Source organism: Thalassococcus lentus (genome assembly GCF_028023555.1).
GTDB classification, from domain to species: domain Bacteria; phylum Pseudomonadota; class Alphaproteobacteria; order Rhodobacterales; family Rhodobacteraceae; genus Thalassococcus_A; species Thalassococcus_A lentus.
Window position 1 is genome coordinate 1 of sequence record NZ_JAQIOY010000012.1, and the last position, 51848, is coordinate 51848.

Consider the following 51848-nt stretch of genomic DNA (forward strand, 5'->3'; position numbering starts at 1 on the left):
ACGCCGCCGGTGGCGGGGGGCGCGCCCCCCCCCACCCCCCGGGATATTTACGGCACAAAGAAAGCCGGGGGGCCGTTTCTGAGCTTTAGAGATCGGGGTAGATCGGGAAGCGGGCGCAGAGCGCTTCGACTTCGGCTTTGACCTTGGCTTCGACCTCGGCGTTGCCGTCTTCACCGTTCTCGGCAAGACCATCGACCACTTCGATGATCCAATCCGCGATCTGGCGGAACTCGGCCTCGCCAAAGCCGCGGGTGGTTCCGGCCGGGCTGCCCAGACGAATGCCGCTGGTTACCATTGGCTTTTCCGGATCGAAAGGCACGCCGTTCTTGTTACAGGTGATGTGGGCGCGACCCAGCGCTTTTTCAGTGGCGTTGCCTTTGACGCCCTTTGGGCGCAGGTCAACCAGAACGACATGCGTGTCGGTTCCGTGGGTGACCGTATCAAGACCGCCCTTGATCAACTGGTCAGACAGCGCCTGCGCGTTGGCGATGACCTGCTGCTGGTAGGTCTTGAAGGAGGGATCCAACGCTTCGCCAAAAGCGACGGCCTTGGCGGCAATCACATGCATGAGCGGGCCGCCCTGAATGCCGGGGAAGATGGCCGAGTTGAACTTTTTGGCCAGCGCTTCGTCGTTGGTCAGGATCATGCCGCCGCGAGGGCCGCGCAGGGTTTTGTGTGTCGTCGTGGTTGCCACGTGGGCATGCGGGAAGGGCGATGGATGTTCGCCAGCCGCCACAAGCCCTGCGAAATGCGCCATGTCCACATGCAGGTAGGCGCCGACGCTGTCCGCGATTTCGCGCATCTTGGCGAAATCGATCTGGCGCGGGATTGCAGAGCCGCCGGCAATGATCAGCTTTGGCTGGTGTTCTGTAGCGAGGCGCTGCACCTCGTCGTAGTCGAGCAGGTTGTCCTGCTTGCGCACGCCATACTGGACTGCGTTGAACCATTTGCCCGACTGGTTGGGCTTGGCGCCGTGGGTCAGGTGGCCGCCAGCGTCGAGGCTCATACCGAGGATGGTGTCGCCGGGCTGCAGAAGGGCGGTAAAGACACCCTGGTTGGCCTGGCTGCCGGAATTGGGCTGAACATTTGCAAAGCTGCAGTTGAACAGTTTGCACGCCCGTTCAATCGCGAGGTTCTCGGCTACATCGACAAAATCGCAACCGCCGTAGTAGCGGCGACCGGGATACCCTTCGGCGTATTTGTTGGTCATTACGCTGCCCTGCGCCTGCATGACGGCGCGCGAGACGATGTTCTCGGAGGCGATCAGTTCGATCTCGTTGCGCTGGCGGCCCAGTTCGCCAGTGATCGAGGCAAAGAGTTCAGGATCGCGGTCTGCGATGTCCTGTGTGAAAAAACCGTTGTCACGATGCGGTGCGTTCATGGCCGTGTCTCCTCGTTTGGATTGTCGTTGGCGCGGATTCGGAATTGCGTGTTTCGTAAAGGAAACTGGACCGGTGGCAAAGGTTGTAAAGCGACCTTGCGCAATTATCTTGCGGCACGGCTGGTCACAGCGGTGAAGTTATGCTTGTTTCGGAACACTATAACGCGGGTCGGAAACTATGTTTTCTGGCCGAAAGCCTCGATGAAAAGTGACAACATGGCCCTCCGAATTGCCTTTTGCGCCTCGAACGCGCCCCTTGCGCAGTCTGCGCTGGCGTCGCTGACGCGGCGCTACGGTGATCACGGAGAGCAGCAGGCGGATGTGATTGTTGCGCTTGGCGGCGACGGATTCATGCTGCAGACCCTGCATAGAACGCAGAACAATCCCGCGCCGGTCTATGGGATGAACCGTGGCACGGTCGGCTTCTTGATGAATGAATATTCCGAACATGGTTTGGAAGAGCGTCTGGCCTCAGCCGAGGAGGCTGAGATCAACCCGTTGTCGATGAGTGCCACCTGTGTGGATGGAACAGAGCATCGCGCTTTGGCGATCAACGAAGTTTCCTTGCTCAGGCAGGGGCCACAGGCGTCCAAGCTGAGGATTTCAGTGGATGGCAAAGTGCGCATGGCCGAATTGGTTTGCGATGGCGCGCTGGTGGCAACGCCAGCTGGTTCGACGGCTTACAACTACTCAGCACATGGGCCGATTCTGCCAATCGGGTCGGATGTGCTGGCCTTGACCGCGATGGCGGCGTTTCGGCCACGTCGCTGGCGCGGGGCGTTGTTGCCGAAAACGGCCGAGGTGTCCTTTGACGTGCTCGATCCGGAAAAACGGCCGGTGATGGCCGAGGCGGATGCCCGGGCGGTTCGCGATGTGGCGCATGTCCACATCCGGTCTGAACCGACGATTGCGCATCGCGTTCTGTTTGATCCGGGCCATGGACTGGAAGAGCGTCTGATCCGCGAACAGTTTGTCTAGGCCTGATGGCGCGCCATGGCGGGCTGAGTTCGCGCCTCTGAAATCAACGATTCACCAACTTCGGCAACGACTTGTGCGATGTTCTCAAGCTTGTCTGCCAAAGGTGTCGTTTTACGCCAGACCATGCCGATGCGGCGGGATGGCGGCGTGCCGGAAAAGCGGGCCGTGCTGACAGTGGCCGAGCGTGTTTCCACCGGCAGCGCCATCTCGGGGATCAGCGTGACCCCGATGCCGGCGCCGACCATTTGCACAAGCGTGGATAGGGTGCTGCCATCCAATCCATCGCTGCCAATGGCTGATCGCGTGGCGCAAAAGCTCAGCGCCTGATCGCGAAAGCAGTGACCTTCTTCCAGCAGCAACAACCGCATTTCGGACAAGGCCGCAGGGCCGGGCACTGGATTGTCCGCGTCGCTCTGCGGACGGACCAACAAGAATTCTTCGGAAAACAGGGAGGCCTCCTGTAGTCCTGGCTCAGAAACGGGGAGTGCCAGAATTGCGGTGTCCAGTCGGCCTGAATGCAATTCTTCCAGCAGGCGCGAAGTCAGGGTTTCGCGGATATTCACTTCCAACCCGGGGTGGCTGAGCGTCAGCGCACCAATCAGACGGGGCAGCAGGTAGGGTGCAATTGTCGGTATGACACCGATCCGCAAACGCCCGGCCATTTGGTCACCGGACGCCTGAGCAAGCTCTCCGAGTTCGTCAACCGCGCGCAGGATGTCACGCACCCGGAGCGCGAAATCTGCCCCAAAGCCGGTCAACGCCACACGCCGCGCGCTGCGTTCGAACAAGGGCAGGCCCAATTCGCGCTCCAGTTCTTTGATCTGGACTGACAACGCGGGTTGGCTGATCGCGCTTGCCGCGGCTGCCTGCCCAAAATGCCCATGCCGGGCAAGGGCCTCGAAGTAGCGCAGCTGTTTCAGAGTGATATTCTTCATAACTTTAAATTATCAAAGTGATGAATTTTTTCAACTTAAACAAATTGATTGAAGTTGTTAGAATGATTCCAGCGAGGGGGGTTCTGAACCGCATTCAGACCTGCATTGATGTTTCTTGATGGTTGGGATCGTGGCGCTGGGGAGCGGCCGTGAACAACGTCGAAATGTTTGTGCTATCTGAAGTTTGGGCGGCTTTCGCATTTGTATCCAATGGCTTGGCGCAAGCAATCCGCGCCTGCAAACTCGGAGAATTCAAAGATGATGGATGGAAACGACGCACCGGCCGTAGGCAAATGCCCGGTCATGCATGTTACCTCGGGCGCGCGCTCGAATCGCGACTGGTGGCCACAGCAGTTGAACTTGAAAATCCTGCACCAGAATTCGGCTCTGTCGGATCCAATGGACCAGGATTTTGACTATGTAGAAGCATTCAAAGGCCTGGATTACGACGCGCTCAAGAAAGACCTGCACGCGTTGATGACCGACAGCCAGGATTGGTGGCCTGCGGACTATGGTCACTATGGTCCGTTCTTTATCCGGATGGCATGGCACAGCGCAGGCACCTACCGGACCGGCGATGGCCGTGGTGGTGCAACATCGGGCACGCAGCGTTTCGCGCCGCTGAACAGCTGGCCAGATAACGGCAACCTCGACAAGGCACGTCGCCTGCTGTGGCCGATCAAGCAAAAGTACGGCAAAGCAATTTCCTGGGCCGATCTGATGATCCTCGCGGGCAACGTCGCGATTGAGTCGATGGGCGGCAAAGTCTTTGGCTTTGGCGGCGGTCGTGCGGACGTTTGGGAACCCGAGGAAGACATCTATTGGGGCGAAGAAACCGACTGGCTGGGTGACAAACGCTACAGCGGTGATCGGGATCTGGAAGACCCTCTGGCAGCGGTTCAGATGGGCCTCATCTATGTGAACCCCGAAGGTCCGAACGGCAATCCTGATCCAATGGCATCGGGCCGCGACATCCGCGAAACCTTTGGCCGCATGGCGATGAATGACGAAGAAACCGTCGCGCTTGTCGCTGGTGGTCATACCTTTGGCAAAGCACATGGCAATGGCCCAGCCGAATTGGTTGGAGTTGAGCCAGAAGGCGCACCATTGGAAGCGCAGGGATTTGGCTGGTTGTCTGGCCACAAGTCGGGCAAAGGCGTGGACGCCATTACGTCGGGCATCGAAGGTCCTTGGACCGCGAACCCGACCAAGTGGGACAACGGCTATTTTGACCTCCTGTTCGGTTACGAGTGGGAACTGACCAAATCGCCCGCGGGTGCAAACCAGTGGACTCCAAAAGATCTCAAGGACGAAGATCACGCGCCACAGGTCGATGGCTCTGGCCAGAAGGTCAAGCCGATGATGACCACCGCAGATATGGCGATGCGCACGGATCCCGCATACGAGAAAATCTCTCGCCGCTTCCATGCGAACCCGGACGAGTTTGCGGATGCCTTTGCGCGCGCATGGTTCAAACTATGCCACCGCGACATGGGTCCAAGCGTCTGCCTGCATGGCCCCGAAGTGCCTGGCGAAGAGCTGATCTGGCAAGATCCGGTTCCGGCTGTTGACCATGCGTTGATTGATGCCGCTGACATCAAAGCGCTGAAAGGCAAGATGCTGGACGCTTTGAGCATTCCTGAACTGGTTCAGACGGCTTGGGCTTCTGCTGCGACTTACCGTGGTTCGGATCGCCGTGGCGGTGCGAACGGTGCGCGGATCCGGCTTGCTCCTCAAAAGGATTGGGAAGCCAACAATCCCAAGCAGCTTGCAAAGGTCCTGAACACGCTGGAAGGCATTCAAGCTGATTTCAATGGCTCTGCATCTGGTGGCAAGGCGGTCTCTTTGGCTGACCTGATTGTTCTGGGCGGTTGTGCAGCCGTTGAACAGGCTGCGGCAAATGCCGGTCATGCGGTCGACGTACCGTTCACGCCGGGCCGGACGGACGCCAGCGCAGACCAGACGGACGTCGAGAGCTTTGATGTGCTCGAGCCTGCTGCAGATGGTTTCCGCAACTACCTGAAGTCGGACTATTCGGTTTCTGCTGAAACTCTGCTGGTTGACCGCGCGCAACTGCTGACTCTGACGGCACCAGAGATGACCGTATTGCTGGGTGGCATGCGCATGATCGGTGGCAACCTTGGCGACTCCAAGCATGGTGTGTTCACCGACAAGGAAAACGTTCTGAGCAACGACTTCTTTGTCAATCTGCTGGACATGAGCACCGAATGGAAGCCAACCGACGAAGGCAAATCGACCTTTGAAGGCCGTGATCGCTCTACCGGTGACGTGAAATGGACAGCAACACGTGTTGATCTTGTCTTTGGCTCAAACTCGCAGTTGCGAGCGCTGGCCGAGGTCTACGCAGGGGCCGATGCCGGTGCGAAGATGGTCAATGACTTCGTAGCGGCTTGGACCAAAGTGATGAACGCGGATCGTTTCGATCTGGCGTAACCGCTGAGGTCTCCAAAAATAGAGCGCGCGCGGTTTGTGGCCGCGCGCGCTTTTTTGTTTGCTTCAGGATGTTTTAGGTCCGTTCTTTCAAACCGCTGACGTATTTTTCGCGTGCAGCCCGAACTTCGGCCCGCTCGGACACTTCCGGAACCGCCACTTCCCACCAGGATCCACCCGCTTCAGTCGATGGATACGGGTCTGTGTCGATGACGACCACGAAAGGCCCAGCGGCCTCGCGGCCCCGCGCGACAGCGTCTTCCAGTTCCGAGATCGAGCTGACATGCATGCTTGCCGCACCCATGGAGGCCGCATGCGCCGCAAAATCGATGTTGGACGGATTCACGTGATGCGCCGTATCCAGCAGGTTGTTGAACTCGGCACCACCGGTGCCGCGCTGTAGACGATTGATGCAGCCAAAGCCGCGGTTGTCAGTGATCACAACCGTGAATGGGATGCCCATCATCACAGCCGTGGCCAGTTCCGAGTTGGCCATCATATAGCTGCCATCACCGACCATGCAGATCACATCGCGTTCAGGCTGCGCCATCTTGATGCCGATGGCCCCAGCGATTTCATAGCCCATGCAGCTAAAGCCGTATTCCATATGATAGCCGCCGAGGTTTTGCGCCTTCCACAGTTTGTGCAACTCGCCCGGCATCGTTCCAGCGGCACCCATAACAACGGTTTCTGGGCCGGCTGCGCGCTGGACCGCTCCGACGACCTGCATGTCCGTTGGCAAGGCGTTGCCGTCTTCTGGTGCATCGGTCAGTGGATCCACAGCAGCAAACCAGTCTGTCTTGAGCGATGCATCTGGTGCGGGTGCCTGATGACCCTGCAGGGCCGCGCTGATTTCAGTCAGGCCAACGCGGGCATCGCAATTCAGTGGCATAGCGCCATGTTTCGCGGCGTCATAGGCGGCAGTGTTCAGGCTGATCAGTTGGTAGTTGTCGGTCTTGAAAATGGACCAGCTTCCGGTCGTGAAATCCTGCAGGCGCGTTCCGACGGCCAGAACGACATCTGCCGCGTTGCAAAGCGCGTTTGCACTGGAGGATCCAGTGACACCGATGGGGCCAAAATTCAGGCTGTGATCCCAAGACAGCGCGGATTTGCCAGCCTGCGTTTCGACGACCGGGATCTGGTGTGCTTCGGCAAAGCGCAAAAGCTCGGCGCTGGCATCCGAATAATGGACGCCGCCGCCGGCAACCATGACAGGGTTTTTCGCGCCGCGCAGGGTTTCCACAGCGCGCGCCAGCTCACCTTCGTCCGGGCGCACGCGGCGACGGTGCCAAACGCGCGGTTCGAAAAAGCTGGTCGGCCAATCATAACCCTCGGCCTGAACGTCTTGGCAGAACGATAGCGTGGCAGGGCCGCATTCTGCCGGATCGGTCATCACACGCATGGCGCGGGGCAGGGCCGTCAATAGCTGTTCGGGCCGTGTGATGCGGTCGAAATAGCGCGATACTGGACGAAAGCAGTCGTTCGCAGACACGGTGCCATCCGCAAAGTTCTCTGGCTGCTGCAAAACCGGGTCTGGCCCGCGATGCGCAAAGACATCGCCGGGAACAAACAGAACAGGCAGGCGGTTCACATAGGCCAGAGCGGCTGCCGTTACCATATTCGTGGCGCCCGGGCCGATCGAAGATGTCGCCATCATCGCGCGTTTGCGACCGCTCTGCTTGGCATAGGCAATCGCCGTGTGGGCCATGGTTTGTTCGTTGTGGCCCCGGTAGGTCGGCAGGCTGTCCTGAGCGTGGTACAGCGCCTCGCCCAAGCCCGCGACGTTGCCGTGGCCGAAGATGGCCCAGCAGCCTGCCATGAAAGGCACGCCTTCTTCGGTCATCTGTACACTCAGCCAGCGCACCATTGCCTGCGCTGCCGTCAAGCGGATTGTGTTGGTCATTTCTATGTCTCCCAATGCGCCGTGCGCAATTCCTCGGCGCAACTGTGAAGTCATGGCTGTGCAGCGTCAACAAAGCCTGCGGTGTTTCACATCATGTTTGCAATCGTGACGCGCTTTCAAATGATGTAAAACCCTCATCAACCGGGGCTCAGACAGACTCGGGCAGATAGAGTTGTGGTTCGAGAAACTGTTGACCCGGCAGGCTGTTGCCGCCGTTCTGAACCGCTTCGATCATCAGGTTCACGGTCTCCGTCAGCACGGCATCTAAAGGTGTTGCCACAGCCATGGTCAGATATCTCTGGGCCAGAGCGCTGCGGGATTCCGGCGTCAGCTCGTGTACAACCATGGACACTTCACCGGGTTTGCGCAGTTCCTGAAGCGCGGCGATCGCGCCTTCCATGCCGCCGCCCGCGCAATAGATGCCCCGCAGGTTTGGATGCCGTTCCAACAGGTTCAGCGTGGCTTCGTATGTCAGCTGCCGGGTTTCAAGGTTAACCAGTGCATCGAGGGTCCGAAACTGTGGTGCAAATTCCCGCATGTAGCTGCGGAATCCTGTTTCACGCAATTCATGACCGTGCCAGCGGTGCCCCCCCACGAAGATTGCCAGATCGCCATGTTGGCGTGTCGCTGTCGCCAGCATATGGGCGGCAACTCGTCCGATTTTCAGATTGTTCAGGCCTACATAGCTTTGCCGGACCCCCTGTGCGAAGTCATTGAGCAGGGCAAAGCAGGGGATGCCGCGCGCTTCGAGTCTGGTCACGGCATCCGTAACCTGCAAATGCGCGACAGCAATTGCCGCGACAGCATCGCAGCGCTCTCCCAACTCTTCGATCAGAGCGGCGTAATCCGACGGAGCCTGAGAAGACGCAAAGGCAAATTCCACGCTGGTCTGTACGCCGGTTGCAGCCCGAACCGCGGCCTCTGCGGCCTCGCGCATGTCGCGAAAGAACGCCTGCTTTTCCTTATGCAAGACGAAACCGAACCGAATTTTTGGCAAATCAGCTGCCATGCGTTGCCCGATCAAGGCCGCCGCGTGGTATCCGATTTTATGGGCGGCTTCATAGACGCGCCGCGCCGTTTCTTCGCGAACCTTGGCCCGCCCGTTCAGAACACGGTCGATTGTCGCGACGCTGACGCCTGCTTCTTTTGCCAGATCTGCAATTGTCGGTCTGCCAGCCATTGCGGTCCTCGCGCGTTAAGTTACGGATGCGAGAACTCTCTCATTTGTGAGGTCAAATGCAAGAGCCTGATATTTTTTATCATTGCCCATGAGGGGGCTGCGGGCGCAATTGCCATCGGGATTGCGCCTTGGGGTCGTCCGGACCACAGGGCCGCGGTCCGGACTGAGTGGTGGCATCAGCCAACCGGGCCGCAGACGTCGTAGCCTGTGGCGAGATAGTCCTGAGGAATATCAGGCAGCCGCATAAAGGTGACCCGGCGATTGACGGGTGCATGAGGATTGTAGGTGTCCTTGAGCACGTATTCGCCAAAGCCAATCGGGTAGAGCGGCACATCAACATATGCACCCTGCAGGGCGCTTGTGACCGATCCGGCCCGCCGGTCCGAAAGACCGCAATTATAGCCGAACGATCCTTTCGCATCGGTATGACCGATCACGGCAAAGCTGGCCCCGGCCAACGCCGGATCCTGCAAGGCCCGCACCAGTGAGGCGATTTTGCCTTTCTGGTCATGGCGAATGTCGGCGCTGTTGTAGTCAAACTCGATCGTGATAGCGATTGCCGGAAGCACGACTTTCTTGTCCGCCGGTGGCTTGGGTTGCGCATAGTCCAGCGGCTTGGCGGGAGGCTCTTCGACCTTGGTGACCTTGCCGCCATTCAGATCAAAGCTGAACAGCTCGAATTCGACTGCATTCTCAAAGGTCAGCTCGGTGCTATCCCCGACCTGCAACCCAGAGCAATTCACCGCAGTTGCTTCGAAAAGGCAGGCCGCCAGCGGGTCTTTCGGCCCCTCGTCTTTCTGCATGATGATGTCGTCACCCCCTTCGCTGGGGATGAAGATTTCGCCTTGTTGCGCCCCGGCCAGCATTGGCAGGCCGAGGGCAAGAGCGGCGCTTAGGATTGCAGCGCTGCGCATATCAGTAGTCCTTTACGATGGCTGTAATCTGCGCCTTGGCCACATGTGGATTGTGGGTGCTGATAGCGCGGTAGTCGACGCCCGATCCGGACTTTTTGTCGTCCTTCTTGGTGTCCAGCGCCAGCAGTTCATGGCTCAGAGCGTTGTAGGCCTTGTCGTCCTGGAAGTAGGTGTCCTGACCGACAGCACATGAGAACTCGGAGGTTCCTTTGCGTTCATGTGCGATGGCTTCCTTCGAGCTGTTGCAGATCGCCAGAATGGTCTCTTTGCCAGCTTCAGCCGCTGTCAGTGTTGCATTGCCCGGAGGGAAGACAAACTGACCACCTGCGGGGATCGCCGCATCAGGCAGATCGGGGTGCGGGTAGAGCACGCAGGACCGGTGCTGATCGTCAATGTTGATCAGAGTGAGGCGGCATTCGTGCCGTGGCTCGACGATGATCTTGACGCCTTCGCCCACCTTGTAGACCGGCTGGTTGGTGTAGACGGTCAGATGCGACTGGGTTGGTGCGCTGTGCTGGGCCGGAACATAGTCAGCCTGCTTTTGCTTCTGCACAGCCTGCGCATAGGGATCGGCAGCCTTGTCGACCACGACCTTGACTGGCTTTGGCTTGACGCCGGTCGCCTGCTGAACTGAATAGGACAAGGTAGCGGGTACAGGATGATCGGTGAGGATCGGCTTGTATTCGGTGACCTTTGCCAAGAGCTGAGGATAGGCCACGGCCCATTCGTCCCGCGCGATTGGCGATTGATCCAGACGGGTCATCAGACCGGCAAGTTCATGCCCCACAAAGGGCATACGGCCGCGCAGTTCATCATCCGTCATGCCCAATTCATTGGCGGCCTGACTGAAATCGACAAACTGATCAACATGATAGACGAACAGTCCCCGCACCGGCTCGAGTCCACCGGCCGTGATTTCGGGGTTCAGGCCCGCGCCGCGCATGGCGTTGGCAAATTGATCGGTATCCGCCTGCATGATCGCGTTCACGGTTTCCTGACCGGGATAGATGGCGTCGATGGTCTGGCGTACTTCCGGTGACAGCGAGAAGTTGTTCATCGCCACATCGCGCACCTTGTCCTCGTTAAAGCGAATGCCTTTTGAGTGGCACGAGATGCACGAAATGCCGTTGACCACTTCGCCGGTGCCATCGGTGTAGTCATCATCCCGCACGATCTGGGTTGGGCCCACATCAAGACGGGCACCATCTGCGGTGTTCAGATAGTAGGCATGAAACCCGTTCGGCAGGGTAAAGATGCTTTCGCCGCCGTCGTGTTCAAAGGCCAGTTCTTCGCCGTAGGCCTCTTTTGGGCCCAGCGGGTATTCAAAGAAGCTTTGACGACCTTTGGAGCCGGCAAAGTCATAGGACGTCCAGAAAAACCCGGTGCCCATGGCATGGCGTTCGATCAGGCGGTTGTGCGTGGACACACCCGAATCCTGGAAACCGGCGCGGATCACTTGTTCGTCGCGGATGTTGCGCACCATGTCGAGGTTCAACATCTGCTCAAGTCCCTGAACCGTGTCCGGCAAGCCGAGCATGTCATAGTAAAGCGGCGAGACCGAAGCCGTAGCTGCAAACCAGTCGGCGCGGATCACGGGGATCGTGGCGCCGGACAGATACTGCAGCTGGCTCAGATGCTTGTCGGTGTTCGATGACATGCCATAGGGATAGAGCTTTTCCAGATGTGACCATGTGTCATGATCCCAGTCCAGATCGGGCAGGAACACACGGAACAACACGCCATGTTCGTCCACAGGCTCAAACTTGTAGGGGGTCGGGTTCCACGACAGGGCGTTCATCAGTTTAACAGTCGCCTGACGATAGCCTTCGACATTTTCGGCGCTTACGTCCGGGTCGTTGTGTACTTCGCGCATCGAAAGATAGCGGATGCGGTCCTGACGATTGGTTGGCTGCGCCTGAAGATCCGCGTGGGCGAGGGCAAACAGCTCTTCCATCGGTACGAATTCACGGGCGGGCGGCGCGGTTTCTGCCAGCGAAACGATCCATTGTTCGATGGTATCGATTTCAGCTTTGGTCGGGAAACAGTCCAGATTGTCATAGCTGCAGTCATCAGGCATGGGCGGGGCTGCCGACGGCAGCATCACGGCGTGCAGTTTGGAGCTGTCAGCCTTGCCTTGCAGAACAAACTTGGGGTCTTGCGCCAGACGGCGAATGTCGAGCACGTGACCGAAGCCGGACTTGGCCTTGGTCATGCCTTCCTTCAAAGCGCCATCCTGATGGCACCGCGCACAGTGTTTGTCGAGAACGGCATAGGCTGCCGTCTCCATTTCCGTGGCATCGTCGGGCAGAGGCATCGCGTCATTGGCGTAGGCGGGGGCAGCGAAAAAGGCTGCCATCGCCAGGGCCGATGCCCGTATCATGGTAATGGGTGTCATTTCTAATCTCCTTTTTCGTCTCGTCGCAGCGATCAGTTGCAGCTGATCGACAGGTATTTCTGTGAGGACCAGCCGGTTGCGTTTGCCTGGCCCCAGTTGGGGTTCTTGCAGCCACCGGACCAGCACTGGACCTTGGCCCAACCATTGGAGCGCGCCAGAACCTTGAGCCGGTCACCCAGATAGGTTTCGGAAATCTTCTGGTTGCGTGTGCTCGGACCTGTCCGCATCGACAGGAAGCTGTTGTTGCCACCATGTGAGCGCGGGCTGAGTTTGACGACATTGGCCCAGCACGTGCGCTTGGCGCTGACTTTGGTGCTGGACAGCAGGGGGGTGTAGACCCAGCCCAAGCGGCCGTCTGGGATCCGGATCCGTGACCACTTGCCAGAGTTGCCGATAACGACAACGGTGCTGCCTGTGCGAACAACGGTGATGATGCTGTTGTTCGTGCCGGGGCCGGTGCGCACATTCAGTTCACCATCCGAGCTGTTGACCCACATGGTCTTTTCGACCGTGCCGCCACCGCCGCCGCCGCCCGAACTGCCGCCGTTCCACAACACTTCGGCTACGAAATTCGCACCGCCAGAGCAGTAGCTGTCGCTGGGCACTTCGCCTGTCGAAACTCGTTGTTGGATACGCCAAGCAGCCTCGGAACGCTTGAGCGTTGCGACCGCGACACCGTAGTACCCGTTGTTCGACTGGAACATGCGAATGCCGCTGCGACCCGGGAACCGCTGATTGATAAACGCGGTCGCCGCAGAAATGCTCTGACGTGAGGCGACCATGAAATAGCAGTTGTTCGAGCCAAGGTTGTAGTTCCCAGCGATGACACGAACGCCACTATTGTCTGGTTTCGGAGCAGGCGCGTTTGGCGTGTTCAGATAGGTGATACGATTGATGATCGCCTGTCCAATGCAGCTGACCGATGCGCCGCAGGCATCACGTTCGGACAACAGCCATGCGCGTTGCTGTGCCGCCGTGCTGCGACCGGACTGACCTTTGTAGGCTGCGTCGAGGTCGGCATCCAGATTGGCGAGATAGGCGCTGCCGCAGATCGCCGTTTCGGTTGCCGACATGCCGCTATCCGCGCACCATGGGCGCAGCTTTGGTGTTTCCACCACCTTTGGCGGTTCTACGGGCTTTTCAACAGTGTCGACCGGGGCTTCCTTGCATTGGGTTTGCAGATAGTTCTGCGCGAACGGTGCATAGGCATGGGCCGAACAAGTTTGCAGATAGGCCTCATAGCCAAAGCACTGGTTAAACGCCTTGGCTTCGTTCCAGATCGCGTCACACGGATCAGCCGCGCTGTCGATCGGCGTTTCATCCGTGCGTGTGCCGCCGCCACCGCCGACACCGACAAGCGCCGCTTCCAGCACTTCAGAGCGGTCCAGAATTTCCCGCATCGGGATTGCAAAGTTCACGCTGTCTTTCTTGGAACCCGCATGGTGCAGGCCAATAACCATCTGCAAAGATGCATCAATCACTGGCGAGCCCGAGTTTCCGGGCAGAGTATCGCAGGTATGCAGCAACCGTTTCTTGGATACTGCAGGACTGTTTGCGCCGCATTTTTCGCGGCTGATACGCTGGGCTTCGCCCATGGGGTGCCCGATCACCCAATAGGGGTCGCGGTCCTTTGGTTCTTTGTCAGACAGCTTCAGCTTGCCAAACTCGGCCGAAGGATTGCCCATCACACGCAGCAGCGAATAGTCGAGATCCTTATGCGACTCGACCGGTGTCGGAAGAACCACGTAGGTCTTTGTTCCTTCTTCGACGCCGGTCTGCCGGTATCCGGCGACAAACTGCACCGCTTCGATCCGGCTTGCCCCGGTGCGCTCGTTGTCAAGAATGCCCGGCACGCAGTGATGGTTGGTCAGAAGGTGGTCTTCATCCACAATAAAGGCCGTACAGGGGAATATGCCCTTGTCCGTCAAAATATCGAGGCGCCCTACAGACAATCCGATGCGTGCAAAAATGCTGTCGGTCGAATAGTTTGTGATGCTCTCGTTGTTATAGCTGCCGACTGACAGCTCTAACGTGATGTCGTTGTCACCGGCTGACTGGTTCTTGTTCAGCACGACGTTGCCGAAACTGGCAGAATCGAAGCCGACGAAGTCCTGTTGAGCGCTGGCCGTCATTGGCGCGCTCAGGGCAGCAGCGAGGCAGGTCATAGCAAGGTATTTTCGCACGGGATCCCCCATCAGCAATAAATCGAAACAAACAACTGTGGTGATGTTCGTTCACGCAGGGGCAACCTGTCAACGAACGAAAACCTTACCTTTTGGCCGCCAAGGGGTAGATGTTGGGGCATCTAGACCGCGAATCCGCTGGGCTAGAGCGACTTACAACACGCGGGACAGGAACGACTTTGTCCGATCTTGTTCGGGAGTTTCAAAGATCTGAGATGGGGTTCCGGCCTCTAGGATTCGCCCGTTGTCCAAAAAACAGACCAGATCCGCCAGCTCACGCGCGAAACCCATTTCGTGTGTCGCCAGAACCATGGTCATGCCCTGCATGCGCAACGCGCGCAGCACGTCCAGAACCTCGCCCACCAATTCGGGATCCAGCGCCGAGGTGATCTCATCGAACAGCATTACCTCAGGTTCCATGGCAAGCGCCCGCACGATCGCAACCCGTTGTTGTTGGCCCCCGGACAGTTGATCGGGATAGTGATCCATCCTGTCAGCAAGGCCGAACCGTTCAAACAAGGCGGAGACCGGCGCTTTCAGAGCGTCACGGCTCAGGCCTTTGGCGCGGCGCGGTGCCAGCATGACATTTTCAGCGGCGGTCATATGCGGAAAGAGATTGAAGGATTGGAACACCATTCCAATTCTGCGCCGTACAGGCTGCGGATCGAGGCCCGGTTCGGAAATATCCTGCCCGTCGAGCCAGATCGCACCGTCGTCGATCGGTTCAAGCAAATTCATGCAGCGCAACAGGGTTGATTTCCCCGACCCCGACGCGCCGATCAGACACACCATCTGACCTTTGCCGATTTCCAGATCAATGCCATCCAGAACCACGTTCGAGCCAAAGGATTTCTGGATGTTTTCAAGTCGCAAGACCATCAGCTGCGCGCCTTTCGCTGCCGGTTCATCAGGTAGTCGGCATAGCGTGTGGCCGGGATCGTCAGGCACAGAAAGATGATCGCAGCGCCAACATAGGGCGTGAAATTGGCCATGAGGGATTTGTAGACGCCCGCCTGCCGAAAAATCTCGACCGGGCCGATAAAGGACAGCAGTGCCACATCCTTTTGCAAGGCGATAAACAGATTCATGTTGGCGGGAACGACCCGTCGGATGGCCTGTGGCAGCACGACAAACCGCATGGCGTCCGATGGCGACAGCCCGAGCGACAATGCAGCCGAGCGCTGGCTTTGATGGACGCTTTCAATACCAGAGCGGATGACCTCGGCAACATAGGCCGCATAGACAAGGATCAGCGCGAGACTGCCCCAGATGTAAGGTGAATTCCAAGGTCGCGGCAGGCCGAGGCCGGGGATGCCAAAGCCGATCAGGTAGATCACAAGGATAACCGGCAACCCACGAAACACATCGGTGTACAGGATTGCCAGCAAGCGCAGTGGATAGAGGGCGGGGTTTCGGATGTCGCGCATCAGAGCGACAGCCAAACCAAGCAGCGCAATCAGCGGCGCACACCAAGCAAAGATCGCCACATCCAGCACGAAGGCATTCAGAAGACCGGGAAACGTCTTGGCAAACACCTCGGCATTGAAAAAGCTGCGCTTGACGGCTTCCCAACCCGGGGCAAGCGGGATCAGCACCACCAATGCCACCAATACGGCAACTGTTGAGCCGACGGCCAAGGTGGTCGCACGCCTGCGCTGTCGCGCCTCAAAAGCCTGCCGGCGGGTAAGTGTCTGGGTCATGGCGCCTCAGTTAAGGGTAGGGGCGGGGGCATTGCCCCCTTTTTGGCCGGCGGCCAATTCACCCCCGAAGTATTTTGAACACCAAAGCGGTGGTCAGCGGATCACAGGAACGCCTGTTGTTTCCTGCAGCCACTGGGCTTCGATTTCTGCGAGTTTGCCGCTGTCTTTCAGCGACGAGATCGCGGCATCAACGCATTCCTTGAGGGGATTCCCTTCCTCCATGAGCAAACCGAAATTGTCAGGGTTCGGTGCCGCGTCTGGCAGGAATTGCCCCAGAATCGCGCCGTTGTTGACCACCACGGCAGACAGGTAAAGCGCGGTTGGCAAATCAAACAATGCGGCATCGATTTGCCCGGCCTGCATGGCCGCCGTGACGTCCGTGTTATCCCCGTAGAGCAGCGGATCTTTTTCAGGCTGGATCAGGTCTTGCAGCATGGGAACCGCAGTGGTGTTGGCATCTGCGCCCCAGATCAGGCCCTTGAGGCTGTCGACGGATGCGGTTGCGCCGCCATCAATCACCGACTGAGTCGTCAGTACGGCCATCGGAGATGTGTAGTAGGGCTGTGAGAAATCGACCATCTTGTCGCGTTCTTCGGTGATCGAGAACTGCTGAAGATTGAAGTCGAAATCCTTGGCGCCGGGCTGGATCGACTGGTCGAAGCTGGTACGAACCCATGTGACCTGTTCGTCGGAAAACCCCATTTCAGAGGCAACAGCGTAGGCGACAGCGGCCTCAAACCCTTGTTTGCTTTCGGGGGCGTCGTCCATGACCCATGGATAATAGGCCGGGTTACCGGTCGCGATGGTCAGAGTGCCGTCGGTGATTGTCTTGCCAGCGGCACAGTCGCCTTGCGCCAGTGCGCCGGTTGCCAGTGTCACTGCCAAGGCGGAAGTGGTTAGAAGCTTCATGTTGTTCCCCTGCGATTGTGTGCCATCAGATTTGCCGCAGGGCGCGCCCTTGTCCAGTGGTTTGGCTCTGCAATCTGCGCGCAGTGCAATGCAGAGCCATTGGTCTGGTCGTATTCCGGGCAATCAGGACCAGTCGCCGGAAAAGCCCTTGGGCACCATCAGGATGTCCCGATCAACGCCGGTGATGTTTCGATGTCCACACAGCGCCATCGAACTGTCCAGTTCCTTGTGGATGACCTCCAGTGCCTGCGTGACACCCTTTTGGCCATGTGCGCCCAGTCCATAAACATAGGCCCGCCCGATCCAGGCACCCTTGGCGCCCATGGCGCAGGCTTTCAGCACGTCCTGACCGGATCGAATACCGCTGTCCATATGCACTTCGATCTTGTCACCAACCGCGTCGACAATAGGCTCCAAAGCGCGAATGGACGACAAAGCACCGTCCAGCTGGCGGCCGCCGTGGTTGGAAACGACGATCGCATCGGCGCCAACGTTGCAGGCCTCCAATGCATCACGTGGGTCCATGATGCCCTTGATGATCAAAGGGCCATCCCACATTTTGCGGAACTCGCGAATACGGTCCCAGTTCAGGGACTGGTCAAAGGCCTGCGCAGTCCAGCTGGACAGCGATGACGGATCCTTTACGCCCTTGGCATGGCCAACGATGTTTCCGAAAAACCGCCGTTTGGTAGACAGCATGCCCAGACCCCATTGAACCTTGGTCATCATGTTGGCAACCGAAGAGGGCGTAAGTTTGGGCGGGGCGGACAGGCCATTCTTTAGGTCCTTGTGACGCTGGCCCAGCAGCTGCAAATCGACCGTGATCACAGCGGCCGAGCATTTGGCCTCTTTCGCGCGATCAAACAGCCGCTGCATGAAATCGTCGTCTTTGAGCGTGTAAACCTGCATCCAGAACGGAGCGCTCGTATTGGCCGCCACATCTTCGATGGAGCAGATCGACATGGTCGAAAGACAGTAGGGCACGCCAAATTTCTCGGCGGCCTTGGCGGCCATGATTTCACCGTCGTAGTGTTGCATGCCGGTCAGACCGACCGGGGCCAGCGCGACAGGCATCGTCACATCCTGTCCGATCAGCTGTGTCTGGGTCGAACGGTTTGCCATATCGACGGCCACACGCTGCCGCAGGTAAATATCGTCGAAGTCCGAACTGTTTTCCCGGAAGGTCTGTTCGGTCCAACTGCCGCTTTCGCAGTAGTCGTAAAACATTTTGGGCACGCGCCGTTTGTAGATGCGTTTCAGGTCGGCGATTTCCGTAATGACGGGCATATCTGAGCCTTTTTGCAGTATTGGTATGCTTTTCTTACCGATTTGGGCGCAAAGCGCAATGCGACAGGGTGCACAGCATCAAAGATTTGCCCAGACTATCACGATTGCAAAGGTCAGAAATGGTGCTCCAGCCAGCGCATTACCGGATCGGCAGATTGCGCCGCCTTGGTCAGGGCCGCAAGGGCATCTGATTGGAGCTGTTCATCAAGCCCGTCCTGCCAAACGACAAGGCTCTTGCGGCGTAGCAAGCCCGCGCGTGGATGCTCGGTGCTATGAGGCGGGGGTACTCTTTTGAGCTCGGCTTCGCTGGTTCGCCAAACCCCGGCATCCAGTATGGATGCCAGTTCCGCGCCATCGGGTTCGGCGATCAAATTGCGCCAGCGGATTAACTGTTCCGGGGTGAATTGCATGATCCCCGCACCAAACGAGGCATAGTCCGGCGCAATGCCAAACATCCAGGCCCGCCCATCCGGAAGCGACCACATCATATGCAGGTGGACGTGGTAAGGCGTCTTGTCCTCGGAAAACCGCAGATCCCGGTGAGGGCGGAACAGTTTGGTTTTGAGCCCCGCCCCATAAGAACGCGACAAGGGGACGGCCAGATCAGCCATCAGCCTTTCGGCTGGGCGTTTCAGGGTGTTGTCATAGCGGGTCTTGTTCTGTTTGAACCACGCACGCGAATTGTTTGCGGCCAGATCATCCAGAAAAGCCCGAGCGTCATTGAAAAGGTGTTTGGTCTCGACGGGGTGTGCCATTGGCTGACTCCGGCGGGTGCAAAATGCTTGGGCGCGATTGTAGCACAAATTCGCCCATTATCGTGTTCCTTCTTGCCCGAAGGCGAGGAACCGCCTAGCTCAGTTATATGAACAGGCGTCATCTCATTTCATCGGCCATATTGGGTGCAGTGGTCTGCGTGCCTTTGGCACAGGCTCATCCTCATGTGTTTGTCGACAGCAGCCTGCGGATCTTTGTCGAAGATGGCCGGGCAAAATCGGTCGAAGTCACTTGGGTCTATGACGACTTCTTTTCGTTATTGATTTTTGAAGACATGCAGTTGGACCCCGACGGTGATGGTGTTCTGACCAAGGCCGAGCTGGGCCGACTTCGCGGCTTCGATTTCGAAGTCTGGCCCGAAGGGTTCGAGGGCGATCTATATGCCTATTCGAATGGCACAAAGCTGGACTTGGCGATGCCCGAAGTCACCGGAATCGCCGTGGATCAGGGGCGCATCGTGTCCCGACATGTGCGCCGTTTGCCGGATGTGCCTGCCGCGGGTCTCGAGTTGCAGCAGTACGATCCGACATACTACGTGGCCTATGCGCTGGATTCCAACGTGGTTGTCGAGGGTGGCTGCAGCGCTGCCGTCGAAAAATATGACCCGGACGCGGCGGCCAAAGCGATAGAAGACGAGCTGAATTCAGTGCCTGAAGATGTTTTTGAACAGATGAAGGTCGGTATCCATTTTGCTGATTGGGTGCGGCTGTCATGCGATCCTTCCTCCTGATTTTCGCCCTATGTGTTGTGGCGCTTGCTGTTTGGCTTTGGGGCTTTGGTGGGGCTGATGTTATCGGGTCGGCAGCTGCCGATGGTCAGCGCGATGCGCAAAACGCCATGGCGCGTGGCCTCAGGGCGCTGCGCGCGGGTGAGCCGGGGGCCATGCTGGCTTTGATGTCTGTTTGCTTCGCCTATGGCTTCTTTCATGCAGCAGGCCCTGGCCATGGCAAGATATTGATCGGCGGATACGGTGTCGCACGCCGTGTTCCGATCATGCGTTTGTCCGCTTTGGCAATTCTCTCTTCGCTTGCCCAGGCCGCAGCGGCCGTGCTGTTGGTCTACGGTTCGGTGTGGGTTCTCGGGTGGGGACGTACCGATATGGAAGGGGCCGCCGAACGGTTTTTCGCGCCAGTATCCTATGGGGCGATCGGTTTGATCGGAATGTGGCTGCTCTGGCGCGGGTTGTCCAAGCTGAGGTCTGCGCCGGCTGTTCACCATCATTCACATGACCATTCGCATGATCACGGCCACGATCACCCCCACGACCATGACCATTCTCACGACTCTGGAGGGCATGGGGATGTTTGCAGCACCTGCGGCCATGCTCATGGTCCAACCATCGAACAGGCGGCAGGGGCGACATCGCTGCGCAGTGCGATGGCGGTTATTCTGGCGGTTGCCATCCGTCCCTGCACCGGGGCGCTGTTCCTGCTGATCCTGACGTGGCGCATGGGTATCGAACTGGCTGGTATCGCCGGTGCATTTGCAATGGGATTGGGTACGGCCTCGGTCACCGTGGCCGTGGCGATTGCCGCAGTCACACTGCGGGAAGGAGCGTTGAACCGGCTGGCCGACGGGGTCGGCGGAAACGGCGGTCTCAGGATCTTGGGCTTGGTCGAAGCGGTGGCCGGTGCTGTTATTGCCGCGCTTGCCTTGCAATTGCTGCTGCGCACAGTGGCCTGATTGCCCCGGCTGTCAGAACGCACATGCTTGCACCGCTGATCGCAAAGCCCTAAGCACATTCAATGTCCCAGACCCAGTTGAGTTTTTCCGGCCATACACGTGCCGTTTTGACGCTTGGCCTGCCGTTGGTCGGTGGGCATTTGGCGCAATTTGCCATTGGTTTGACAGACACGATCATGATCGGTTGGTACGGCGTTCCGGAACTGGCCGCACTGACCCTCGCGCATTCTTATTTCTTTACGTTGCTCTTGCTTGGTTCCGGTTTCGCCTGGGCCATCATGCCGATGGTCGCAACCTATGCCGCCAAACAGGATGATCCTCAGATCCGGCGCGCTACGCGCATGGCGCTGTGGCTATCGGGCCTGTTTTTTGCGGTATTCATGCCGTTGCAGTGGTTTTCCGAGCCTATATTCCGCGCGCTTGGCCAAACCGATCAGATTTCTCAGATGGCGCAAAGCTATCTGCGTGTGGCCGGTTGGGGGATGCTGCCTGCTTTGGGTGTGATGGTTCTCAAAAGCTACCTGGCCGGATTGGAGCATACGCGAATCGTGCTCTGGATCACGCTGGCGGCTGCCGTCGCCAATGTGATTGCAAACTACGCTTTGATTTTCGGAAACTGGGGCGCGCCTGAACTGGGTATTGCCGGTGCCGGGCTGGCATCGGTTTCATCAAACATTGTCGCCTTGGTTCTGGTTGTTGCCTACGCATTGCGCAGGCTGCCGGAACATCAGCTCTTTGTGCGCTTCTGGCGCCCGGATTGGGACATGTTCGCGCAGGTTTTCCGGCTTGGCTGGCCTATTGGGCTGACATCTTTGGCCGAGGTTGCCTTGTTTGCGGGATCTGCCGTTCTGATGGGATGGTTGGGCACAATCGCTTTGGCGGCACATGGCATTGCAATTCAGATCGCAACCGCGACATTCATGATTCAGTTGGGCTTATCGAACGCGGCTACCGTTCGAGCCGGCAACGCGCTGGGCAGAGGGGATGCCCGTCATTTGACGATGGGCGCCCGGGCGGTCCTCATGCTGGGCGCCATGGGTGTCGCTTTTTCCGTTTCGCTGTTTTTGCTCTTGCCCGAAACCTTGCTGGGCGCGTTTCTGGATCCCAGCGACCCAGATCGCGCCGCGATCATCGAAATTGGTCGCGGATTGCTGATGATGGCAGCCCTGTTCCAGCTGGCGGATGCGGCGCAGGTTATTTTCCTTGGCCTTCTCAGAGGGCTGCAGGATACGCGGGTTCCCATGATAATGGCTGCGGTGTCCTATTGGGGCGTTGGCATGCCAGCGGCGTGGTTATTGGCATTTCCCCTTGGTCTGGCAGGTGTGGGTGTTTGGCTGGGGTTGACGCTCGGACTGGCCGTTGCGGCCCTGCTACTCGGGATGCGATTTGTGACGGACGGACCGCGCCGCGTGGTTGCCGGCTGAGCCAAACCCACCGAAGGATCAGGTAAACAGCACCTCGGTTTCGACGGCGCCCACTGCAGTCGCCAAAGAGTTAAACCGCGCTTCGGTCACCTCGCCGTAGAGCGGTGCCGCATGTTCGGCCAGATGCAAGCGCAGCGTTTTGGTCTTGGACTGCCATTCCAACCGGGCCTGCCGTTGGTCTTCGTCAACCATCCAAAGCATCGCCCCGAAACGCAGGGCCTTGCCCAAGACTTCTGCATGCTGCTGGGCCTCTGCACTGATCAGATCGTACAGGCCCTCAAAGCGTGTGCCTTCGCGCTTGTTGCGGTAACGGTGCAGCAGGGCCAGTCCCAAAAAGATCCGTTCCGAGTGTTTTAGGCCCCCCAGATTGGCGCGGGTTGCATAGTCAAAACAGACTTCTGCCCGATAGTCCGGGTGCGCACGCCAGCTGACATCGTGTAACAAACAGGCGGCTTTGACCAAGCGCAAGCGATCAGCCACATCATCGCGGAACAGTGGCAGAATAAACTTGTAAAGCGCGCGCCCAAAGCCCGGCAGGCGCGCATCCTTGCGTTCCGCAAACCGGCAGGCCTCGATCAGGGGATCACGCTGCCGCAGGTCATCCGGCATTTGTTCATAGAGCATACCTTCACGGATGCCGTATGATGAAATGGCAATGTCTTTTGGCCGGAATGTATCGATCAGCGGGCCCAACACTTCGCAGGCATAGGGCACCAGCGCCATACGTGAGCTGGAAATGCCGCAAACCGAGCGCAGTTGTTCGAGATCCTGATCCTGCACAAAGGCAATGGTGTCGCGCACTGCCTGAGCATCCATTCGATATTCATGTAAAACATGCAGCGGGTATCCGCGCCGCTCCATGTCGATGCGCGCCAAGGCCCTCCAACTGCCGCCTACTAGAAACAGGCGATCACGCTGTGAGCCCATGTGCTCCTTGAGGCTGGCCATCTCGGCGGCGACATAATCGGCGCGTGCGTGCGCGCCACCGTCCAGATCCTTGAACTTGAGAGGCCCAAGCGCCGAAGTGATCCGTTTACCGACTTCACCGCCCTGAATTTCAGCAAGCTCCATGGACGAGCCGCCAATGTCGCAGACCAGTCCAAAGGATCCCGGCCATCCCAGTAGAACGCCCTGTGCCGAAAGCCGGGCCTCTTCCTCGCCATCAATCACATAGATCGTCAGGCCGGTTTCGGCCTCCAGCTCTTTGCGAAAACTCTCGCCATCTTCGGCCTCGCGCATGGCTGCTGTTGCCACGATGCTCAGCAAGGGCAGTTCCATGCTTTCGGCCAGCAGTTTGAACCGCGCCAGAGCGGACCGTGCGCGTTCTTTGCCTTCGGGGTTCAGGCGGCCCGTCTCACGCATGCCTTCGCCAAGGCCGCACATGATTTTTTCGTTATAGAAATACGCCGGGCTGCGCGCCGCGCCGTTGAAGACAACCAGGCGAACAGAGTTGGAGCCAATGTCGACGACGCCGACGCGGGACAGGGCCCGCGTTTTCGGATCGTCGAACAGCGGCTTGCCAAATGGAGTCCATTCGCCGGTTTCAGAGGGGTCGTGTCCGTCCATGGCAGCCTCATAGGTGTTAAGGGAACCATGACAACCAGCAGCGATATCGTCAAGAAACGGTGCGCCATTGTCTGCATCATTTGACGAAAAGATTGGTCTTAGCCGTCTTCCGTATGCGTCAGCTTTGGTACATCTGCGGCGCCCGCGGATCCCCGGCCCGACAGCGACGGGTTTTCCATGAAAAACCTATGGCAGTTGAAGGAAAATTCGCCCTCGGGCAACACATGTCGCACGAAATCACCAGAGGGGGTCATCAACCAGCTTTGCGCGGTGTCAGCCAGATTGGCGGCCATGATCTGACTGACGATCTGCGCTTTTACCGTGGGGTTGTTGATTTCCACGGCTGTTTCCACCCGCCGGTTCAGGTTGCGACCCATCCAGTCTGCTGAGGAAATGAATACACGTGCCTTTTTGTGCGGCAGCCCATGACCATTGCCAAAGCAAATGATACGCGAATGTTCGAGATACCGACCGACAATGGACTTAACCCGGATATTCTCGGACAGGCCCTTGATCCCGGCGCGCAGACCGCAAATGCCACGAACGACGCAATCGATTTTCACGCCTGCCTGACTGGCAGCATAGAGTGCGTCGATCATGTCCGGCTCAATCAGTGAGTTCATCTTGAGCCAGATTTGCGCGGGTTTTCCTGCCCGTGCATGGGCTGCTTCGGCCTCGATCAGCGCCAGCATTCCGGTCTTGAGAGAGTGCGGCGAAATAAACAGGTTTTCGAGCCCCTCGGGCTGCGCATAGCCGGACAGGTAATTGAAGACTTTCGAAGCATCGCGGCCAAGCGCTGGATCACAGGTAAAGAAACTCAGATCCGTGTAAACCTTGGCTGTGATCGGGTGGTAGTTTCCGGTCCCGTAGTGGGTGTAGGTCACCAGTTTTTCACCTTCGCGGCGTACGACCGTGCTGATCTTGGCATGGGTTTTCCAATCCAGAAAACCATAGACCACATGAGCCCCCGACCGTTCCAGACGGCGCGACTGCCGGATGTTCGCAGCTTCGTCGAAACGAGCCTTGAGCTCAACAAGGGCCGTTACCGATTTCCCCTCTTCCGCCGCCTCGCAAAGCGCTTCGACGATCGGCGAATTCCGCGATGTCCGGTAAAGTGTCTGCTTGATTGCGACGACGTCGGGATCGCGCGCAGCCTGATTGAGAAAGCGCACCACCATGTCGAAGGTTTCATAGGGGTGATGCAGCAGCATGTCCTTTTGCGCGATGGCGTCGAACATGTCGCCCTCGTGATCCTGAACCCGTTCCGGAACGCGCGGTGTGAACTGTGGCCATAGCAAATCGGGGCGGTCTTCCAAAACCAGTTCGCTGAGGTTCGCCATGCCGATCATGCCATCCAGTTCGATGACTTCCTCGTCGCGAACATGAAGCTCGCGCATGACAATCTTGCGCAGCCCCTTTGGCGCACCTTTGGAAATCGTCAGCCGCACCACTTCGCCGCGGCGGCGGCGTTTCAAGGCAACTTCGAATTCGCGCACAAGATCTTCGGCTTCTTCTTCGACTTCCAGATCGCTGTCGCGCAAAACACGAAATCCGAAATGGTTTTTTGCAATGTAGCCCGGAAACAGGCTGTCCACGTGCAGCAGCAACACGTCTTCAAGTCTGATGAACCGATGTTCGCCTTCGGGGGCTGGCAGCGCCATAAAGCGGTCAATCTGGGCCGGGATTGGCAGCAGGGCCTGCAAAGTGTTCTTGTCCCGAACCCTCTCGAGTTGAAGCGCAAGGCAATAACCCATGTTTGCGATGAACGGGAACGGGTGTGCAGGGTCGATCGCCAGTGGCGACAAAACTGGAAAAACCTTGTCGAGAAACGCCTGCGCCAGATGCGATTTGTCCGCTTTGTCCAGAGTGTCCTTATCGACAAGACTGATGCGCTCAGCCTGCATTAGCGCTTCCAACTCACGCAGAACATTTTGCTGTTTGGCCATCAATCGGCGCGCGTTGTCATCAATCAGCACAAGTTGTTCGGCGGGGCTAAGCCCATCGGCTGCCGGGGTGGTATTGCCGGCCTGCGCCAGTTCGCGCAGGCCTGCCACACGCACCGTGTAGAATTCATCGAGATTGGTGGCCGAAATGGACAGGAACCGCAGCCGTTCCAGCAAGGGCACCTTTGGGTTCTCGGCCTCTTCCAGAACGCGCCAGTTAAAGCCCAGCCAGCTTAGTTCACGATTGAAAAAGCGGCCGGGGCCGGTGGGATCGAAATCCTGCAATTCGGATGGGGCCGCCAGCGGGGCGGCAAGAAAATCAGCCTGTTTCATGCGAAGCAAACTGCCCCGCGCAAATGTTGATCGTGTGTGTGCATAACTCAGTCATGCCTTGTCGGGCCGTCTTGTTCAAGCTCTGCCAGCACGGATCGCGCCAGTGGACGGGTGACACCGCCCCCCCGCCCAAGCGCCGCACGGTCGAGCCGGTGAACCAATTCGAGGGCAGCGGCATAGCTGCGTGGCATGTGCCCGGCCAGAAAGGGAATGACATCTGGCGAGGGAACAATCTGACGATCTGCGAACAGTTTGGCCAGCAGGGCTGTCAGCAGCATGTCGTCTGGCTGCGGCAGGTCCGCGCCCTGCGCGCCGAGCATACGGCTTTTGAGATCGGGCAGCACCAAGTCCCATTGCAGCGCCGGGTTCTGAGCCGTCAGCAACAATGCATGACCCTCTGCCAGAACGAGGTTGTGCAAATGAAAGAGCGCTTCTTCGGCAGCAGAGTTGCCTGCAATCTGTTCCACGTCTTCAACACAGACCGGTGATGTTGAGACGGCTGGGATATCCGCGTTGGGCAGATCGGTGGCCCGTATGATGGTTGCGCCTGACAAGGCCGCCCAGACATGGGCCAGATGCGTCTTGCCCGACCCGGACGGACCGGTGAGGATGAATTTGCGGGCTGGCCAGTTTTGCCAGCCTTCGACGAGCGCAACCGCCATGGCATTGGCGGGCGTGACGAAAAAGTCTTCGCGCCCCAGCGCGGTCCGGACCGGCAGGGGCAGGGGCAATTGACGGGGGTCGCTCATGGCTGGTCTTGCTCTTGCGCTCCGCGCCCGTCGAGGCCTTTGTAGAGGCGGCTATCGGTGTATTGCTTGGCCACAAAGCGCGTGATGACGCCAAGCGCGGCAGCCAGCGGAACAGCAACCAGCATTCCGACAAATCCAAACAGGGACCCAAAAACCGACAGGGCCAGCAACAGCCAAACGGGGTGCAGGCCGATGCTTGAGCCAACCCAGCGCGGGGTCAAAACGTTGCCTTCGATGAACTGCCCGGATTGGAAAATGGCCCAGACCAGAACAATCCAGTGCCATTCGCCCCAGAACTGGAACAGCGCCAGACCAATCGCCAGAGCGCCCCCCACCAAAGCGCCAACGTAGGGAATGAAGGTCAACAATCCTGCAACCACGCCGACGACCAGCCCAAAGTTCAATCCCACGAGCCAAAGCGTTGCGGCATAGTAGATTCCCAGAACCATACAGACCGACCCCATGCCCCGGACAAAGCCGGCCAGTACGGTGTCGATGTCTTTGGCAAGTTTGCGAATGACAGGCGCATGATCGCGGGGCAGCAATTCGTCAATCCGCTCGATCATGTTGTCCCAGTCAAGCAGCATGTAGACAGCCACGACCGGAACAATCACGAACAGAAGAACAATGTTGATGACCGAAGCTGCAGAACTCAGCGCGGTGTTCAGCAATTCTCCGCCGCGATCGCGGATCGTTTCACCCAGTCGGGCAATGGTTTCGTTCAGAACCGATCCTTCATCCATCACGCTGGGAAAGCGTGAGGCAAGAAAGGCCTGCAGGTCACTGAACAGTTTGGGTGCGAATTCGACCAAGGCCAGCGCCTGACTGACAAGCGTTGGTATGACGGCCAAGGCCAGAACAACAAAGGCCAAAAGTGCCAAGACCGTTATGATCGTTGTGGCGATCGCACGGGAAAACCCCATGCGCTCAAGCCTGTCCGCAACCGGGTCAAGGAAATAGGCAATCGCGCCGCCCAGCACGAAAGGCAGCAGAACGTCGCCAAGGAACCAAAGCACAACGGCAAAAACCGCCGTCGCTCCGCCCCAGTATTTTAGCTGATCTTTGACCGGTAAGGCCATGGCTGCTCCTGTATGCCTTTCTCTACATCGCGCTTTCGGCAATCTGTTTCAAGTCCGTGTTGCGTGATGCCGGGCTTTCGGTGCCCTTGGATTTATCCTGCTAACCGCGTTTCAGGCTAAGCCGCGCAACGGTGCCGGATTTTCCACGTTCAAAGGTCAGGGTTCCACCATGCTCAAGCGCAATTGCAGAGGTGATCGTCAGTCCCATGCCGAACCCTTGTGTCGCCGCCGCGTTTTCGCCCCGTTCGAATGGGGCCGAAAGCGTCTGAAGATCAATCGCCGAGGTGTCGCCGCCTTCGTCCTCGACAAACACATGGGCCATATCCGCGTCCGTCTCTAGGCGCAGAACTGCGCGCCGGCCGTATTTCAGTGCATTGTCGATCAGATTGGACAGCGCCCTGTGCAGGGCGATCGGACGACCCTTGATGACAACTTTTTCATCTTCTCGTAGCGCGCTTTGACCACGACGCGACATAAAGATCGATTGTCCGCCTTCAACCACGAGCGGTTGGCTGTCTCCAAAGGACACAGGCCGGCCTACGTCTGCATAGTCAGCAACCACAGCCTCAACCAATGACCGCAAAGACATCTGGCGGGGCGCTTCGGTGCTCAGTTCAGCACGGGTATAGGTCAGGACGCTCTCGATGATGCCAGTCATTTGGTCAATGTCGGCCTCGAACTTGCCCCGCAATTCCGGGTCTTCGATGAGCGCGGCCCGCAGCCGCAGCCGTGTGGCTGGTGTTCCCAGATCATGGCTCACCCCTGACAGCACCAAAGCGCGTTCTGCCAGATGATGACGCTCGTTTTCACGGTACGCGTTGAAGGCCGAAATGATTTCCTTCAGTTCGGTTGTGCCCGTTGGCTCAAAGGCTTCGGCCGTTCCGAGTCTGCGTTGGCTACCCAGTTTTCCGGCAAACTGGCTGAAATGCTGGGCGATGTTCAGAATGGCTCCGGCCAGAATGGCAAGGCTCGCGCAGGCGAACAACACGGCCAGCAATCGATAGTCTTTGGGGTTGGCGGGGCAGTGCCAAAGGGAGGGGGCTTCAAACCGGGTCCAGTCTTTGCCGGGTGCGAGGGCCAGAACAATCGCCGGGCTGCAATAGTTGGCGAGCAAGGCAATCACCTCGCCGACCGTGTCCCGCGCCGCACGGCTGTCACGCAGGGCCAGCTCCGAGATTGGGTAGCGCAGGTCAGGCGAGACAATGGCAAACTTGATCTGCGCGCCGCTCAGCGCATTGGGATCAAGGCTGACGGAAAAATTGGTCACGAGGGCAGGGCGGGGCATATTGCTGAGACGCTCGAACTGACCGGCCATTGCCTTGGGAAGATCGGCTTGGGGCAAGGCAGTTGCCGTGACCTCGGCTGGTAAATCTGCATTGTGGGCCAAGGCATCGAACAGCGTTTTGCCGGCATGACGGGCTGCTGTGATGTGGTTGTTCCATGCATGATTGGAAACCGTCCAAAGCCCGATGGCCGCAGCGCCGCTCAGAAAGGCGAGCACCACCAATGACACTCCGATGAAACGCAGGCTTTGAAGGGTGGTAATCATGTCTGGGTCGTTGCCACATCGACAGCAAAGACATACCCCATACCGCGCTGCGTCTTGATCATTTCAGGCTGTTTAGGATTGGGTTCGATCTTGGACCGGAGCCGTCCTACAAGCATATCGATCGCGCGGCCGCTGGCATCGGCTTCACCGTCACCGGTCACATCAAGGGCGGTCGCGATTTCGTCGCGTGTCAGCGGAATGTGTGGATTGGCCAGAAAAGCCTGCAAGAGCGTCACTTCGCGCCGGGAGAGCGGAACCTGATATCCTTCGGGCGATGTGACTTCGTCTGTACGTCCATTGTAGTTCCAGCCTCTGAACTCGAAACTGGTCAGCCTGCGGCGATGCGCCAGAGAGGCCGCGCGCTGGGTCCGGGCAAGAACCGCCTTGATGCGTGCGAGAAGCAGACCGGTGTTGAATGGTTTGGCGATATAGTCGTCAGCCCCGACCGCATAACCAGCCATGCGTTGCTGATCGGTGGACAGGGCCGAGACCATTATGATGGGAACGGCATTGTCCTTGCGCAGGCGCGCGCAGATCTCGATGCCGTTTTCGTCGCCCAGCATCACATCCAGCAGGATCAGGTCTATGCGTCCCGCTTCCATGTGGCGCCGCACATCGGATTCCGACGCGGCAGGCAGAGCGATTGAACCATTCTGCTGTAGGAACTGCGTCAGGATTTGACGCATCTCGGGATCATCGTCGACGACGAGTATGCGTGGAATAGACATCTGCCCCGACCTCCCTGCGGTTCTTGTGCCTAGCTTTCTTTTGTAACAGCCTGCAACAAAATCAATTGCAGTGTAACAGCCTGTAACAAGCAGGGCGATTTTGTGGATGCGCAGGCGGAATACCGGCCATTAGCAAATTGCAATCCGCTCGTCTCAAGCAGCATCAAAGCGTCACTGAAATACTGTCAAAATGACATCCGGGAGGAAAACGCGATGAAGAATTTTGCATTCACGGTCTCAGCGATCGCAATGTTGGCCGGTGGCGCAGCGCATGCTGGCCCCGAAGCCGAAGTACTGCACTGGTGGACATCTGGCGGCGAAGCCAAGTCGGTTGCCGTTCTGCAGCAGGAGTTCGCCGAAAAGGGCGGTGAATGGACCGACATGCCAGTTGCCGGCGGCGGCGGCGATGCAGCGATGCAAGCCCTGCGCGCACGGGTTCTGTCGGGCAACGCACCAACAGCTGTTCAGCTGAAGGGTCCGGCCATTCAGGAGTGGTATGAAGAAGGCGTTCTGGCCGATATCTCCGCTGTCGCCGAAGCACAGGGTTGGGCCGATGTTCTGCCCGCATCCATCGCTGGCCATATGCAGTGTGAAGGCACATGGTGCGCCGCGCCGGTCAACGTACACCGCGTAGACTGGATCTGGGCGAACGCAGACGTTCTGGAAGCCAACGGCATCGCGATGCCAACCAGCTGGGATGAGTTCAACGCGGCGGCTGAAAAGCTTCAGGCGGCGGGCATCATTCCATTGGCGCATGGTGGTCAGGCATGGCAGGACGCAACCGTTTTCGAAGCAGTCGCGCTGGGCATTCTTGGCGCTGATGGTTTCCGCAAGGCATTCGTGGAACTGGACGAGGCAACACTGACCTCGGACGAAATGATCGCTGTGTTTGATCAGATGCGCACCCTGCGCGGTTTCGTCGATCCGAACTTCCCGGGTCGGGATTGGAACCTTGCAACTGCGATGGTCATGAATGGCGAAGCGGCGTTCCAGATCATGGGTGACTGGGCCAAGGGTGAATTCCTTGCTGCAGGCAAAGCACCGGGCGAAGATTTCCTTTGCGCTTCTGTGCCGGGTGAAGGCTTCCTCTACAACGTGGATAGCTTTGCGATGTTCGAAGTTGGCGGCGACGACAAGCAGGAAGGTCAGGCGCTTCTGGCCGAGCTGATCGTCGGCAAGAACTTCCAGAAGGTCTTTAACCTGAACAAAGGTTCGATCCCTGCGCGTACAGACGTTGCTCTGGATGACTTCGACAGCTGTGCCAAACTCAGCTCTGATGACATGGCCGCGTCCAGTGAAGGTGGCTCGTTGCTGCCATCCTACGCCCACGGCATGGCCCTCAGAGGCGCTCAGTCTGGCGCGATCACCGACGTTGTGACATCGCACTTCAACTCGGACATGACCTCTGAAGATGCGGTTGCACAGCTCGCCGCAGCCGTCGCCAACAGCATGTAATCCAGTCCCCGACTGCATGCAAAATTGCCCCGCCGCTGCTATGCTGTGGCGGGGTTATCCGACAACTCACAGGGGACAGGACACGTGAAATTCCTCGAAGATCACCTGCCAAAGCTGATGCTCGCGCCGTCATTCATCGCGATGCTGATCTTTGTCTACGGCTTTATCGGTTGGACAGCTTGGGTTTCTCTGACCCGGTCAAGACTCTTGCCGCGTTACGAGATAGAAGGCTTTATTCAATACGAGCGGCTGTTTTCGTCGCTGCGCTGGGACACAGCATTTACCAACCTGTTCCTCTTTGGCGGGTTGTTTATCGTGATCTCGATGATCCTGGGGCTGGCGCTGGCGATTTTTCTTGATCAGAACATCCGGGCCGAAGGCGCAATCCGCACAATTTACCTTTATCCTATGGCGCTTTCCATGATCGTGACTGGCACAGCCTGGAAATGGATCCTCAATCCCGGTCTGGGTCTTGAGGCCATGGTGCAGGGCTGGGGCTTTGAGGGGTTCAAATTCGACTGGCTCGTCAATCCGGACATGGCGATTTATACCGTTGTTCTGGCTGCCATCTGGCAAAGCTCGGGTTTCGTGATGGCGCTGTTTCTGGCCGGGCTTAGGTCCGTAGACGGTGAAATCATCAAAGCCGCCCAGATCGATGGCATTCCCAACTGGCGCATCTATTCCGCGATCATCATTCCGTCGATGGCACCGATTTTTCTAAGCGCGTTCATTGTGCTGGCACACCTCGCGATCAAGAGCTTTGACCTCGTCATTGCATTGACGGGTGGTGGCCCCGGTTTCTCGACGGACCTGCCCGCAACCTACATGTTTGCCATGGCGTTTTCGCGCGGTGACATCGGTCAGGCTGCGAGTTCCGCAATGGTCATGATGGGTGTGGTTTTCACCATCGTGGTTCCCTACCTCTACTCTGAGCTGAGGGTCAAAAATGACTGATGCCGTCTATTCAGAAGCGCGTTCGCAAGGTCAGATAACCCGCCTTGTCCTGCGCTGGCTGCTATACCTCCTGCTCTTCGTCTTTGCCTTGTTCTATCTCGCACCTCTGTTCGTGATGGTCACAACGTCGCTCAAGAGCCTTGAAGAAATCCGAACTGGTGATCTGATCTCATTGCCGAGACAAGTGACCTTTGATGCATGGCGAACCGCCTGGGCCAGCGCCTGCACAGGTATCCAGTGCGAAGGGGTGCGCCCATACTTCTGGAACTCGGTTCTGATCGCCGTTCCTGCCGTGCTCATCTCGACCCTGCTGGGCGCCATCAACGGCTATGTGGTTGCGCAATGGCGGTTTCCCGGGGCCAACATCTTTTTCGCCCTGATGCTGTTTGGCTGCTTTATTCCGTTTCAGGTCGTTCTGTTGCCGATGGCGCGGATGCTTGGATTGATGGGCATTGCGGGCACGATCCCGGGGCTGATCTTTGTTCACGTGATCTATGGTCTGGGCTTCACCACACTGTTTTTCCGCAACTACTATGTGACAATTCCGGCTGAGCTGACCAAGGCTGCCAAAGTAGATGGCGCCGGATTTTTCCGCATCTTCTGGTCGATCTTTTTGCCACTGTCGCTACCGATCATCGTTGTCACGGTCATCTGGCAATTCACGCAGATCTGGAATGATTTCCTGTTCGGCGTGTCATTCAGTCAGGCCGGAACACAGCCAATCACTGTGGCTCTGAACAACATCGTCAACTCCACCACCGGCGTTAAGGAATACAATGTGGATATGGCCGCTGCGATCATTGCAGGTCTGCCCACGCTCCTCGTCTACGTTGTCGCTGGCAAATACTTTATCCGCGGGCTCACCGCTGGTTCCGTGAAAGGCTAACCCCATGGCACCTATTCTTGAAATCCAAGGCCTCTACAAAAACTACGGTTCGACCGAAATCCTCAAGGACATCAACGTATCCATTGATGCGGGCGACTTCCTTGTGCTGGTGGGCCCTTCCGGTTGCGGCAAGTCAACGTTGTTGAACTGCATCGCCGGCCTTGAGCCGATATCTGGCGGAACACTGTCGATCGGCGGGCAGGACATGACCCACGTCAGCCCCAAAGACCGTGACATCGCCATGGTGTTCCAATCCTATGCGCTCTATCCGACCATGAGCGTGGCCAAGAACATCACCTTTGGGATGAAGGTGCGCGGCGTTGATCAGAAAACGCAGGATGCGAAGCTGAAAAAGGTCGCGGAGCAATTGCAAATCGATCAACTCTTGCATCGTCGTCCCGGACAGCTGTCCGGAGGTCAAAGGCAACGAGTGGCTATGGGGCGTGCGTTGGTTCGCGATCCCAAACTGTTCCTGTTCGATGAGCCGCTGTCGAACCTTGATGCCAAGCTGAGGGTCGAGATGCGCACCGAGATCAAGGCGCTGCACCAGAACCTTGGCGCCACGATGGTTTATGTGACCCATGATCAGATCGAAGCGATGACACTCGCAACCAAGATCGTCGTCATGAAGGGTGGCGTGGTCCAGCAGATCGGAACACCTGCAGAAATCTACAATCGCCCAGCCAATATGTTTGTTGCCGACTTCATGGGCAGTCCGGCCATGAACCTGATCCCAGCTAAGGCTGTCAAAAACGGGTCTGGAAACACGATCGAGATTGAAGACAAGACCGGCAAGCCGATTGTTCTGAAAGACACCAGTGGCCGCGATCTGCCAAACAACGTGGTGATCGGTGTCCGGCCCGAGGACATCTCGGAACCCGGCGCGCGCAATGGCAAAGCCCAGCAAGAGGCAGACTTTCTGGTCGATATTGTCGAGCCAGCAGGGGCGGACACGTATGTGGTCACAAGTCTGGGTGGGCGTCAGGTTACAGCACGCCTGCATGCAGAAACCACGGCGCAGCCGGGTCAGCATCAAACGCTGGCGTTCGACATGGCCAAGGTTTCCTACTTTGATCCGGACACTGGACTGCGGCTCAACTGATGCAACTGGTTGCTGATATCGGCGGAACCAATGCCCGGCTGGCCAGTCTGGAAGCCGGGCGGCTGCACACGGCCCGCAGCTATAAGAACGCTGCGTTTCAGGGCTTTGATGAACTGGTCACGCAATATCTGAGTGATACGGCGCAGACCTCGCCCAAACGACTGGTTGCAGCCATCGCAGGACCGGTTCAGGGCAACGAAGGGCGGTTGACCAATTTGCCATGGCATGTGTCTGGTCCGGATATGTCCCGGCGCTTTGCCGGGGCAGATGTCACGATCGTGAATGACCTGACCGCGCTTGGCTATGCTGCGCTTGATCTGGGTGCTGTGCAGCTTGAACGGCTCGCGCCGGGTTTGCAGGGCAAGGCGTTGAGGGGCGGGCGCAATGCTTTGGTCGTCGGCATCGGAACCGGTTTCAACGTCAGCCCGGTTGTCGAGTCAGAAGGCCAACGGGTTTGTCCGGCGGTCGAAGTGGGTCATGCCAGTCTTCCTGTTGCGATTGCGCGAAAATTGAACGGGATTAAGCCTGCCCTGGCTGATGAGTTTCAATCGATCGAGTCCCTGTTTTCGGGCGCTGGTCGGCGAAAGTTCCTGTCGCTTGTCTGTGAACAAAATGTCGAGCGCGCAACACCCTACCTTGCCGCATTTGGCGCAGCTGAGAATGCCCGCTTTGATCAGGCGCTCGATGACTATGCGGCGCTTGTCGCAGCCCTTTTGGTCGATCTGCGTCTGACCTATGGGCCTGAGAATGGCATATTCCTTGCAGGCGGCGTCGCTCGTAGCACACTGGATCATGGACGTTGCCGTTTCCTGCAGGGCGTCTTTGCCGATCAGGCGCAATTCCTGTCCGGATCGCCAGCGATCTATCTGATCAAGGACGACTCCGCAGCGCTGCTTGGATGCGCAAAACTTTGTGCGCGACACTGATCAAAGCGTAGGAATCGACCGTCCAAAAAAAAGGCCGCCCGAAACCGGGCGGCCTTTGAACTGTCTGTCAGGTGGCGTGATTAGTGGCACGCAGGGCGATCGCCCGGCAGCAGCACTTTGTCGATCACGTGGATCACGCCGTTGTCTGCCTGAATGTCTGCTACCACCACATTGGCAACTTCGCCTGTGCCATCGGCAATGGTGACACCGGAATGCGATGTGATGCACAGACGCTCCGAGCTCAGGACCGGCTTGTAGTAGTTTGAGCCGGACGCAAAATCGGTGGAGCCCAGTTTGCGGTCATCGACGTGGTACAGCAGAACGTTGGTCAGCTGGTCCTTGTTTTCCGGCTTGAGCAGCGTTTCGACTGTGCCCTCGGGCAGCGCTGCAAAGGCATCATTCAGCGGCGCATAGACTGTGAACGGGCCGGGACCGGACAGGGTTTCGGCCAAGCCTGCGGCCGTCACGGCGGCGACAAGCGTGCTGAAGCGTTCATCGCCAGCGGCAATGTCCACGATCGTATTGGCCGAGGCCGCAGCGCCAAAAGTAACGGCAGTTGCAAGGGCAGCAGTGAATGTCTTGATCGTCATAGCGTCTCTCCTGTTGGGTTAGATAAGTTGGATACGGAGCGAAGGACGCTTTGGGTTTGTGTGATCACGCAAGCGTCATAACGCGTGATCTGATCCTGTTCTCTTGCATCGGGGCCACGCATGGATCACAACAGCAAAAACGCCAATTACGTCAGGACGCATCCCATGCGCATGAGCCGCTACTTCCTACCTGTTCTCAAGGAAAACCCTTCTGAGGCGCAGATCGTCAGTCACCGTTACATGCTGCGCGCCGGGATGATCAAACAGTCCAGTTCCGGCATCTATTCTTGGCTGCCGCTGGGCTTCAAGATTCTCAAGAACATTGAAAACATCGTTCATGAAGAACAGGTTCGTGCCGGACATATCCCGATGCTTATGCCCACCCTGCAGTCAGCGGATCTGTGGCGTGAAAGCGGGCGCTATGATGACTACGGCGAAGAAATGCTGCGCATCACCGACCGGCATGGACGTGACATGCTCTATGGTCCCACAAACGAAGAGCTGATCACCGATATTTTCCGGTCACATGTGAGCAGCTACAAAGACCTGCCTTTGACGCTCTATCACATCCAGTGGAAATTTCGCGACGAGATCCGGCCACGCTTTGGGGTGATGCGCGGGCGCGAATTCTACATGAAGGACGGCTACAACTTTGACCTGACCAAGGAAGATGCGCTGCATGCCTACAACCGGCATCTGGTCAGCTACCTGCGCACCTATGAACGCATGGGCCTGCAAGCGATCCCGATGCGGGCTGATGGCGGTCCGATTGGCGGGGACTACACCCATGAATTCCTCGTACTTGCTGAAACGGGCGAGTCTGAGGTTTTCTACGATAGTGAGATCACAGACCTGCGCTTTGGCGATCGTCAGATTGACTATGACAGTGTGGAGCAGTGCCAGGCAGTTCTGGAAGAGTTCACCAGCCGCTATGCGCGCACTGATGAAACCCATGACGAGGCAATCTTTGCTGAAGTGCCCGAAGCGCGCCGCCGTACGGCACGTGGTATCGAGGTGGGGCAGATCTTCTATTTCGGCACCAAATATTCCGATGCCATGGGCGCAACGGTTCAGGGCCCGGATGGCAAGCCGACGCCTGTGCACATGGGCAGCCATGGCATTGGGGTGTCAAGATTGCTGGGCGCGATCATCGAAGCATCTCATGATGACAAGGGCATCATTTGGCCCGAAGGTGTCACACCCTTCCACTGCGGGATCGTCAATCTGAAATCCGGCGACGCCGAAGCGGACGCGGCCTGTGAAGCCATCTATGGTGCATTGGCGGCCTTGGGACTGGAAGCGCTATACGATGACACCAGCGAACGGGCAGGGGGCAAGTTTGCCACCATGGACCTGATCGGTTTGCCATGGCGGATTACGGTTGGACCGCGCGGGTTGAAAAATGGCGTGGTTGAGCTGACCTCGCGCCGCACCGGCGAGAGCGAAGAGTTGCCGCCCGAGCAGGCCGTGGAGCGGATTGCACAAATCTATGGCCGCGCCGCGCCGCAGGCGTGATCCGAACCGGCCTTGGCCAGATGGCCTTGCCACTTTGGCCTGGGCGGAAAAGAACTTGGTTTCGGCGTGCTTGCGCACGCCGACCGGCGCGCCTTCGGCGCGTTTTGCGTATTTTCAAAAAGAAGAAGCAAGGCGCGGCGGTACCGCTCTGAGCGATTGACAAAGAGTAGCGGTCTGCGCAGGCTTTTTGTCATGCGTACTGGGATGATTGCGCTTCTTGTTTGGATTTGCCTTGCCGGTTCGGGCGCTGCTCAGTCGGAACGCGTGCGGCTGGAATGGGAACGCTGGTTGGATCGGGTCGGGGCCACTGAGGCGTCGCTTGTTTTCATGATCGAGAATGCAGAATTGTCGATCGAAGCGCGGGGGATCGCCCCCGACACGCCGATGCCGCTGGCCAGCAATTCCAAGGCGATTACAGCACTGTGCTTGGAGGCGTTGGTGCGCGAAGGCAAACTGGCGTGGGACGATCGGGTGGCGCGGTGGTATCCCTCCGTCCGGACTGAGCTGACAGTTGCGGATTTGGTGGTGCATCGCGCGGGACTTGGCCGCGATTCTACGCAGCGCAAAATGCCGCGTTGGCGCGGCGATCGCACGCCGCGTTGGGCGGAGGTGCGCGCTGCAGCTTTCGCCCGCAAGAAACATGCCGCGCCGGCCAAACGCTATCGCTACAGCAATGAAAACTATGCCATTCTTGGTGATCTGATCGAAGTGTTGAGCGGGCAACCCTATGAAAGGGCCTGCCGTTCGCGTGTTCTGGAGCGCTTTGGCGTACAGGGCGTTTTGGGCGATGCCTATGGTGGCTTTGGGCCTTGGGGCGGGTGGTCCATGTCGGTGCGTGACTATGCGCTGTTGCTGCGCAAGGGCTATGTCGGCCGCGATCCTCAGGCTGGTCCGTATGCGCCGGTCGCGGAGTCGGGAAAGGTGATTTATGGCCTGGGTATGCTGGCCCGTCTCAGCCCCTATACCCCGAACCAATGGCATGTCGGGTCATTGTGTTTTGGCGGGCAGGGGCATGGCGCGCTCGCGATGAATTTGGGCGGGCGCTACACGGTGGTGGCCGCTTACAATACCTGCGCCAGCCCGGCCGAGCGCGAAGCATTGGAGCGCAGCCTCGTGAAGGCGATCTTTGCCGACTGAGCAAGATGTCCCGATTTTCCCCGGATGCATTGCAAAGTCATGGCTGACCCACGTTCTGCTTTGCGGTAACCTGCGGGTAACTAGTAGATGAGGCAGCAAGATGATCAGAGCGCTGGCATTGGTGGGTGGCGTTGCGGGTGGCGTGGGGCTATCGCAGTTCCCCGAGTTTTCGCAGCAATACACGCAGCGGCTGGGCGGCGCGGTTGATGAACTGACGCGCCAGATCGAACGCTATGAACGGGACGCGGAAAAGGTCGGTCTGACGCTGGACGGACTTTTGGAGGGTATGTCGGGCGAAGGGCCTTTGGCGCAGACGCAAGCTGGCAACATGGCAGACGACATCGAGCGACATGCCCGACTGTCTGCGGATCTCGAAGCGCTGGAAGGTGCGGGCCCGTTCACCCGCGCAAGGCTGGCCACCCATATGGCTGATCGCGACATCGCAGCCAAAGCATATGAGGCATATAAACCGGCGGTTCCTGCCACCTTTGAAGGTGCTGTCTTTGCCGGAACCGGGTTGTTTGCAGGATGGGCCGGCATAACAGCGGTCTTTGCTTTTCTGGGCGGGCTGTGGAGCATGCTGACCGGCCCGTTTCGGCGCAAGACGTCAGCCTGACCTGCGCCCCTTGCGCCGGAGGGCGGCGGCGACTAGACAGCCAGCCAAATTGCAACGCTGACAAATGGGTCAAGGAGTGTCGCCATGGGTTTTCGAATGGGCATCGTGGGGTTGCCGAACGTCGGCAAATCGACGCTTTTCAACGCGCTGACCAAAACGGCGGCGGCGCAGGCTGCGAATTTTCCGTTTTGCACGATTGAACCAAATGTGGGCGATGTTGCTGTTCCGGATGCAAGGCTCGATACGCTGGCAGAAATCGCGCAGTCCAAACAGATTATCCCGACGCGTATGACCTTTGTGGATATTGCCGGTCTGGTCAAAGGCGCCTCCAAGGGCGAGGGGCTGGGCAACCAGTTTCTGGCAAACATCCGCGAAGTGGACGCAATCGCCCACGTGTTGCGCTGCTTTGAAGACGAAGATGTGACGCATGTGGATGGCCGGGTTGATCCCGTGGCCGATGCAGAGACCATCGAAACCGAATTGATCATTGCGGACATGGAATCGCTGGAAAAGCGCCTGCAGAACATCGTGCGCAAGGTGCGCGGCGGCGACAAGGAAGCCGTGCAGCAAGAGCGCCTGATGAAAATGGCACTGGAAGCGCTGGAAGCGGGCAAACCCGCCCGCGTGGTCGAGGTGGACGCCGAAGACGCAAAACAGTGGAAGATGCTGCAACTGCTGAGCACCAAACCGGTGCTCTATGTCTGCAACGTGGACGAGGGCGAGGCCGCAACTGGCAATGCGCTCTCAGCCAAGGTTGCCGAAATGGCTGCCGCGCAAGGAAACAGCCATGTGATCATCTCGGCAAAAATCGAGGAAGAGATCAGCCAGTTGGACGAAGAAGAAGCTGCTGAGTTTCTCGAAGAGCTGGGCCTGAAGGAAGCCGGGCTGGATCGCCTGATTCAGGCTGGTTACGATCTTTTGCACCTGCAGACCTACTTTACCGTTGGCCCGAAAGAAGCGCGCGCCTGGACCATCCGGGCCGGAACTTTGGCGCCGCAGGCCGCTGGTGTGATTCACGGCGATTTCGAAAAGGGCTTCATCCGGGCCGAAACCATTGCCTACGATGATTTCGTCACGCTTGGCGGCGAGCAACCGGCCAAGGACGCGGGCAAGATGCGGGCGGAAGGCAAGGGATACGAGGTCAAGGATGGCGACGTCCTGCACTTCCTTTTCAATACCTGAGTGGCATCCGTTGCCCAACTACCACGGTTGTCTGATGCGGGCTGACGCCACGTAACCCATGGTTGACGCCGAGGGGCGTCAGGTGTGATACAGGATTCGCAATCTACTCTCCGTAGATCAGTTCTGTGTCTCTCGGAGGCACATTAACGAGTATGCCCGATTTCCATCCTCGGGTTGTTATCTTTGGCGGCATCGCGATTATTGAGCGGTGTCGCCTTTTTTATGCGCACAGCCCTGTGTGATCGCGTTCAAACATTTTGATTTTCCGCCTTGTATCTCCGCCTTTGGCGCGGCTATACCCGTCGGCGGAGACGTGGCCGAGTGGTCGAAGGCGCTCCCCTGCTAAGGGAGTAGGCGGGAAACCGTCTCGAGGGTTCGAATCCCTTCGTCTCCGCCACCCACACTTTCGGCAAGACGGAACTCCGCCCCTAAGGCGTTGTTTTTATTGATTGCATGATGATCCCATCAGATCGGTCGAATTCCGGTCTTGGTACAAATCTTGGTACAAGGAACCAGGGCATGTGGGGACGTCATTTGAAGCGGCGCGGTCGCTGGTGGCACTATTTTCGCGCCGTTCCTGAGCGTTACAGGGATGTAGAGGCCCGGCGGGAGATCTGTTTTTCACTTCGGACGCAGGATTTCTCGGAAGCTAAGGCAAAGGCTGCACAGATCTCGTTAGACCTCGATGCGGAATGGCAGCGCTCGGTCGAGTTGGGGGCTTCGTTGATAAGCCAAAGCGCGGTCAAACGGTATGCGACTGCCGTGCACGCTCAGGTGCAACGCGGTTTTCAACCTGCACCGGCGAAGTCCTTTAGTAACGACGAGCTGATGGAGCGGCTTCGGTCTCTGATCACCGACGCGGGTGCTGCTCCTGAACAAAAAGCGGTGCTGGGTTTGATCGAAAAGCCGGATCTAACAATGATGGACGCTTTTGAGCGCTTTTGGGACCATATCGAGGACGAGTGGTCGGCGCTGAGCCACGATCAGAGGCGGGTAAAGCGGAACGGATACCTCAAAGCTTTAAGCAATTTTCGCGAAGCCGTCGGCGATGTTTGCATGTACGAAGTCGAGCGTCATCATGCGATGGCATTTCGGGCATGGTGGCTCAAGCGGATCAAGTCGAAAGGTCTGAAGCCGCACACAGGTAACAAAGATATCAATGCTTTGCGCCGAATGATTTCGACTAACTTTGACATTGATGCGGTGCAGAAACCTAACCCTCTTGCACGAGTTCGGTTGAAGGATGAGGCTCAGGTGCCCCGGATGCCACTGACTGTGGAGCAAATCAAAGCCGCCATAGTGCCGGGTGCACTTGGCAAGATCGCACCAGAGTTTGTCTTGCTCTTACGTCTCCTCGTCAACACCGGAATGCGTCCGGTTGAGGCGATTGGATTGGAACTGGCTGATATCCTCCTCGATCACGAAGTTCCCCATGTCCACGTGCGCAAAAACGCGGTTCGTGGATTGAAGACCGACCATTCCGAACGGTTGCTGCCGCTCTTGGGCGTGTCCTTGGACGCCGCGCAAGAGCTGACCGCTATGGGCGGTTGGGGCAAACGGTTGGGCAAGAACATGTATGCTACCAGCATAATCAATCGTCACCTACGTGATAGCGGATTGGTGACTGATAAACGCCAGAGCCTTTATTCCCTTCGGCATTGGTTTCAGGACCAGCTTACGAAACGAGACGTGGTGGATCGGGCGCAAGCGCAGTTGATGGGCCACAAGTTTCAGCGGCCCAAGTACGGCTATGGGAAGGATCTAACCGAGCTTCGTGACATTATCGCGCCGTTTGCGATTGAAGCGTCATGAGGCGGGATCGGGATGCGTTCAGATCGGACTGGGCGTCGTAGATCGTCTCGAGCTTGTTGTGAAGCGCTAGCAGTGCGGCCTCTTCTGCCGGATCGCAGTGTGGCAAAAGAGCTGCCATCAAACGCTCCATCTGAGCGTACTCGTCGGGTGATATTGGTGCCATGAAGCCACCATCCCTGATATTTGGCAGGCATTTCAGGGGCGGAGTACCGTCTGATCTTCGCTCGCCCAAGCTCGTCCCAATTCGCGGACGAGCTCATCTGATAAAGTGAGTGCGGGCACAACATCGGTGCGTTGGTCGTTTAATTCGGAAAGCGACAGGTTCAGTTTCAGAGCTTGGGCGTAGACGGTTTGAAGTGGGTCCATAAATGTTGATTAGGCCAAGGCAATCATAAGGTTGCTTTTTTCAAAAGCGAACCTTTCAAGCCCCTGTTTCTTCATGTTTTCTTCATCTTGCATCATCGAATGCCCCTTGGCGAAGTCACATTAAGCCTCTGAAATACCGGATTAAAATGTTATAATACGTTCGCTTTTGAAAGAAGCGAACATCTAACCTCCAAACTTCATGACGGCCTCAAAAAAACGCCGCAATGGCGCGGGCTGGAACAAGGACAGAGCTCAGGGCCCCAAGAGCCATTTCACGCGCGCACAAGTGCAGGAACTGATTGTGCAACTCTCGCGTTCCCAAAACTGGCACGATCTGGCGCTATTGCTGTTCGCTTTGGACACAGCACTACGCGCCAGCGACCTGCTAACGTTGCGCGTTGTGGATGTAAGTTATTCGGACGGTCGGCTGCGGCAAAAGCTGGCGCGCAAGCAGAAGAAGACGGGCAAACTGGTCGAGCCGGTGATCACGCCTTCGACGCAACGGGCTTTGGCGCGTTGGATCAGGTCATCCGGCAAGGGCAAGCAGGACTTCCTTTTCACTCGGACAAAGTCAGCCATTTCAGCCGATCCGATCACACGTGTGCATCTGAGCCGCCTTATCAAGCAATGGGCAGAGCAATTGGGGAAGCCGCCGGACGACTTCGCCTGCCATTCGTTGCGCCGAACCAAAGGGGTGTTGATGTATCAAGCGGGCGAACGGGTGGCGGATATCTCCAGGATGTATGGGCATGCGTCCGAGGCCTCCACGCTGCATTATCTCGGCATCACCCAAATGCGCGTGACCGAGATGTGCCTGCGCTACGACTTGGGCGAAGGATTGCTATCTTAGCCTTAGTGGGGAGCAGTCAATTGGCGGCTGCAGAAACTGCGTTAGAGGCAGATCTTGCCGAAATCATGCGGACCTTTGAGGTCTGTCTGGATGACGCAAGAGATCGCACGACGGCCGTGAGCAACGAAGGGTTGAGGCCGAGGTTTTTTGACGCAAAGGCTGATGCATGCGCGCGTATCCGCGACGCAAATCTCAGTTCCGCTTATTCTAGGGCGGGCATCGCAGCCACTCAGCGGGAGCGTCTTGCGATCGAAGCGGATATGGCTGCTATGACCAATGCGCTTCTTGCTGACGCGCGTGCTGACCTAGGACTTCTCGAGACAAACTGAATTTGGCGCGATATCGACAATCAGTATAATGTTTGGGAATGAACGCAGAACTTCCTGATCGGCGGCCGGAGCAATCAAAATCTATCGAGAGAAGTACGGATCGATCACAGCCCACTATCGAGGCGATAGACGAAGACCGCTCAGATCAGCGGGTGCGTTTGGCTGAACTGGAACGGCCAGAAGATCGTCGCGCAACATTGGCAGCGCTGGTGCTCGACAATTGGAGCGAAGCGGATGGATCAACCACTTGCTTCGGCATCGAGGTTGATCCTGCGATGGTTCCTGAAAAGCTCGTCGATCTGCTGCATCAGGTTGAGACGGCCTGTGGCTTTGATTTGGTCAACGATGGTTTAGAGCCGGCCGACATCGGAAATTTGCTGCAGGGTCAGTTGGAGGCTTCACAAGCAGAGGCCGCAGCAGAACAGAACGCGATGGTGTTGGCGCAAGAGACCGCGCGGACAGATCAAGCCGCAGAGCAAAGGGACGCCTACAAACACCTTATTGAAGAACAGGTGTCATCCGGTAAATCGAACGCGGAAATCATTCTTGCTTTGGCCCAAGACCCACGTGTTCCGGCGACGGAACGGGTTAAACTAGCCCAATTCGCAACAATCATCGAAGTCGCTCAAGAGATCCCCGCCGACGCAGAGATCATTCTGGCAAGGGTAGAAACTGTCGACCTTTCGAGTGGCGTACCAGATCCCAAACGGTTCGCGCAGGCGTTCATATTCGACACCCCCGGCAGCGCTCTGCCATCGGGCGTTTCTGAAGCCACACAAATCGCCGTCGCCGAAGTGTTGGGCATTGAAAGGCCTGAGCTGGATGTCGTGACCGGTACGGAGATGATCGACGTTTTTGAAAAAGGCATTGGTACCCGTAGGGTGCGTGATCCCGAGACGGGCGAATTGCGTGAAGAGCCGATTATGCTCGAGCCTGGTCAGTTCGAAGAAATCCGCGACGGCCAGTCGATTGGCCTGACCGATACTGGCGCGCGCGCCATGCGCTTTGAAGAAGAGGTTGGCGATTTCACCGTGCTCTTGCCTGAAACGGCAACTGCGGAAGATATGGTGATGTACGGTCTCGCCGGACAAATGATGAGCCAACTGCACGGGGTCAACATGGCCGAAACTATCTTCCCGGGGCGCAATGTGATGGAACGCGGCGGCGGTACTTTAGACATCCGTATGCCGGAGGACTTCAACCGAACGCAACGGTTGTGTCAGATCTTCTTCGGCGGGTTTGCGGGCCATGACGGCGAACTACTTAGTCAGTCAGACCTAGATCGCATCCCCTACCTGATGCAGTTCCAAAACGCCAAAGGCGACGCTGCCATCGGCGATATCAATCCCGAACAGATGCGGGCCGACTATCGACGGCAGGGCATCATCGACGAAGATGGCAACTTTGATTGGGACTTGTTTGCGGCCATGGTCGAAGCAAACCGCCTTGCTTTGTGGACAGGTGAAGAGCATTTCGGACGCGCGGCGGCTTAGCGACGAACCCTTGTCAGGCCATAAGAAAAGACACTTGGTTTGCACCACAAACTTTTGCCTAAGCCTGCATATTCCTGTATATTGATGACAAGGAGCGTTTCTTAATGTCCAAAACCATGAACCTATCTGTTCGGCTGACAGAACCATTGACCGAGTTCGTCTCGGGGCGTGTTGGGGTGCAAGGCGACTATGACAACGCCAGCGAATACGTGCGTGACCTGATCCGGCGTGATCGAGAACGACAGGAACAGCGGGCGTTCGAAGCGCTGAAAGCGACGCTTCAAGAGGCCTTTGACCAGCCTGATGAAGCGTCTGTCCCAATGGATTTCGAGACGTTCAAAGCACGCCATAGTCCCACCGCCTCATGAGGCAAACACGCTACATGCCAGCGGCTCTTGCGGCGTTGGATGACATATATATCTACACTTTGGAAAAGTTTGGGGCGGACCAAACAGATCGGTACATCGGCGGTTTGTTCGCCGCATGTGAAAACATTACAGACGCCCCGATCCGAAAAATCCCAGAAGCCTTTCAGGTGGAAGGCAACTTTCGCGCCTATCAAGAGCATTTCATCTATTGGCGTCTGGCGCAGAACGACGACGTGATCATCGTTGCGATCCTACACCAAAGCCAAAACCTGCCCTTACGTTTGGTCGAGGCAGAAGAGCAAAACGGTTAGTCTCGCTGGAACCTTTGATGGGCTTCCCAAGCTAGCTTGGCGTCGACCGACTTGTCTTCTGCCACTTTGAGCGCTCGCCACGGCGACATGGTTTCAAAATGCTGGCGCAGGCGCATGAGGGAGCGCGTTGCGTCTTCGATGTCTTCATAGACTTTTTCTGTGTCCTCGTCTGGTCGTTCGCCGCATAGGGCACTGATTTCCTCTTGCGCGCGGTAAAGAGCGGCCTCCGCGTCCATCAGGATCTGATACTCGCGGGGTTGTTTGGCTGTTTCGCCAACCGCGTCGAATTTTGTGATGGCTTCTGGCAGCGGTCCCGAGAACAGCTCAATTGGATCTTCTGTCCGGAAGCTGGGTTTGTGGATGGTCAGTTTGACTTGAGTGGACACTCCTTCCCGCACAGGCTCGACGTAGTAGCAATAGGAGCGGTCACTGTGGGCTTCGGCGTCTTCAGTCAGATAGGTGGAGCCGCCTCTGTCTTTCAGTACCGCAATGATGGCAGCCGCAAAATCCGCCGCTTCAAACCGGGGCAGATCCCACGCGAGGCGCTGTGCCATCGCGATGTGACGAACAAGGCCATTCGGTCCTTCGGGATACCCGTCGTGGTGCTGATAGATGTCGAAACTGTCGTTCTCGTCAGAAACAGTAATGGTCGCGCGGGTGGACATTATTTCTTGGGATTAGAGGCTTTCTTCGAAGGCTTCGATAAAACTGGCCGCGACCTGCGGCACGATCGCATTGCCGTAGGCGCGCAATCGTCCCACGCGGTTGGATACCCCATGAGCCAGCGGGCGAAGGCCGGGTTCAACCGATCGCCAACGACCGTCCCGGCACCAGATCCACTCAGGCTCTCGCCATGGGCAGCGGTCCAAACCTGACGTCCCAAGAGCCCGTTGATCGGCACGAGGCTTTCGCGGCCGTCCTTGTGATCGCGTGCCGTGGGCGTCGCCCAGCCCGACATCATCGCCTGGTCTTGCAGGTTGATCTGCCGGTGCGCTTTCTGTCGCTTGTAGAATTGCCGCGGCGTCCGACAACTCGCTGTCGCCGAATGCGCCATTGGCGTCCGCCATCCGGCGCGTGGCCCCGAACCAGAGCCTTTGGCGGATATGCGGCGCGGCAAGGCCCGCAGCGCAGAGATCTGTCGCCCCGACGGCGTAACCCGCGCCTTCCAAGTCAGCCGATACAAGGTCGAACCAGTCGAGGGCAGCTTTCGCCGCAACCTGCTCTCCAAACAGCGTTGCAGGTTTGAGGGCTTTGATGAGTTCGAACCAGACCGGCCAGAGGTGGCGATCGTCGTCGAAGGCCTTTTGTTGGCCCGAGTTTGAGAATGGCTGGCACGGGCAGGAGCCCGTCCAGACGGGCCTGTTGTCCGTCCATCCTGCCGCTCGGAGCGCGAGGCTCCAACCGCCGATCCCGGCGAAGAAATGGAGTTGGGTGTATTGTGTGAGGTCATTAGGAGAAATGTCACGAATATCGCGGGTGTCGACCACGCCCGGCGCGATATGGCCCGCGTCGATCAGGTTTTGCAGCCATTGCGCGGCGTAAGGGTCGGTGTCGTTATACCAAGCCACCATCAATATTCGGAGGCGAGAAGGATTGTCATGACCCGCCGCGTCACCTCCGGATCCGCCGGATTGGGAGAGCCGTATTCCATGTTTTCGTCATAGGCGTCGATCTTGAAAAACACCGTCTCGCCTGCGATTTGTACGGATCCGAATTCGTGAGTCCCGTATGGATCATTGTCCTCGGTGAAGTCATCGAAGTCGCGGATCGCGAGCAGCACCTGCGCGAGCGTATTGCCCGCGAGCGCGTTCACCCCTTGGGTCATCAGCACTTGCCCACCTTCAAAGCTGCGGCGGAGCTTGTCATTGAGGTCGCGGATCGCGGCGGTTTCGTCTTTGAGATCGTCTGGGCATTCTGTCATGCATCGGTGGGTTAGTGTCATATCCAGATTATCGGCGTTCCAAAATCTCTCCAGCTTTGCACAACCGTTCTGAGTGGCACTGGCCCTTTGTCATCGGTTTGCGCCAGATCAGACACTCTGAAGTCTGCCGCGCCCTGTCTGTCTTCAAGGATTTGCCCCTGCGGGTTCCTCCTTGACGCCAGCCTCTTGGAGCGCAGCGCGTCTTTGGTGTCTTTATTCACTAACCCAAACAAGACATGACCACATCACGCGACCAGCTTCATCAAAACTGCCTTGCCATCGCTTATGTATTGGAAAGCAATACCGAAAATACCATTTCTGATTTTCTCGACGATGCCTTGAGCATCGAATACACCGTGGACGGACGCAAGAAATTCCTCGGCGCTGAAATCCTTGTCGCCTTTGGTGGTCCAACGATCTGGGTCAACACGCGAACCGACACGATCGAAGGCTCTTGGGGCGATACAACAGTCAACATGCGGTACTACGACGCTCAAGACCTGCAGGCATACTGCCAAGATCTCTTTGACGCCAGTTCAGGGCATTGACCGCCGGCGACCAAGCAGCAGAGCTGGGCCAAAGAGCGCGCCCAGCTCGAGGCTGATCGCCAGAAACAAAGGCAGCAGGATTTCGCGGCCTTGGCCAAAGACCCCAAGCCGTTCGAAGGTCACCACCATCCGCGCCAACAAATCAGACGCGCCTTGGGTGGCGTCCGTCAGGTCTTCGATCCGTTCCAAAACCGCCTGCGCCTCGGCCTGTGCGTTCAGGAAGGCAACCTCAATCTCAGCCGCCAAAGGCCCACAGCCACCCCGGTCGCATTCGGTGCGCCACGCATCATTCAAACGCTCAGCCTCTGCCAAACGCCGCGTGTGTTCGCCGCGCAGTGTCTCCAACGTCGCGGTTTGCACCCGTTCATCGGCGTTCATCTCAGCCCCTAGGAGGAAGGACGATGACAAAATCGCTGTCGACGACAGCACGGACACCGGCGACAGCAGGAACGCCACCGCAAAGCCCACTAACGCTTTCGCAAAATGCCGCCGAGCCAACAGCGCAAAGCCAGCCGCCACCAAAAACGGCCGCATCAAATCAAGCGCCATCAAACCGACGACAAAAGCTGCCCGAAACTGATCCGCCTCGCGTCCGAGCTCCCACGCGAAACTCGCGTTGAGCGTAATCAACGCCGCGATCAATCCGATGCAGGCTAAGGCTTGCATCATGCCGATCGCTGCATTCTGGAACTTGTCCAACGCATGATACTGAACGGGCTGCGCAACATGTGGCGTTAAAAGCGGTAATGTTTTCAGCGGCTCTGCAAGAGGCGCAAATCTCTGCGCGGGAGGTTGCGCGGTCATGCGCCACAGCTGTGCATCCTTGTCGAAGGCTATCACGCCTTTGCGCTTGATAGACTGCAAAACCCGGTGCGCCATTTCTGGTGAGACCTGGGTTTGAAGCACGACGCACAAAGCATCGGCGAAGTCTGATTTAGCGAATGTAGGCGACATCGCGGACAAAGCGGCGTTCACATCGGAATGGGACAAGACCATGCCCATGACGGTTTGGCTAAAGTCAGTTTGGTTGGTCACAGCAGCCTCCTTTGGCGCAGCCATTGAAGTTGTTCGGTGGAGAAATCGGCGAGGTCTTGGACCGAAGTGGGCAGATACACATCGCCTTGGCGATTGCGCCCAACGGGCGCGTCCCAATCGAAGATTTCCGCTTCAAGCCCAGCTTTGCGCAAGGTTTGCGCGGCCTTTTTGGCTCCGGTGCGACCGGCGTCATCACGATCAAATGCGATGCGCACTCGCTTCGCGCCACGCGCATCTGCCATGGTTTTCAACTTGTCGGCTTGAGCGTCGGAAAGGCTAGCGCCAAAGCTGCCGACAACGTTGCGCAAACCAGCTTCGACGGCCTTGGCTACATCGAAAGGACCCTCTGTCAGTATGATCGTGCCGGTCTCTTGGATCTGATCTGCAGCGTCTTCATGTAGCCAGATGAGTTCTTGTGCGTAGAGCTCGTCAGATTTGTGAAAACCCTGGTAGAAAAGATACTTGGGTTCGGCATCCTCAATGGAACGGCCAAGATGGCTGAGGATCACCCGGGTTCGACGGTCGTCTTGTGACACAGCACGTGCATCTGCGACCTGAAACACGATCCGATCTTTCAGAGGCGACCGTCCTTGCGGCAGGAAGCCGATCCCGAGCAAATCGCAGGTTTCCTCAGATATCCCGCGCGCCGCGATCGTGTCGTGATAGGCGCACATCTTGAGCAAGTCCTGCCGGATCGGCGCATTGCGTGGCGCACCCCCTGCGCAGTCCGGCGCAACCGCATGCGCGGCCCGTGCTTGGGTGCGCTGGCGAGTCTGTGTGACAGGCTGCGCTAGGTCAATTGATGCAGTGGCCCAGCGGCGTTCGAGGATTATGCGTCCTGCTTCGTAGCAGTTTCCACCTTCCATGCGCTGGATCAGCTCAATCGGTCCTCCGCCTTCACCGATCGAAAAATCATACCAAAGCCCACCAGGACCCATGTGAAAACTCGGAGTCATTTCGTCGTGAAAAGGCGAGTAGGCCCACCAGTCGTTCTGCTTGCTCTTCTTCTCACACTTGCGCAGACCAAGCGCGGCAAACATGGTCGGCCAGTCGATAGATGCGCGTATCTCGTCAAGATGGCGGGATTCGAGCCGAGGCGGTTGTGGGTTCACTTTGTTCATGGGGCAGGCTTGGAGGAAGAGCACGACCCGACATAGGGACGGAACTCCGCCTTCCGGTGGCTCTCATGCTAAGCGATCCTCAAACGCGGCCAAGGAAAACAAAGACTTGTGCAGGGCTTTAAACCCGAGGCTCATTGAAAATCGAATGGGCAAAGCCCCACTCACGCTGCGCAGCAGCAAAGCTGATTTTTTCCTCAAAGCGGAACGCGATGTTTATCTGGCAGAGCCACAGCGGCAGCGCTTTTGCGCCGCGCAAGTTTGCATGTCTGCACAAACAGCCCGGTCGCAGAGCGAACCGAGGCCGATTTGATGCGACATGCAACTTGCCAAGGGAGGGCCCTTGGAACCCCGAAACTAAGCGGTGAATGCAAATGCAGCGACCGTGAGCTCCCGCGGACATTGGTCGTTTACTGCTGCACCAAAAAGAGCTGCGCAAACTGCGAAAACGACCTTTAACCCCAATTCTCAGTCTTCGGTCAGGCGCTCGTCGCTAAGGTGGGGTCACGCGTCTATCGCACCAATCTCCTCGAGTTTCTGACGCTCCACGTCATTGCGCGGTTTAATTGCTATAAACGTCCGTGGCGGGAGCTTCCCTCTACCCATTTCTTGCAGCAAACCGTTGCCAAATGTATCCGATAGCAGAGCAATACCTTCGGGTCCGAGCACGCCCCGCGCGCCTTGGTTCTTGCGCAGGCGCTTCATCGGGTCATCCTGATCAAATAGCAGCGCCTCAATCACCTCACGCGGCACCGGCGTCTCCAGGTTCTGACGAAAGAAATCTGCAGCACGGGCTGTGCCAGGCTGTACTTCACGCAACGTTCTGAAGGCGGCCATATCAAAGGCACGCCAAACGGACGGCGGGTAATCAGCCCCTTCAACCAGCCAGAGCACATTTGCGACTGCGCTCGACTTCACTCCCCGTTTTCCGTCGCGGTTGGGGGCGTTGAGGTACTGTTCCCTTGCCAATAGAACGCCCATCCAGCATTGGCTTTCTGTCTCTTTGGAGTTGATGACTAAGCAAGGACCTTCTTCCCGATATGTCTCCGGCGGTATCATCCAGCTGTTGTCCAGCGTATTTTTAATGTCCACGTCTCTGTTGCCAATCACTAAGTCACGAATTCCTTTGGGAGCACGCAAAAAGTCACGAACGTAGTGCTCTATTTTGAGCCTGACCCAGCCCCCTGATCCGGGCCGTTCAGGTGTAGAATCCGTTCCTGTTTCTTTCTGTTGATATGTTTGCGGTCAAGGCCTGCTGAGCGGAGCCTTTGCGGAGCTCAAGCGAGGCAG

47 protein-coding genes and 1 tRNA gene are annotated in these 51848 nt (G+C 57.8%); 22 read left to right on the forward strand and 26 right to left on the reverse strand.

The genetic code is table 11. The features are described 5' to 3' along the window. Window positions 1–85 precede the first annotated feature (85 nt). Window positions 86–1381 (reverse strand): serine hydroxymethyltransferase, encoded by a 1296-nt coding sequence (glyA, locus tag PFY00_RS18455; protein ID WP_271434079.1) that lies wholly within the window; start codon window positions 1379–1381, stop codon window positions 86–88. A gap of 216 nt (window positions 1382–1597) precedes the next feature. Here glyA and PFY00_RS18460 point away from each other — a divergent pair, with 216 nt between their 5' ends. Then, on the forward strand, window positions 1598–2359 hold the full coding sequence (locus PFY00_RS18460; protein ID WP_271434123.1) for an NAD kinase: 762 nt from the start codon (window positions 1598–1600) through the stop codon (window positions 2357–2359). On the opposite strand, the gene PFY00_RS18465 is transcribed toward PFY00_RS18460, so the two are convergent. After that, window positions 2356–3294: a hydrogen peroxide-inducible genes activator gene (locus tag PFY00_RS18465; protein WP_271434080.1), complete on the reverse strand. Its 939-nt coding sequence runs from the start codon at window positions 3292–3294 to the stop codon at window positions 2356–2358. The genes PFY00_RS18460 and PFY00_RS18465 overlap by 4 nt on opposite strands. Before the next feature lie 261 nt (window positions 3295–3555). Between PFY00_RS18465 and katG the strand changes: the two genes are divergently transcribed. Next, a complete protein-coding gene (gene katG, locus PFY00_RS18470; protein ID WP_271434124.1) occupies window positions 3556–5748 on the forward strand; it encodes a catalase/peroxidase HPI in 2193 nt (730 codons plus the stop codon). A gap of 73 nt (window positions 5749–5821) precedes the next feature. On the opposite strand, the gene iolD is transcribed toward katG, so the two are convergent. The 10 genes from iolD to PFY00_RS18520 form a co-directional block, all read right to left on the reverse strand. Next, window positions 5822–7648 carry a 3D-(3,5/4)-trihydroxycyclohexane-1,2-dione acylhydrolase (decyclizing) gene (gene iolD / locus PFY00_RS18475; RefSeq protein WP_271434081.1) on the reverse strand — a complete coding sequence of 609 codons (1827 nt, stop codon included), beginning with the start codon at window positions 7646–7648 and terminating at the stop codon, window positions 5822–5824. A 148-nt stretch (window positions 7649–7796) separates the two neighbouring features. After that, entirely contained in the window at window positions 7797–8828 is a 1032-nt protein-coding gene (locus PFY00_RS18480) for a LacI family DNA-binding transcriptional regulator (RefSeq protein WP_271434082.1), read from the reverse strand. A 176-nt stretch (window positions 8829–9004) separates the two neighbouring features. Continuing rightward, window positions 9005–9742, reverse strand: a complete 738-nt coding sequence (locus tag PFY00_RS18485) for an OmpA family protein (RefSeq protein ID WP_271434083.1) — start codon at window positions 9740–9742, stop codon at window positions 9005–9007. A gap of 1 nt (window position 9743) precedes the next feature. Continuing rightward, on the reverse strand, window positions 9744–12137 hold the full coding sequence (locus tag PFY00_RS18490; RefSeq protein ID WP_271434084.1) for a DUF4384 domain-containing protein: 2394 nt from the start codon (window positions 12135–12137) through the stop codon (window positions 9744–9746). 32 nt (window positions 12138–12169) lie between these two features. Continuing rightward, window positions 12170–14302: an SH3 domain-containing protein gene (locus tag PFY00_RS18495; protein WP_271434085.1), complete on the reverse strand. Its 2133-nt coding sequence runs from the start codon at window positions 14300–14302 to the stop codon at window positions 12170–12172. 171 nt (window positions 14303–14473) lie between these two features. Further along, window positions 14474–15199: an amino acid ABC transporter ATP-binding protein gene (locus PFY00_RS18500; RefSeq protein ID WP_271434086.1), complete on the reverse strand. Its 726-nt coding sequence runs from the start codon at window positions 15197–15199 to the stop codon at window positions 14474–14476. Then, a complete protein-coding gene (locus PFY00_RS18505; protein WP_271434087.1) occupies window positions 15199–16020 on the reverse strand; it encodes an amino acid ABC transporter permease in 822 nt (273 codons plus the stop codon). Before PFY00_RS18505 ends, PFY00_RS18500 begins: the two co-directional genes overlap by 1 nt. A gap of 93 nt (window positions 16021–16113) precedes the next feature. Continuing rightward, window positions 16114–16929, reverse strand: a complete 816-nt coding sequence (locus tag PFY00_RS18510; RefSeq protein WP_271434088.1) for an ABC transporter substrate-binding protein — start codon at window positions 16927–16929, stop codon at window positions 16114–16116. A gap of 123 nt (window positions 16930–17052) precedes the next feature. Continuing rightward, entirely contained in the window at window positions 17053–18216 is a 1164-nt protein-coding gene (locus PFY00_RS18515; RefSeq protein WP_271434089.1) for an alpha-hydroxy acid oxidase, read from the reverse strand. Between the two features lie 113 nt (window positions 18217–18329). Then, window positions 18330–18971: a TIGR02453 family protein gene (locus PFY00_RS18520; RefSeq protein ID WP_271434090.1), complete on the reverse strand. Its 642-nt coding sequence runs from the start codon at window positions 18969–18971 to the stop codon at window positions 18330–18332. Window positions 18972–19078: 107 nt separating this feature from the next. Here PFY00_RS18520 and PFY00_RS18525 point away from each other — a divergent pair, with 107 nt between their 5' ends. From PFY00_RS18525 to PFY00_RS18535, 3 genes are all read left to right on the forward strand, one after another. After that, on the forward strand, window positions 19079–19720 hold the full coding sequence (locus tag PFY00_RS18525) for a DUF1007 family protein (RefSeq protein WP_271434091.1): 642 nt from the start codon (window positions 19079–19081) through the stop codon (window positions 19718–19720). Next, window positions 19702–20673, forward strand: a complete 972-nt coding sequence (locus PFY00_RS18530) for a nickel/cobalt transporter (RefSeq protein ID WP_271434092.1) — start codon at window positions 19702–19704, stop codon at window positions 20671–20673. The genes PFY00_RS18525 and PFY00_RS18530 overlap by 19 nt, the downstream gene beginning before the upstream one ends. A gap of 62 nt (window positions 20674–20735) precedes the next feature. After that, on the forward strand, window positions 20736–22097 hold the full coding sequence (locus tag PFY00_RS18535; RefSeq protein WP_271434093.1) for an MATE family efflux transporter: 1362 nt from the start codon (window positions 20736–20738) through the stop codon (window positions 22095–22097). A gap of 18 nt (window positions 22098–22115) precedes the next feature. Here the strand turns inward: PFY00_RS18535 and PFY00_RS18540 are convergent, their stop codons facing one another. From PFY00_RS18540 to PFY00_RS18565, 6 genes are all read right to left on the reverse strand, one after another. Then, the gene (locus PFY00_RS18540; RefSeq protein WP_271434094.1) at window positions 22116–23663 is read right to left on the reverse strand and encodes a Ppx/GppA family phosphatase; all 1548 of its coding nucleotides are present in this window, start codon (window positions 23661–23663) and stop codon (window positions 22116–22118) included. A gap of 98 nt (window positions 23664–23761) precedes the next feature. Further along, on the reverse strand, window positions 23762–25939 hold the full coding sequence (locus PFY00_RS18545) for an RNA degradosome polyphosphate kinase (RefSeq protein WP_271434095.1): 2178 nt from the start codon (window positions 25937–25939) through the stop codon (window positions 23762–23764). A gap of 47 nt (window positions 25940–25986) precedes the next feature. Next, on the reverse strand, window positions 25987–26688 hold the full coding sequence (locus PFY00_RS18550) for a P-loop NTPase family protein (protein ID WP_271434096.1): 702 nt from the start codon (window positions 26686–26688) through the stop codon (window positions 25987–25989). Then, window positions 26685–27767, reverse strand: a complete 1083-nt coding sequence (locus PFY00_RS18555; protein WP_271434097.1) for an AI-2E family transporter — start codon at window positions 27765–27767, stop codon at window positions 26685–26687. Before PFY00_RS18555 ends, PFY00_RS18550 begins: the two co-directional genes overlap by 4 nt. Before the next feature lie 100 nt (window positions 27768–27867). Continuing rightward, window positions 27868–29316 carry a sensor histidine kinase gene (locus tag PFY00_RS18560; RefSeq protein WP_271434098.1) on the reverse strand — a complete coding sequence of 483 codons (1449 nt, stop codon included), beginning with the start codon at window positions 29314–29316 and terminating at the stop codon, window positions 27868–27870. Continuing rightward, entirely contained in the window at window positions 29313–30044 is a 732-nt protein-coding gene (locus PFY00_RS18565) for a response regulator transcription factor (protein WP_271434099.1), read from the reverse strand. Before PFY00_RS18565 ends, PFY00_RS18560 begins: the two co-directional genes overlap by 4 nt. A gap of 213 nt (window positions 30045–30257) precedes the next feature. Here PFY00_RS18565 and PFY00_RS18570 point away from each other — a divergent pair, with 213 nt between their 5' ends. From PFY00_RS18570 to PFY00_RS18590, 5 genes are all read left to right on the forward strand, one after another. After that, window positions 30258–31499, forward strand: a complete 1242-nt coding sequence (locus tag PFY00_RS18570; protein WP_271434100.1) for an ABC transporter substrate-binding protein — start codon at window positions 30258–30260, stop codon at window positions 31497–31499. A gap of 117 nt (window positions 31500–31616) precedes the next feature. After that, a complete protein-coding gene (locus tag PFY00_RS18575) occupies window positions 31617–32453 on the forward strand; it encodes a carbohydrate ABC transporter permease (protein WP_271434125.1) in 837 nt (278 codons plus the stop codon). Beyond that, window positions 32446–33339, forward strand: a complete 894-nt coding sequence (locus PFY00_RS18580; RefSeq protein ID WP_271434101.1) for a carbohydrate ABC transporter permease — start codon at window positions 32446–32448, stop codon at window positions 33337–33339. Before PFY00_RS18575 ends, PFY00_RS18580 begins: the two co-directional genes overlap by 8 nt. 4 nt (window positions 33340–33343) lie before the next feature. Next, a complete protein-coding gene (locus PFY00_RS18585; RefSeq protein ID WP_271434102.1) occupies window positions 33344–34441 on the forward strand; it encodes an ABC transporter ATP-binding protein in 1098 nt (365 codons plus the stop codon). Continuing rightward, complete coding sequence (locus PFY00_RS18590; RefSeq protein WP_271434103.1) at window positions 34441–35367, forward strand: glucokinase; 927 nt, start codon at window positions 34441–34443, stop codon at window positions 35365–35367. Before PFY00_RS18585 ends, PFY00_RS18590 begins: the two co-directional genes overlap by 1 nt. An 80-nt stretch (window positions 35368–35447) precedes the next feature. Here PFY00_RS18590 and PFY00_RS18595 read toward each other — a convergent pair whose 3' ends face one another. Then, the gene (locus PFY00_RS18595) at window positions 35448–35957 is read right to left on the reverse strand and encodes a fasciclin domain-containing protein (RefSeq protein ID WP_271434104.1); all 510 of its coding nucleotides are present in this window, start codon (window positions 35955–35957) and stop codon (window positions 35448–35450) included. A 165-nt stretch (window positions 35958–36122) separates the two neighbouring features. Here PFY00_RS18595 and proS point away from each other — a divergent pair, with 165 nt between their 5' ends. From proS to PFY00_RS18625, 6 genes are all read left to right on the forward strand, one after another. Then, a complete protein-coding gene (proS, locus tag PFY00_RS18600) occupies window positions 36123–37472 on the forward strand; it encodes a proline--tRNA ligase (protein WP_271434105.1) in 1350 nt (449 codons plus the stop codon). A gap of 192 nt (window positions 37473–37664) precedes the next feature. Beyond that, complete coding sequence (locus PFY00_RS18605) at window positions 37665–38609, forward strand: serine hydrolase domain-containing protein (protein ID WP_271434106.1); 945 nt, start codon at window positions 37665–37667, stop codon at window positions 38607–38609. Window positions 38610–38709: 100 nt separating this feature from the next. Continuing rightward, window positions 38710–39225 (forward strand): DUF2937 family protein, encoded by a 516-nt coding sequence (locus PFY00_RS18610; protein WP_271434107.1) that lies wholly within the window; start codon window positions 38710–38712, stop codon window positions 39223–39225. 84 nt (window positions 39226–39309) lie between these two features. Further along, on the forward strand, window positions 39310–40407 hold the full coding sequence (ychF, locus tag PFY00_RS18615) for a redox-regulated ATPase YchF (RefSeq protein ID WP_271434108.1): 1098 nt from the start codon (window positions 39310–39312) through the stop codon (window positions 40405–40407). A 307-nt stretch (window positions 40408–40714) separates the two neighbouring features. Continuing rightward, window positions 40715–40804, forward strand: a tRNA-Ser gene (locus PFY00_RS18620). Window positions 40805–40926: 122 nt separating this feature from the next. Further along, window positions 40927–42219, forward strand: coding sequence for a DUF6538 domain-containing protein (locus PFY00_RS18625; RefSeq protein ID WP_271434109.1), 1293 nt, complete (start codon window positions 40927–40929; stop codon window positions 42217–42219). On the opposite strand, the gene PFY00_RS18630 is transcribed toward PFY00_RS18625, so the two are convergent. Then, window positions 42188–42382, reverse strand: a complete 195-nt coding sequence (locus PFY00_RS18630) for a hypothetical protein (protein WP_271434110.1) — start codon at window positions 42380–42382, stop codon at window positions 42188–42190. The genes PFY00_RS18625 and PFY00_RS18630 overlap by 32 nt on opposite strands. 402 nt (window positions 42383–42784) lie before the next feature. On the opposite strand from PFY00_RS18630, the gene PFY00_RS18635 reads away from it, so the two are divergent. The 5 genes from PFY00_RS18635 (at window position 42785) to PFY00_RS18655 (ending at window position 45936) form a co-directional block, all read left to right on the forward strand. After that, entirely contained in the window at window positions 42785–43435 is a 651-nt protein-coding gene (locus tag PFY00_RS18635; RefSeq protein WP_271434111.1) for a tyrosine-type recombinase/integrase, read from the forward strand. Window positions 43436–43455: 20 nt separating this feature from the next. Then, window positions 43456–43764 carry a hypothetical protein gene (locus PFY00_RS18640; RefSeq protein ID WP_271434112.1) on the forward strand — a complete coding sequence of 103 codons (309 nt, stop codon included), beginning with the start codon at window positions 43456–43458 and terminating at the stop codon, window positions 43762–43764. Between the two features lie 38 nt (window positions 43765–43802). Beyond that, window positions 43803–45257, forward strand: a complete 1455-nt coding sequence (locus tag PFY00_RS18645; RefSeq protein WP_271434113.1) for a hypothetical protein — start codon at window positions 43803–43805, stop codon at window positions 45255–45257. A 116-nt stretch (window positions 45258–45373) separates the two neighbouring features. Continuing rightward, a complete protein-coding gene (locus tag PFY00_RS18650) occupies window positions 45374–45625 on the forward strand; it encodes a type II toxin-antitoxin system ParD family antitoxin (protein WP_271434114.1) in 252 nt (83 codons plus the stop codon). A gap of 14 nt (window positions 45626–45639) precedes the next feature. Then, entirely contained in the window at window positions 45640–45936 is a 297-nt protein-coding gene (locus PFY00_RS18655; RefSeq protein WP_271434115.1) for a type II toxin-antitoxin system RelE/ParE family toxin, read from the forward strand. Here the strand turns inward: PFY00_RS18655 and PFY00_RS18660 are convergent. The 3 genes from PFY00_RS18660 to PFY00_RS18670 are packed head-to-tail and all read right to left on the reverse strand — an operon-like array spanning window position 45933 to window position 47857. Then, window positions 45933–46601: a hypothetical protein gene (locus PFY00_RS18660; protein ID WP_271434116.1), complete on the reverse strand. Its 669-nt coding sequence runs from the start codon at window positions 46599–46601 to the stop codon at window positions 45933–45935. The two genes, PFY00_RS18655 and PFY00_RS18660, sit on opposite strands and share 4 nt — an antisense overlap. 12 nt (window positions 46602–46613) lie before the next feature. Further along, window positions 46614–47507: a DNA cytosine methyltransferase gene (locus PFY00_RS18665; protein WP_271434117.1), complete on the reverse strand. Its 894-nt coding sequence runs from the start codon at window positions 47505–47507 to the stop codon at window positions 46614–46616. Further along, a complete protein-coding gene (locus PFY00_RS18670; protein WP_271434118.1) occupies window positions 47507–47857 on the reverse strand; it encodes a DUF3768 domain-containing protein in 351 nt (116 codons plus the stop codon). Before PFY00_RS18670 ends, PFY00_RS18665 begins: the two co-directional genes overlap by 1 nt. A 236-nt stretch (window positions 47858–48093) precedes the next feature. On the opposite strand from PFY00_RS18670, the gene PFY00_RS18675 reads away from it, so the two are divergent. Continuing rightward, window positions 48094–48405 carry a hypothetical protein gene (locus PFY00_RS18675; RefSeq protein ID WP_271434119.1) on the forward strand — a complete coding sequence of 104 codons (312 nt, stop codon included), beginning with the start codon at window positions 48094–48096 and terminating at the stop codon, window positions 48403–48405. On the opposite strand, the gene PFY00_RS18680 is transcribed toward PFY00_RS18675, so the two are convergent. The 3 genes from PFY00_RS18680 to PFY00_RS18690 all read right to left on the reverse strand — a co-directional run bounded on the left by PFY00_RS18680 (window position 48394) and on the right by PFY00_RS18690 (window position 51698). Beyond that, a complete protein-coding gene (locus PFY00_RS18680; RefSeq protein ID WP_271434120.1) occupies window positions 48394–49440 on the reverse strand; it encodes a hypothetical protein in 1047 nt (348 codons plus the stop codon). The two genes, PFY00_RS18675 and PFY00_RS18680, sit on opposite strands and share 12 nt — an antisense overlap. Further along, entirely contained in the window at window positions 49437–50561 is a 1125-nt protein-coding gene (locus PFY00_RS18685) for a toprim domain-containing protein (RefSeq protein WP_271434121.1), read from the reverse strand. The genes PFY00_RS18680 and PFY00_RS18685 overlap by 4 nt, the downstream gene beginning before the upstream one ends. A 501-nt stretch (window positions 50562–51062) precedes the next feature. Next, window positions 51063–51698, reverse strand: coding sequence for a NaeI family type II restriction endonuclease (locus PFY00_RS18690; RefSeq protein ID WP_271434122.1), 636 nt, complete (start codon window positions 51696–51698; stop codon window positions 51063–51065). Between the last annotated feature and the right edge of the window lie 150 nt (window positions 51699–51848).

Excerpts from the sequence above, each read along its gene's own strand:
- glyA (WP_271434079.1), bottom strand. The coding sequence starts at position 1,381 with ATGAACGCACCGCATCGTGACAACGGTTTTTTCACACAGGACATCGCA.
- PFY00_RS18460 (WP_271434123.1), top strand. The coding sequence starts at position 1,598 with ATGGCCCTCCGAATTGCCTTTTGCGCCTCGAACGCGCCCCTTGCGCAG.
- PFY00_RS18465 (WP_271434080.1), bottom strand. The coding sequence starts at position 3,294 with ATGAAGAATATCACTCTGAAACAGCTGCGCTACTTCGAGGCCCTTGCC.
- katG (WP_271434124.1), top strand. The coding sequence starts at position 3,556 with ATGGATGGAAACGACGCACCGGCCGTAGGCAAATGCCCGGTCATGCAT.
- iolD (WP_271434081.1), bottom strand. The coding sequence starts at position 7,648 with ATGACCAACACAATCCGCTTGACGGCAGCGCAGGCAATGGTGCGCTGG.
- PFY00_RS18480 (WP_271434082.1), bottom strand. The coding sequence starts at position 8,828 with ATGGCTGGCAGACCGACAATTGCAGATCTGGCAAAAGAAGCAGGCGTC.
- PFY00_RS18485 (WP_271434083.1), bottom strand. The coding sequence starts at position 9,742 with ATGCGCAGCGCTGCAATCCTAAGCGCCGCTCTTGCCCTCGGCCTGCCA.
- PFY00_RS18490 (WP_271434084.1), bottom strand. The coding sequence starts at position 12,137 with ATGACACCCATTACCATGATACGGGCATCGGCCCTGGCGATGGCAGCC.
- PFY00_RS18495 (WP_271434085.1), bottom strand. The coding sequence starts at position 14,302 with ATGACCTGCCTCGCTGCTGCCCTGAGCGCGCCAATGACGGCCAGCGCT.
- PFY00_RS18500 (WP_271434086.1), bottom strand. The coding sequence starts at position 15,199 with ATGGTCTTGCGACTTGAAAACATCCAGAAATCCTTTGGCTCGAACGTG.
- PFY00_RS18505 (WP_271434087.1), bottom strand. The coding sequence starts at position 16,020 with ATGACCCAGACACTTACCCGCCGGCAGGCTTTTGAGGCGCGACAGCGC.
- PFY00_RS18510 (WP_271434088.1), bottom strand. The coding sequence starts at position 16,929 with ATGAAGCTTCTAACCACTTCCGCCTTGGCAGTGACACTGGCAACCGGC.
- PFY00_RS18515 (WP_271434089.1), bottom strand. The coding sequence starts at position 18,216 with ATGCCCGTCATTACGGAAATCGCCGACCTGAAACGCATCTACAAACGG.
- PFY00_RS18520 (WP_271434090.1), bottom strand. The coding sequence starts at position 18,971 with ATGGCACACCCCGTCGAGACCAAACACCTTTTCAATGACGCTCGGGCT.
- PFY00_RS18525 (WP_271434091.1), top strand. The coding sequence starts at position 19,079 with ATGAACAGGCGTCATCTCATTTCATCGGCCATATTGGGTGCAGTGGTC.
- PFY00_RS18530 (WP_271434092.1), top strand. The coding sequence starts at position 19,702 with ATGCGATCCTTCCTCCTGATTTTCGCCCTATGTGTTGTGGCGCTTGCT.
- PFY00_RS18535 (WP_271434093.1), top strand. The coding sequence starts at position 20,736 with ATGTCCCAGACCCAGTTGAGTTTTTCCGGCCATACACGTGCCGTTTTG.
- PFY00_RS18540 (WP_271434094.1), bottom strand. The coding sequence starts at position 23,663 with ATGGACGGACACGACCCCTCTGAAACCGGCGAATGGACTCCATTTGGC.
- PFY00_RS18545 (WP_271434095.1), bottom strand. The coding sequence starts at position 25,939 with ATGAAACAGGCTGATTTTCTTGCCGCCCCGCTGGCGGCCCCATCCGAA.
- PFY00_RS18550 (WP_271434096.1), bottom strand. The coding sequence starts at position 26,688 with ATGAGCGACCCCCGTCAATTGCCCCTGCCCCTGCCGGTCCGGACCGCG.
- PFY00_RS18555 (WP_271434097.1), bottom strand. The coding sequence starts at position 27,767 with ATGGCCTTACCGGTCAAAGATCAGCTAAAATACTGGGGCGGAGCGACG.
- PFY00_RS18560 (WP_271434098.1), bottom strand. The coding sequence starts at position 29,316 with ATGATTACCACCCTTCAAAGCCTGCGTTTCATCGGAGTGTCATTGGTG.
- PFY00_RS18565 (WP_271434099.1), bottom strand. The coding sequence starts at position 30,044 with ATGTCTATTCCACGCATACTCGTCGTCGACGATGATCCCGAGATGCGT.
- PFY00_RS18570 (WP_271434100.1), top strand. The coding sequence starts at position 30,258 with ATGAAGAATTTTGCATTCACGGTCTCAGCGATCGCAATGTTGGCCGGT.
- PFY00_RS18575 (WP_271434125.1), top strand. The coding sequence starts at position 31,617 with ATGCTCGCGCCGTCATTCATCGCGATGCTGATCTTTGTCTACGGCTTT.
- PFY00_RS18580 (WP_271434101.1), top strand. The coding sequence starts at position 32,446 with ATGACTGATGCCGTCTATTCAGAAGCGCGTTCGCAAGGTCAGATAACC.
- PFY00_RS18585 (WP_271434102.1), top strand. The coding sequence starts at position 33,344 with ATGGCACCTATTCTTGAAATCCAAGGCCTCTACAAAAACTACGGTTCG.
- PFY00_RS18590 (WP_271434103.1), top strand. The coding sequence starts at position 34,441 with ATGCAACTGGTTGCTGATATCGGCGGAACCAATGCCCGGCTGGCCAGT.
- PFY00_RS18595 (WP_271434104.1), bottom strand. The coding sequence starts at position 35,957 with ATGACGATCAAGACATTCACTGCTGCCCTTGCAACTGCCGTTACTTTT.
- proS (WP_271434105.1), top strand. The coding sequence starts at position 36,123 with ATGCGCATGAGCCGCTACTTCCTACCTGTTCTCAAGGAAAACCCTTCT.
- PFY00_RS18605 (WP_271434106.1), top strand. The coding sequence starts at position 37,665 with ATGCGTACTGGGATGATTGCGCTTCTTGTTTGGATTTGCCTTGCCGGT.
- PFY00_RS18610 (WP_271434107.1), top strand. The coding sequence starts at position 38,710 with ATGATCAGAGCGCTGGCATTGGTGGGTGGCGTTGCGGGTGGCGTGGGG.
- ychF (WP_271434108.1), top strand. The coding sequence starts at position 39,310 with ATGGGTTTTCGAATGGGCATCGTGGGGTTGCCGAACGTCGGCAAATCG.
- PFY00_RS18625 (WP_271434109.1), top strand. The coding sequence starts at position 40,927 with ATGTGGGGACGTCATTTGAAGCGGCGCGGTCGCTGGTGGCACTATTTT.
- PFY00_RS18630 (WP_271434110.1), bottom strand. The coding sequence starts at position 42,382 with ATGGCACCAATATCACCCGACGAGTACGCTCAGATGGAGCGTTTGATG.
- PFY00_RS18635 (WP_271434111.1), top strand. The coding sequence starts at position 42,785 with ATGACGGCCTCAAAAAAACGCCGCAATGGCGCGGGCTGGAACAAGGAC.
- PFY00_RS18645 (WP_271434113.1), top strand. The coding sequence starts at position 43,803 with ATGAACGCAGAACTTCCTGATCGGCGGCCGGAGCAATCAAAATCTATC.
- PFY00_RS18650 (WP_271434114.1), top strand. The coding sequence starts at position 45,374 with ATGAACCTATCTGTTCGGCTGACAGAACCATTGACCGAGTTCGTCTCG.
- PFY00_RS18655 (WP_271434115.1), top strand. The coding sequence starts at position 45,640 with ATGCCAGCGGCTCTTGCGGCGTTGGATGACATATATATCTACACTTTG.
- PFY00_RS18660 (WP_271434116.1), bottom strand. The coding sequence starts at position 46,601 with ATGTCCACCCGCGCGACCATTACTGTTTCTGACGAGAACGACAGTTTC.
- PFY00_RS18665 (WP_271434117.1), bottom strand. The coding sequence starts at position 47,507 with ATGGTGGCTTGGTATAACGACACCGACCCTTACGCCGCGCAATGGCTG.
- PFY00_RS18670 (WP_271434118.1), bottom strand. The coding sequence starts at position 47,857 with ATGACAGAATGCCCAGACGATCTCAAAGACGAAACCGCCGCGATCCGC.
- PFY00_RS18675 (WP_271434119.1), top strand. The coding sequence starts at position 48,094 with ATGACCACATCACGCGACCAGCTTCATCAAAACTGCCTTGCCATCGCT.
- PFY00_RS18685 (WP_271434121.1), bottom strand. The coding sequence starts at position 50,561 with ATGAACAAAGTGAACCCACAACCGCCTCGGCTCGAATCCCGCCATCTT.